Annotated in this window: 56 protein-coding genes (2 of these 56 cut by a window edge); 26 read left to right on the plus strand and 30 right to left on the minus strand. The window is 61.2% G+C overall.

What is annotated here, in order from left to right:
* The 3 genes from V7660_RS02665 to aguB form a co-directional block, all read left to right on the plus strand.
* Window positions 1-2,395: the 3' portion of a TonB-dependent receptor gene (locus tag V7660_RS02665; RefSeq protein ID WP_335601579.1), read on the plus strand. 731 nt of this gene lie to the left of the window's left edge; the window shows 2,395 of its 3,126 coding nt (coding positions 732-3,126); the start codon falls outside the window, past its left edge; it ends in the stop codon at window positions 2,393-2,395.
* Window positions 2,396-2,481: 86 nt separating this feature from the next.
* A complete protein-coding gene (locus V7660_RS02670; protein WP_335601580.1) occupies window positions 2,482-3,465 on the plus strand; it encodes an agmatine deiminase family protein in 984 nt (327 codons plus the stop codon).
* Between the two features lie 16 nt (window positions 3,466-3,481).
* Complete coding sequence (gene aguB / locus V7660_RS02675; RefSeq protein ID WP_335601581.1) at window positions 3,482-4,324, plus strand: N-carbamoylputrescine amidase; 843 nt, start codon at window positions 3,482-3,484, stop codon at window positions 4,322-4,324.
* Here aguB and V7660_RS02680 read toward each other — a convergent pair.
* The gene (locus V7660_RS02680) at window positions 4,321-4,872 is read right to left on the minus strand and encodes an EF-hand domain-containing protein (RefSeq protein ID WP_335601582.1); all 552 of its coding nucleotides are present in this window, start codon (window positions 4,870-4,872) and stop codon (window positions 4,321-4,323) included. The two genes, aguB and V7660_RS02680, sit on opposite strands and share 4 nt — an antisense overlap.
* A gap of 198 nt (window positions 4,873-5,070) precedes the next feature.
* On the opposite strand from V7660_RS02680, the gene V7660_RS02685 reads away from it, so the two are divergent.
* Entirely contained in the window at window positions 5,071-7,521 is a 2,451-nt protein-coding gene (locus tag V7660_RS02685) for a sensor histidine kinase (RefSeq protein WP_335601583.1), read from the plus strand.
* 104 nt (window positions 7,522-7,625) lie between these two features.
* Entirely contained in the window at window positions 7,626-8,504 is an 879-nt protein-coding gene (gene yghU / locus V7660_RS02690) for a glutathione-dependent disulfide-bond oxidoreductase (RefSeq protein WP_335601584.1), read from the plus strand.
* 12 nt (window positions 8,505-8,516) lie between these two features.
* On the opposite strand, the gene V7660_RS02695 is transcribed toward yghU, so the two are convergent.
* The gene (locus tag V7660_RS02695) at window positions 8,517-9,308 is read right to left on the minus strand and encodes a class I SAM-dependent methyltransferase (protein WP_335601585.1); all 792 of its coding nucleotides are present in this window, start codon (window positions 9,306-9,308) and stop codon (window positions 8,517-8,519) included.
* Between the two features lie 23 nt (window positions 9,309-9,331).
* On the minus strand, window positions 9,332-10,303 hold the full coding sequence (locus tag V7660_RS02700; RefSeq protein WP_335601586.1) for an oxidoreductase: 972 nt from the start codon (window positions 10,301-10,303) through the stop codon (window positions 9,332-9,334).
* Window positions 10,304-10,456: 153 nt separating this feature from the next.
* Between V7660_RS02700 and V7660_RS02705 the strand changes: the two genes are divergently transcribed.
* On the plus strand, window positions 10,457-11,056 hold the full coding sequence (locus V7660_RS02705) for a tetratricopeptide repeat protein (RefSeq protein ID WP_335601587.1): 600 nt from the start codon (window positions 10,457-10,459) through the stop codon (window positions 11,054-11,056).
* Here the strand turns inward: V7660_RS02705 and V7660_RS02710 are convergent.
* Window positions 11,050-11,568 (minus strand): bactofilin family protein, encoded by a 519-nt coding sequence (locus tag V7660_RS02710; RefSeq protein WP_335601588.1) that lies wholly within the window; start codon window positions 11,566-11,568, stop codon window positions 11,050-11,052. The genes V7660_RS02705 and V7660_RS02710 overlap by 7 nt on opposite strands.
* 194 nt (window positions 11,569-11,762) lie before the next feature.
* Here V7660_RS02710 and V7660_RS02715 point away from each other — a divergent pair, with 194 nt between their 5' ends.
* Entirely contained in the window at window positions 11,763-12,437 is a 675-nt protein-coding gene (locus tag V7660_RS02715) for a GH25 family lysozyme (protein ID WP_335601589.1), read from the plus strand.
* A gap of 123 nt (window positions 12,438-12,560) precedes the next feature.
* Window positions 12,561-13,136, plus strand: coding sequence for an isochorismatase family protein (locus V7660_RS02720; RefSeq protein WP_335601590.1), 576 nt, complete (start codon window positions 12,561-12,563; stop codon window positions 13,134-13,136).
* Between the two features lie 72 nt (window positions 13,137-13,208).
* Here V7660_RS02720 and ilvC read toward each other — a convergent pair whose 3' ends face one another.
* The 5 genes from ilvC to miaA form a co-directional block, all read right to left on the minus strand.
* Window positions 13,209-14,228 (minus strand): ketol-acid reductoisomerase, encoded by a 1,020-nt coding sequence (gene ilvC, locus V7660_RS02725; protein ID WP_335601591.1) that lies wholly within the window; start codon window positions 14,226-14,228, stop codon window positions 13,209-13,211.
* Window positions 14,229-14,282: 54 nt separating this feature from the next.
* Entirely contained in the window at window positions 14,283-14,936 is a 654-nt protein-coding gene (locus V7660_RS02730) for a hypothetical protein (RefSeq protein ID WP_335601592.1), read from the minus strand.
* Window positions 14,933-15,505, minus strand: a complete 573-nt coding sequence (gene ilvN, locus V7660_RS02735; protein ID WP_335601593.1) for an acetolactate synthase small subunit — start codon at window positions 15,503-15,505, stop codon at window positions 14,933-14,935. The genes V7660_RS02730 and ilvN overlap by 4 nt, the downstream gene beginning before the upstream one ends.
* A 130-nt stretch (window positions 15,506-15,635) precedes the next feature.
* The gene (locus V7660_RS02740) at window positions 15,636-17,414 is read right to left on the minus strand and encodes an acetolactate synthase 3 large subunit (protein ID WP_335601594.1); all 1,779 of its coding nucleotides are present in this window, start codon (window positions 17,412-17,414) and stop codon (window positions 15,636-15,638) included.
* A gap of 171 nt (window positions 17,415-17,585) precedes the next feature.
* Window positions 17,586-18,536, minus strand: a complete 951-nt coding sequence (miaA, locus tag V7660_RS02745; RefSeq protein ID WP_335601595.1) for a tRNA (adenosine(37)-N6)-dimethylallyltransferase MiaA — start codon at window positions 18,534-18,536, stop codon at window positions 17,586-17,588.
* A gap of 53 nt (window positions 18,537-18,589) precedes the next feature.
* On the opposite strand from miaA, the gene serB reads away from it, so the two are divergent.
* A complete protein-coding gene (serB, locus tag V7660_RS02750; protein WP_335601596.1) occupies window positions 18,590-19,510 on the plus strand; it encodes a phosphoserine phosphatase SerB in 921 nt (306 codons plus the stop codon).
* A gap of 9 nt (window positions 19,511-19,519) precedes the next feature.
* On the opposite strand, the gene V7660_RS02755 is transcribed toward serB, so the two are convergent.
* The 4 genes from V7660_RS02755 to hflK all read right to left on the minus strand — a co-directional run bounded on the left by V7660_RS02755 (window position 19,520) and on the right by hflK (window position 23,298).
* Complete coding sequence (locus tag V7660_RS02755) at window positions 19,520-20,977, minus strand: Do family serine endopeptidase (protein WP_335601597.1); 1,458 nt, start codon at window positions 20,975-20,977, stop codon at window positions 19,520-19,522.
* A gap of 81 nt (window positions 20,978-21,058) precedes the next feature.
* Entirely contained in the window at window positions 21,059-21,256 is a 198-nt protein-coding gene (locus V7660_RS02760) for a DUF2065 domain-containing protein (protein WP_206991315.1), read from the minus strand.
* Between the two features lie 12 nt (window positions 21,257-21,268).
* Window positions 21,269-22,165, minus strand: coding sequence for a protease modulator HflC (hflC, locus tag V7660_RS02765; RefSeq protein ID WP_335601598.1), 897 nt, complete (start codon window positions 22,163-22,165; stop codon window positions 21,269-21,271).
* Window positions 22,165-23,298 (minus strand): FtsH protease activity modulator HflK, encoded by a 1,134-nt coding sequence (gene hflK / locus V7660_RS02770; protein ID WP_335601599.1) that lies wholly within the window; start codon window positions 23,296-23,298, stop codon window positions 22,165-22,167. The genes hflC and hflK overlap by 1 nt, the downstream gene beginning before the upstream one ends.
* Window positions 23,299-23,396: 98 nt before the next feature.
* On the opposite strand from hflK, the gene V7660_RS02775 reads away from it, so the two are divergent.
* The gene (locus tag V7660_RS02775) at window positions 23,397-24,572 is read left to right on the plus strand and encodes an Mrp/NBP35 family ATP-binding protein (protein ID WP_335601600.1); all 1,176 of its coding nucleotides are present in this window, start codon (window positions 23,397-23,399) and stop codon (window positions 24,570-24,572) included.
* 35 nt (window positions 24,573-24,607) lie between these two features.
* Here V7660_RS02775 and V7660_RS02780 read toward each other — a convergent pair whose 3' ends face one another.
* Window positions 24,608-25,342 carry an SDR family NAD(P)-dependent oxidoreductase gene (locus V7660_RS02780; RefSeq protein ID WP_335601601.1) on the minus strand — a complete coding sequence of 245 codons (735 nt, stop codon included), beginning with the start codon at window positions 25,340-25,342 and terminating at the stop codon, window positions 24,608-24,610.
* A gap of 60 nt (window positions 25,343-25,402) precedes the next feature.
* Between V7660_RS02780 and V7660_RS02785 the strand changes: the two genes are divergently transcribed.
* Window positions 25,403-25,798, plus strand: a complete 396-nt coding sequence (locus V7660_RS02785; RefSeq protein WP_442910009.1) for a winged helix-turn-helix transcriptional regulator — start codon at window positions 25,403-25,405, stop codon at window positions 25,796-25,798.
* 9 nt (window positions 25,799-25,807) lie between these two features.
* Here V7660_RS02785 and V7660_RS02790 read toward each other — a convergent pair whose 3' ends face one another.
* Window positions 25,808-26,716 (minus strand): SMP-30/gluconolactonase/LRE family protein, encoded by a 909-nt coding sequence (locus V7660_RS02790; protein ID WP_335601603.1) that lies wholly within the window; start codon window positions 26,714-26,716, stop codon window positions 25,808-25,810.
* A 68-nt stretch (window positions 26,717-26,784) separates the two neighbouring features.
* Entirely contained in the window at window positions 26,785-27,321 is a 537-nt protein-coding gene (locus V7660_RS02795; protein ID WP_335601604.1) for a dihydrofolate reductase, read from the minus strand.
* Between the two features lie 159 nt (window positions 27,322-27,480).
* On the opposite strand from V7660_RS02795, the gene V7660_RS02800 reads away from it, so the two are divergent.
* Together V7660_RS02800 and V7660_RS02805 are read left to right on the plus strand one after the other, a co-directional pair.
* Window positions 27,481-28,149, plus strand: a complete 669-nt coding sequence (locus tag V7660_RS02800) for a hypothetical protein (protein ID WP_335601605.1) — start codon at window positions 27,481-27,483, stop codon at window positions 28,147-28,149.
* A gap of 81 nt (window positions 28,150-28,230) precedes the next feature.
* Window positions 28,231-28,587: a carboxymuconolactone decarboxylase family protein gene (locus V7660_RS02805; protein WP_335601606.1), complete on the plus strand. Its 357-nt coding sequence runs from the start codon at window positions 28,231-28,233 to the stop codon at window positions 28,585-28,587.
* Here V7660_RS02805 and V7660_RS02810 read toward each other — a convergent pair.
* Window positions 28,584-29,378 (minus strand): thymidylate synthase, encoded by a 795-nt coding sequence (locus V7660_RS02810; protein WP_335601607.1) that lies wholly within the window; start codon window positions 29,376-29,378, stop codon window positions 28,584-28,586. The two genes, V7660_RS02805 and V7660_RS02810, sit on opposite strands and share 4 nt — an antisense overlap.
* Before the next feature lie 226 nt (window positions 29,379-29,604).
* Between V7660_RS02810 and V7660_RS02815 the strand changes: the two genes are divergently transcribed.
* Complete coding sequence (locus tag V7660_RS02815) at window positions 29,605-31,146, plus strand: TadE/TadG family type IV pilus assembly protein (RefSeq protein WP_335601608.1); 1,542 nt, start codon at window positions 29,605-29,607, stop codon at window positions 31,144-31,146.
* Here V7660_RS02815 and recF read toward each other — a convergent pair.
* The 6 genes from recF to V7660_RS02845 all read right to left on the minus strand — a co-directional run bounded on the left by recF (window position 31,143) and on the right by V7660_RS02845 (window position 37,172).
* Entirely contained in the window at window positions 31,143-32,255 is a 1,113-nt protein-coding gene (gene recF / locus V7660_RS02820; RefSeq protein ID WP_335601609.1) for a DNA replication/repair protein RecF, read from the minus strand. The genes V7660_RS02815 and recF overlap by 4 nt on opposite strands.
* 25 nt (window positions 32,256-32,280) lie before the next feature.
* Window positions 32,281-32,577, minus strand: coding sequence for a putative quinol monooxygenase (locus V7660_RS02825; protein WP_335601610.1), 297 nt, complete (start codon window positions 32,575-32,577; stop codon window positions 32,281-32,283).
* 103 nt (window positions 32,578-32,680) lie between these two features.
* Complete coding sequence (gene dnaN, locus V7660_RS02830; protein WP_335601611.1) at window positions 32,681-33,802, minus strand: DNA polymerase III subunit beta; 1,122 nt, start codon at window positions 33,800-33,802, stop codon at window positions 32,681-32,683.
* A 191-nt stretch (window positions 33,803-33,993) separates the two neighbouring features.
* Window positions 33,994-35,451 carry a DnaA ATPase domain-containing protein gene (locus V7660_RS02835; RefSeq protein WP_335601612.1) on the minus strand — a complete coding sequence of 486 codons (1,458 nt, stop codon included), beginning with the start codon at window positions 35,449-35,451 and terminating at the stop codon, window positions 33,994-33,996.
* Between the two features lie 545 nt (window positions 35,452-35,996).
* The gene (rpsT, locus tag V7660_RS02840) at window positions 35,997-36,260 is read right to left on the minus strand and encodes a 30S ribosomal protein S20 (RefSeq protein WP_034810557.1); all 264 of its coding nucleotides are present in this window, start codon (window positions 36,258-36,260) and stop codon (window positions 35,997-35,999) included.
* Between the two features lie 129 nt (window positions 36,261-36,389).
* Window positions 36,390-37,172, minus strand: a complete 783-nt coding sequence (locus V7660_RS02845; protein WP_335601613.1) for an enoyl-CoA hydratase — start codon at window positions 37,170-37,172, stop codon at window positions 36,390-36,392.
* Window positions 37,173-37,426: 254 nt separating this feature from the next.
* Here V7660_RS02845 and V7660_RS02850 point away from each other — a divergent pair, with 254 nt between their 5' ends.
* The 5 genes from V7660_RS02850 to hisG all read left to right on the plus strand — a co-directional run bounded on the left by V7660_RS02850 (window position 37,427) and on the right by hisG (window position 42,930).
* Entirely contained in the window at window positions 37,427-38,791 is a 1,365-nt protein-coding gene (locus V7660_RS02850; RefSeq protein WP_335601614.1) for an ABC1 kinase family protein, read from the plus strand.
* A 60-nt stretch (window positions 38,792-38,851) separates the two neighbouring features.
* Entirely contained in the window at window positions 38,852-39,325 is a 474-nt protein-coding gene (locus V7660_RS02855) for a PaaI family thioesterase (protein WP_335601615.1), read from the plus strand.
* Between the two features lie 262 nt (window positions 39,326-39,587).
* Window positions 39,588-41,072: a histidine--tRNA ligase gene (gene hisS / locus V7660_RS02860; protein WP_442910018.1), complete on the plus strand. Its 1,485-nt coding sequence runs from the start codon at window positions 39,588-39,590 to the stop codon at window positions 41,070-41,072.
* Complete coding sequence (locus V7660_RS02865; protein WP_335601617.1) at window positions 41,069-42,199, plus strand: ATP phosphoribosyltransferase regulatory subunit; 1,131 nt, start codon at window positions 41,069-41,071, stop codon at window positions 42,197-42,199. Before hisS ends, V7660_RS02865 begins: the two co-directional genes overlap by 4 nt.
* Entirely contained in the window at window positions 42,196-42,930 is a 735-nt protein-coding gene (hisG, locus tag V7660_RS02870; protein WP_290951522.1) for an ATP phosphoribosyltransferase, read from the plus strand. Before V7660_RS02865 ends, hisG begins: the two co-directional genes overlap by 4 nt.
* 380 nt (window positions 42,931-43,310) lie before the next feature.
* Here the strand turns inward: hisG and V7660_RS02875 are convergent, their stop codons facing one another.
* On the minus strand, window positions 43,311-43,682 hold the full coding sequence (locus V7660_RS02875) for a hypothetical protein (protein ID WP_335601619.1): 372 nt from the start codon (window positions 43,680-43,682) through the stop codon (window positions 43,311-43,313).
* 161 nt (window positions 43,683-43,843) lie between these two features.
* Here V7660_RS02875 and V7660_RS02880 point away from each other — a divergent pair, with 161 nt between their 5' ends.
* Both V7660_RS02880 and V7660_RS02885 read left to right on the plus strand, forming a co-directional pair.
* The gene (locus V7660_RS02880) at window positions 43,844-45,034 is read left to right on the plus strand and encodes an aspartate aminotransferase family protein (RefSeq protein ID WP_335601620.1); all 1,191 of its coding nucleotides are present in this window, start codon (window positions 43,844-43,846) and stop codon (window positions 45,032-45,034) included.
* Between the two features lie 18 nt (window positions 45,035-45,052).
* Complete coding sequence (locus V7660_RS02885; protein ID WP_335601621.1) at window positions 45,053-45,895, plus strand: carbon-nitrogen hydrolase family protein; 843 nt, start codon at window positions 45,053-45,055, stop codon at window positions 45,893-45,895.
* On the opposite strand, the gene V7660_RS02890 is transcribed toward V7660_RS02885, so the two are convergent.
* Complete coding sequence (locus tag V7660_RS02890) at window positions 45,892-46,329, minus strand: hypothetical protein (protein ID WP_335601622.1); 438 nt, start codon at window positions 46,327-46,329, stop codon at window positions 45,892-45,894. The genes V7660_RS02885 and V7660_RS02890 overlap by 4 nt on opposite strands.
* A 62-nt stretch (window positions 46,330-46,391) precedes the next feature.
* A complete protein-coding gene (gene nspC / locus V7660_RS02895) occupies window positions 46,392-47,537 on the minus strand; it encodes a carboxynorspermidine decarboxylase (RefSeq protein WP_335601623.1) in 1,146 nt (381 codons plus the stop codon).
* Window positions 47,538-47,655: 118 nt separating this feature from the next.
* Between nspC and V7660_RS02900 the strand changes: the two genes are divergently transcribed.
* Window positions 47,656-48,201, plus strand: coding sequence for a GNAT family N-acetyltransferase (locus V7660_RS02900; RefSeq protein WP_335601624.1), 546 nt, complete (start codon window positions 47,656-47,658; stop codon window positions 48,199-48,201).
* On the opposite strand, the gene V7660_RS02905 is transcribed toward V7660_RS02900, so the two are convergent.
* Together V7660_RS02905 and V7660_RS02910 are read right to left on the minus strand one after the other, a co-directional pair.
* A complete protein-coding gene (locus V7660_RS02905; protein ID WP_034810572.1) occupies window positions 48,198-49,412 on the minus strand; it encodes a saccharopine dehydrogenase family protein in 1,215 nt (404 codons plus the stop codon). The two genes, V7660_RS02900 and V7660_RS02905, sit on opposite strands and share 4 nt — an antisense overlap.
* Window positions 49,413-49,591: 179 nt before the next feature.
* The gene (locus V7660_RS02910) at window positions 49,592-49,783 is read right to left on the minus strand and encodes a hypothetical protein (RefSeq protein ID WP_335601625.1); all 192 of its coding nucleotides are present in this window, start codon (window positions 49,781-49,783) and stop codon (window positions 49,592-49,594) included.
* A 190-nt stretch (window positions 49,784-49,973) separates the two neighbouring features.
* Here V7660_RS02910 and argF point away from each other — a divergent pair, with 190 nt between their 5' ends.
* Window positions 49,974-50,912, plus strand: a complete 939-nt coding sequence (argF, locus tag V7660_RS02915; protein WP_335601626.1) for an ornithine carbamoyltransferase — start codon at window positions 49,974-49,976, stop codon at window positions 50,910-50,912.
* A 1-nt stretch (window position 50,913) separates the two neighbouring features.
* Here argF and V7660_RS02920 read toward each other — a convergent pair whose 3' ends face one another.
* Window positions 50,914-52,242, minus strand: a complete 1,329-nt coding sequence (locus V7660_RS02920) for an MFS transporter (RefSeq protein WP_335601627.1) — start codon at window positions 52,240-52,242, stop codon at window positions 50,914-50,916.
* Window positions 52,243-52,324: 82 nt separating this feature from the next.
* On the opposite strand from V7660_RS02920, the gene V7660_RS02925 reads away from it, so the two are divergent.
* The 3 genes from V7660_RS02925 to V7660_RS02935 all read left to right on the plus strand — a co-directional run bounded on the left by V7660_RS02925 (window position 52,325) and on the right by V7660_RS02935 (window position 54,992).
* Window positions 52,325-53,260 (plus strand): radical SAM protein, encoded by a 936-nt coding sequence (locus V7660_RS02925; protein ID WP_442910019.1) that lies wholly within the window; start codon window positions 52,325-52,327, stop codon window positions 53,258-53,260.
* Window positions 53,261-53,340: 80 nt separating this feature from the next.
* Entirely contained in the window at window positions 53,341-54,273 is a 933-nt protein-coding gene (locus tag V7660_RS02930) for an Hsp33 family molecular chaperone HslO (RefSeq protein ID WP_335601629.1), read from the plus strand.
* Between the two features lie 65 nt (window positions 54,274-54,338).
* Window positions 54,339-54,992: a CDP-alcohol phosphatidyltransferase family protein gene (locus tag V7660_RS02935; RefSeq protein WP_335601630.1), complete on the plus strand. Its 654-nt coding sequence runs from the start codon at window positions 54,339-54,341 to the stop codon at window positions 54,990-54,992.
* Between the two features lie 359 nt (window positions 54,993-55,351).
* Here the strand turns inward: V7660_RS02935 and V7660_RS02940 are convergent, their stop codons facing one another.
* A protein-coding gene (locus V7660_RS02940; RefSeq protein WP_335601631.1) for an NUDIX domain-containing protein crosses the window boundary here: on the minus strand, window positions 55,352-55,598 show its 3' portion. The gene runs 227 nt beyond the window's last position; 247 of the gene's 474 nt are visible here — the last part of the coding sequence; the start codon falls outside the window, past its right edge — the gene reads right to left on this strand; it ends in the stop codon at window positions 55,352-55,354.

The following is a 55,598-nucleotide window of genomic DNA, read 5'->3' on the forward strand; positions in this document are numbered from 1 at the left end:
CAACGCTGTCACGAAGTCCGGCGGAAACGAAATCCACGGCGGCGTCTTCTACGACTATACCAGCGACTCGCTGACCGGCGACGAAACGGATGGTATTGCCCGCGACCTCGGCGATTTCGACGAGAAGCGCTACGGCTTCAACGTCGGTATGCCGCTGATCAAGGACAAGCTTTTCCTCTTCGGCTCCTATGAGAAATTCGAAGGTGCCAACATCTTCGGCTATACGCCGGAAAGCGCTGGTGTCACGCAGGCTGAATACGATCAGATCATCTCGATCGCTGAAGGCTATGGCTATGTGTCCGGTGGCCTGCCAAGCTCGCTGGCTGTCGAAGACGAAAAGATCTTCGTCAAGCTTGACTGGAACATCACCAACGATCATCGCGCAGCCTTCACCTACAACTACAATGACGGCTTCAACTTCAGCCCGTCCGATAGCGGTTCCTCCCGCCTGGCAGACGGCAACCACTACTATGAGCGTGGCGCTGAACTGCAGAACTATTCCGGTGCCCTGTACTCTGACTGGACCGACACGTTCTCCACCGAATTCCGCGTGACCTATGTTGATCTCGACAACCGTCAGATCCCGGTTGCCGGTCTCGACAATTTCGGCGAAATCCAGATCGACACCGATGGCGGTTCCACCGTCTACCTCGGCGCTGATGACAGCCGTCATGCCAACAAGCTGGCCTACACGACGCTGAACTACAAAGGTAAAGCTGACTGGACGCTGGGCGACCACGTTGTGACCTTCGGTGCAGAGCGCGAAGAATTTGAAGTCTTCAACCTCTTCATCCAGGAAGTTCAGGGCGAGTGGGTCTTCGACTCCATTGCAGACTTCGCCGCTGGCGACTTCTCCGACTTCCGGTACGAGAATGCTGCAGGCTCCAATGACGAGAATGATGGCGCCGCTGATTTCGGCTACGAGATCAACACGATCTACGTTCAGGATGATTGGCAGGTTTCTGACAAGTTGAACGTCGTTGCGGGTCTCCGCTACGATTTCTACACGTCGGACGACGCGCCGATGTACAATGCAGACTTCGAGACAAACTATGGTTTCCGCAATGACGACACCATGGATGGCCGGGACCTGATCCAGCCGCGCCTCGGCTTCACCTATGAAGTGAACAACGATATCAGCCTGCATGGTGGTGTCGGCCTCTACTCCGGCGGTAATCCGAACGTCTGGATCTCGAACAATTACTCCAACAATGGTGTCACCTTGTTCGAAGACCGTATCCGCGGTGGCAACATCAACGACTACACCTATGCCGGTGGTACGGGCTCTCCGTTCATCGACGTGCCGGATTCGAGCATTGCAAACGTCGCGGCCGGTGTTGGCAGCGGCCCAGTCAACGCGATTGATCCGGACTTCGAAATCCCATCCGAATGGAAATATGCTTTCGGTGCGGTCATGAACTATGACTCTGGAAACCCGATGCTGGGTGACAACTGGACGCTCATGGCGGACATCCTGTATTCCAAGACCAATGAAGCTGCCCTGTGGCAGCCGGTCAGCTGGACTCAGACAGGCATCGCCCCGGACGGCCGTCCGACATATGCCGGTAACACCAATGACTTCCTGCTGACCAACACGGCTGAAAAGGGTGACTCGCTTGTCCTCTCCGCTGGCGTTGCGAAGGATTACGACAATGGTATCGATTGGTCGCTCAGCTACGCTTATACGGATGCTGACGATGCCAACCCGATGACGTCTTCGGTTGCGTTCTCTAACTTCTCTAACTTCTCGACATCCAATGCTTTCCAGCCGGATCTCGGAACCAGCGATTACGAGATTGCTCACCGCTTCAACATGACCTTCAACTGGGAAGAAGAGTTCATCACGAACTACTTCACCCGTCTGTCGGTCTTCGGTACGGCAAACCAGGGCGCGCCTTACAGCTACACCTTCGGGTCAAATGCCATGTTCTCGCCGTTCACCAGAAGCACGCGCGAACTGGTTTACATCCCGGAAGGCATCGCAGATGCTCGCATCTCGGCACTTTCCGATCCAACAGCTGTAGCAGCGCTTAACGCGTTCATCGACAGCAGCGATAATCTCAAAGAGTATCGTGGCAGCATCGCCCCACGTAACATGGCGGCCGATGACTGGTGGACGAAGTTCGACCTGAAACTGACGCAGGAACTGCCAGGCTTCCGTGAAGCTGACCGTGCAGAAGCGTTCATGACCATCGAGAACGTCGGCAACCTGCTGAATTCTGATTGGGGCATCCTGCGCGAGCATGGCTTCCCGGCCAGCGCCCCACTGTACGATGCGTATATCGATAACGGACAGTACGTTATCACCAGCTTCAATGCTGATGCGGATCGTGACTCCATCGTGACGAGCCCGTCGCTGTGGCAGGTTCACTTCGGTGTGAAGTACAAGTTCTAGGCTGATCGCCAGAATGAAATCGGGAAGGGCGGCTCTGCGAAGAGCCGCCCTTTTCCTTTGGAACAAGCTGTGGCATGGCGCGCTCAATGTCTGACATGAAACCTCATCTTCTGCCCGAATGGGCCCCGCATGCTGCCCTCTGGGTCGGTTGGCCACGTCTCGTCGAAGAATGGGGCGGCAGCCTTGATGGCCCGCGCCAGGATATTGCCCGTTTTATCCGGGCCGCGGCGGAGTTCGTTCCGATCCGCGTGGCGGCAGGCTCCGACGAGGCCGAAGCGACTGCGCGGGCGGCTGTAGGGGATTGCGCCGAGGTTTGCCGGATCCCGACGGGTGACATCTGGATGCGAGACACCGGGCCGATCATTACAGGCACAGGCGAAGCGCGCCGTGCCCAGGCCTTCCGCTTCAATGGCTGGGGCGGCAAATATTTGATGCCGGGCGACACCGAAACGGCCGCTGCCATTGCGGCTCATGAGGGCATTGAGCTGTTGCAACATGAAATGGTTCTGGAAGGCGGCGGTATTGATGCGGACGGCACGGGTCGCCTGCTGACAACGGGTCAATGCCTGCTCAATCCCAACCGTAATCCCGACATGGACCAGACCGCGATCGAGGCGGCGATTGCGAACGCGCTGGGCGTAACTGAATTTATCTGGCTGGGCGATGGGCTGCTGAACGACCATACGGACGGTCATGTCGACAATATCGCCCGCTTCATCGCACCGGGACATGCAATCTGCCAGCACCCGTCTGGCGCGGACGATCCGAATGCCGAGACCTTGCAGGAGATCGAGACCTCGCTGCGCCGGGCTGGGCTGGAGGTCACCACCATTCCATCGCCGGGTCTTGTGAAGGATGAGGATGGAAATCCGATCCCGGCAAGCCATATGAATTTCACGATCACCAATGGTGTGGTGATCGTTCCCGTTTATGAGGACCGCTACAGCCTTGTGGCGCTGGCCGAACTGAGCGCCCTGTTTGAGGGCCGCAAGGTGATCGGCCTGCCGGCGCGGCACATCCTCAATGGCGGGGGCAGCTTCCACTGCATGACCCGCGAAATTCCAGCCTGATTGCCAGGAGAGAAACATGACACGTACCCTGACGCTTGCCTGCATCCAGTTCACGCCCTCTGACGATGTGCAGGACAATATCGACCGCGTGGCAGAGCGTGTGCGCGAGGCGGCAGAGCAGGGGGCGGACGTCGTCCTGCCGCCAGAACTCTTCACAGGCTACTATTTCTGCAAAACGCAGGAAGAAGAGCATTTCGCGCGCGCCTATCCGTGGCGGGAGCATCCGGCGGTCGAGCAATTGTCGGCGCTGGCCGAGGAACTTGGCGTCGTCATTCCTGTCTCGATCTATGAGAAGGATGGCCCGCTCTATTACAATTCCCTCGTCATGATCGACGCGGACGGCACGCCTTTGGGCGTCTATCGCAAGAGCCATATTCCGGACGGGCCCGGCTATCAGGAAAAATACTATTTCCGCCCCGGCGACACCGGCTTTCGCGTATGGGATACGATGAAGGGCCGGATCGGGGTGGGCATCTGCTGGGACCAATGGTTCCCGGAGGCCGCCCGTGCCATGGCGCTTATGGGCGCGGATGCCTTGCTATACCCGACCGCAATTGGCGCAGAGCCGCAGGATGCAGGCCTTGATACCGCCGCCCGCTGGCGCCGCGCGATGCAGGGCCACGCCGTGTCGAACACGATCCCGGTGGTGGCCGCAAATCGTGTGGGCGATGAGGAAGGGCAGGTCTTCTACGGGACCAGCTTCATCGCGGACCCGACCGGCGAGATCGTGATCGATTTCGGACGTACCGAACAGGGCGTGCTTGTCGCAGAATTCGATCTGGACGAAATTGAACGCGAACGCGCGGCCTGGGGCTTTTTCCGGGACCGGCGAACCGACCTCTACGATATTCTCACCTAATTGCGGCGAAGCGGCGGGTCATTGCGGACGAAACGGGTCTCTTCGCGTTTTTCCGGCTTGGGCGCTTTCAGGTCGGCCACGTGAATGATGCCGGACTCCGAAGCATAGTCCGCGGCCAGGCTGGTGAGGACCGTGTCGAATTCATCGAAACTGGCGCGCCGGTCGAGGTTCGGGTCGAACCGGGCCGGATTGCCGAGCGTGTCGTCGCGGGTCGGCTGGTTTTCTGCCCAGGACAGCTGTTCCAGCGGGCTGAGATACCCGTCGCCATTGGAATCGGCCTCAAGGAAGGCTGCGTTGATGCCATTTGCCAGTTCGGCCGGCGTAATCTTTCCGTCGAGATCGGTATCGAAGCTGACCATCAGTCCGCCGCCTGCCACTAGGCGGTCCGGCGCGTGCGCGTTGGCTCTCGCCTTGCGCTGACCGGGGCCGGGATAGCTCTGTCCGGGCAGCCGGACCAGATCGTCACTCTCATCGCCTGCCCCGGCTGAAGCGGGCGCGGCGAAGCCGAACAGGGCCGCAGCGGACAGGGCGAGGACCAGATTGCGCATGAACAGTCTCCATGAAGGTTCGAAGACCAGACTATGCCGGTGTGGTGTTTTTGCAACATGACGTTTCAGTTATCTTGTCTGCTCAGCGGTCTGGCATTAGCCTCTTGTTAACGCCGCCTTAACGCAAAGGGAGCAATCCGTTAACCAGTTGCGGCCGCCGACCGGCGACCGATTCGTGCGATTTGGATTGAAGACACTATGGCAATCACGGCGGACCAGGTCCCTATCATCATGTCTGCCGGTGCAACGGCGCTGGGTCTCGCGGCCTTGCTGTGGGCGCTGCGTGTTTCCGATGGCGCCCGTGGGGCCGCCCGTAAATACAAGGACCGCTCTTCCGATCTTGAAACCCTTCTGGCGGAGCATCGCTCCATTCTCGGGGCCCATCCCGGCGTGATCCTGGTCTGGCAGGGCGATGCGCTGGAACCCGACAGCGAAGAGATGACGCCGCCGGAGCTTTATGGTTCTCCGGTTGCGTTGGCCGGTCTGCTCAGCTTTACAGATGATGCGATTTCGCCCGATCCGGCGGTGCGGATCATTGAGGGCCTTGCTGATCTCGAAGCGCGCGACAGTTCCGGACAGGACACTACGCTGCGCATCCGCCTGCGCGAATTGCGCGATACGGGGCAGGCCTTTTCGCTTACCATTATCGGGCCCTCCGGCCGCTTCCTGGAGGCCGATGGCCGCACGGCTGGCGCCCGCGCGGTCGTCTGGGTCACAGACACGACCATCAAGGGACTGGAAGAAAGCTCTGCCCGTGGCAAGCTGGAAGAAGCCCGTCAGGTCATCGCCCGCGATCCCACAGCTTTCCTCGACATGCTGGGCAAGGCGCCGTTCCCCGCCTGGCGCGTGTCCGGCATGGGCAAGCTGCAATGGGTGAACCCGTCCTATATCGAGGCGGTCGACGGCGTGAACCTCGACCGTGTGCTGGACCGCCAGCTGATGCTGGACCAGGCTTCTGCCGACCAGGCTCGCAAGACGATTTCCGAAGGCGCTGACATAGACGACACGCGCCACATGGTGGTGAATGGCGAACGCCGCGCCATGCGTGTGCTGACTTTCCCGCTGTCCGGTGGGGCAGGGGCGATGGCGTTCGACGTGACCGCGCAGGAAAATGCCCGCGAGGAACTGAACCGCCATGTCCGCGCGCATGACGAGACGCTGAACCATGTCGCCGACGCCGTCGCCATCTTTGGCGCTGACCGGAAACTGACCTTCTACAACAAGGCCTTCCGCGACATGTGGGATCTCGATGAGAGCTTCCTGCTGGACCGCCCGAACCACGGACAATTGCTGGATCGCCTGCGTGAGCGCCGCAAGCTGCCGGCCCGCACGAATTATGCTGAATGGCGCGCTGAGGAACTCTCCTACTATCTTGATATTGACGGGGTGAAGGAAGATACGTGGTCGCTGCCGGATGATCGCACCTTGTCCGTTACGCGCCAGCGCCACCCGATGGGCGGACTGCTCCTTCTGTTCAAGGACATCACCGGCGAACTGGACCTCCAGACCAAGTTCAACGCCATCGTGAAGACGCAGGCGTCCACGCTCGACAATCTGCACGAGGCGGTTGTCGTGTTCGGGGGCGATGGACGGCTGAAACTGTTCAACAAGGCCTTTGAGCGCCTCTGGTCTCTGGACCATGACACGCTGAAAGACCATCCGGACTACAGCGCCGTGATCGAGGATTGTGTCCCGCTCTTCCATGACCTTGATGTCTGGGACGCGATAAAGGGCCATATCACTGACCCGTCGGCCCGCGCCCGCCAGTCGACCACGGGCGAGATGCGCCGGTCCGATGGCTCGATCCTGACCTATCTCACCCATCCGTTGCCGGACGGAAACACGCTGGTTGCCTTTGCCGATGTGACGGCGACACGCCGGGTCGAGTCGGCCCTGCGCGACCGCGCCGAAGCCTTCGAGGCCGCCGACCGCCTCAAGACGGAATTCGTGCGGAACGTATCCTACCAGTTGCGATCCCCGCTGACGGTGATCTTCGGCTATGCCGAATTGCTGGAAACCAAGCGCAATGGCGATCTGACCGAGCGTCAGACAGACTATGTCAGCGCGATCCTGTCTGCCTCTGACCACCTCTCGAAATTGATCGAGAACATTCTCGACCTCGCCATGATCGAAGCCGGCCGCATGGACCTCGACGTGAAGGATGTGGACCTCCGCCATGTCATCGAGGAAAGCATCGACATGGTCGTGTCCAAGGCAGAGGATACGCAGATTGCCGTGCGCGCCGACATCAAGGGCAAGCTCGGGATGATCCGAGCCGATGAGCGCCGCATCCGTCAGGTCCTGTTCAACCTGATTTCCAATTCACTGCGCTTTACCGAATCCGGCGGGGAGATCGTGGTCTCGTCCCAGCGGGTCGGCGACATGGTCACCCTGTCCGTCCGCGACAATGGCCGGGGACTTGCGGCCGACAAGCGGGCGACCAGCTTCGACAGCTTCGTGTCGGGCGATCAGCGCGGCGCGGGCCTCGGCCTTGCGCTCGTCAAGCATTTCATCGACCTGCATGGCGGCACAGTCGGCATGAAGCCGGTAGAGGGCGGCGGGCTGGAAGTGACCTGCTGGTTGCCGGTGAAGGTAACGAAGGCGGTTCAGAACCAGGAATTGCTGCTGACCGAGAGCATGCCGGCTTAGTTCTGTCCGAACCGGTTTAGGATGTCTCACAAAGAAGTTTACTGACATTCCCCGCGCCCATCCTACATGGTGGTTTCAAGAAACCATGCAGAAGGGCACGTAAGATGGCTGATGATACCTATACCCCACCCAAAGTCTGGAAATGGGACGCGGAAAGCGGCGGGCGGTTTGCCAGCATCAACCGGCCGATTTCCGGGGCCACCCATGAAAAGGATCTTCCGGTCGGGAAGCATCCGCTGCAGCTCTATTCGCTGGGCACGCCGAATGGCGTGAAGGTGACCGTGATGCTCGAAGAGCTGCTCGCGGCAGGCCATTCCGGCGCCGAATATGACGCCTGGCTTATCAACATCATGGAGGGCGACCAGTTCTCCAGCGGGTTCGTTTCGGCCAATCCGAATTCCAAGATCCCCGCCCTGATGGACCATTCAACCAATCCACCAACCCGCGTGTTCGAGTCAGGGTCGATCCTGTTGTATTTGGCAGAGAAGTTCGATGCCTTCCTGCCAAAGGATGCCCGCAAACGCACAGAAGCGCTTTCCTGGCTGTTCTGGCAGATGGGATCGGCGCCCTATCTGGGGGGCGGCTTTGGCCATTTCTACGCCTATGCGCCGATCAAGATCGAATACGCGATCGACCGGTTTGCGATGGAAGTGAAGCGGGAGATGGACGTGCTGGACAAGCGGCTCGCCGACAATGAGTTCATGGCGGGTGATGAGTACACGATCGCCGATATGGCGATCTGGCCCTGGTATGGCGCGCTGGCGACCGGAGTCGTCTATGACGCGGGTGAATTCCTGCAGGTCCACGAATATGAAAACGTCCAGCGCTGGACCAAGCAGATCGCCGACCGTCCGGCGGTCAAGCGTGGCCGCATGGTGAACCGCACTTTCGGCAAGCCCGAGACCCAGCTGCGCGAGCGCCATGATGCCAGCGATTTCGACACAAAGACGCAGGACAAGCTGGAGCCCGAAAGCTCCAACTGATCCGGCCTTCGGTCAGGATTTCTCGAATTTGAGAATGTAGCGATCCGTCTGTCTCCGGATGGACGGATCGAAGACGTTTCGCGTGCCATCATCGGCGGGGTTGGCGAGCAGGTCGCTTTCCTCAACGAGAGCCAGGCCCACGCCTTTCATCAGCTGCATCAGGGCGTCCTGTGCCAGCCGGTGCGTGTCGCCGCCCGTGGTTGGAGGGGCGCCGTCCGGCGCGCGGTGGTCAATCACCACAAAATGCCCGCCCGGCTTCAGGACGCGCGCGATTTCGGAGAAGGCGGTCTCCGGATCACCGAGCGCGCCCGGCTCTGAGCCCTCCGGCGTGTACCAAAGCTCGTGCGGCCCAAGGAACCAGGTGACGAGATCCACTTCCTCGTCACCGATTGGCTCGAAGTCGTCAAAGGATGTCTGGATATGGGTGACATTGATGAGGCGCCCGTCCATGCGTTTCTCGACGGCGTCTCCGAGGAAGGTCTCGAACTCGGGCGGGTTCTGGAGATAGACCTTCCCTTCCTCGCCCACGACGAGCGAGAAGAGTTCGGTATAGATGCCGCCACCAGCTTCCATGTCCAGAACCGTCATGCCCGGCGTGACTTCGGTGAATTCGAGGATCTCCCGCGAGTTGCGGAGCTCGTATTGTTCGAAGTCTGTTTCGGGCCGTCCATCATGCACAAACACGGAATCATAGTCGAAAGCCGAGTGGGCGGGTTCCTGAAGCGTCGGCATGGTGTCAGGAACCGGATTGGCGCATGCGGCCAGAGCGAGGCCGACAGTTGCGAGCAGGAATGTGTGTTTCATTTCGGGGAATGTCCTTTGTCGGCTCAGGCCTTGCTGAGCATCGTCTCGCTGATGTCCCAAAGCCGCTCGGCTTTTTCGTCATCGCAAATCCAGGGACGGGCATGCTCCCATCTCTGGCTCTCTTCGGTGGCGAGTTTTGCAATATCGCAATCCTCGCAATAGACGCCGCCCTTGTCCTTCAGGGCCGGAGCGGTGGCCGCCCAGACACTGGTTGAGGCGCCCTGTTCGGGTGTCTTGAACATAGCCTGCACCTGGGGCGGAATCGTGCCATCGGGATTTTTCCAGCCAAGCTCGGCCATTTCCTCATCGGAGAGGTGGCGCTGCAGGGGCGTGAAAATCCCGCCCGGATGCACGGAAAAGGCGCGAACGCCAATGTCCTTGCCGCGATGGTCGACGCCCAGCGCAAACAGCGCGCAGGCCGTCTTGGACTGGCCATAGGCTTCCCATTTGTCATAGGGATGGCTCTCATAGTTCGGATCGTCCCAGATCACATCCGAACGAACATGGGCCGTCGAGGACAGGGCCACGAGGCGCGCGCTGTCAGCGCGTTCCAAGGCAGGGGCCAAGGCAAGGCTCATGGCCATATGGGCGAGGTGGTTCACGCCAAACTGGCGTTCCCAGCCGGGCCCCACCCGTGTTTCCGGACAGGCCATGATCCCGGCATTGTTGATCAGAATATCCAGCGCCCGGCCGGTTTCCTCGAAATCGGACGTAAATTTTCGCACGCTGGAAAGGTCTTCGAGATCCATCGCCGCGATCTCGATCTCGCCGGGAACATTGGCAAGCGCAGCTTCGGCCGCATCGACCCGGCGGGCCGGAACCGTGACACGTGCCCCGGCGCCCGCCAGCGCGCGGACGGTTTCGAGGCCAATTCCGGAATAGCCGCCGGTGACAATGGCGTTGCGGCCAGTCAGGTCGATTCCATCGACCACTTCCCTGGCGGTAGACTTGGCGTGGAACCCTGATCCGATTGGCATTTGGTCTGCTGCGGCCATGTGTTTCCCCTTTTTCCTTTGGTCTCTTATGGTGAACAAGCTGTTCCGACGGCAAGCGCTCTTGCGTGATGTTACCAATCTGTAAGCAGCGGTTTACATGGACGCGCTTCGTGCCGCCACTTATATCCCGAATAGAACCAAGGGAGAAACTGCATGCGTATTCTAGCTATCGCGCTATCTGCTGCTGCCATGTCGATCGCGGCCCTCCCTGCGGTCGCGCAGTATGGGCAGGTCGAGCGGACCCAGGCGGAAATCGCGCTTGAGGAAGCCAGTGCAAACCTCGAAAAGAACCGCGCCAGCAAATCCGAAGCGATCCGTGCCTGCGGCACGAAAGACTATGAGGCCTGTTTTGAACTGGCCGACATGTACCGCCGTGGACTGGGCGGCACTCAGGATTACGAAAAGGCGGCTGAGAATTACCGCAAGGCCTGTGATGGACGCCATGCAGAGGCGTGTTCCGGACTGGCTTATCTTACCATGAAGGGGCGCGGTATGGAGGCCGACCCGGTCCAGGCGCGCCAGCTTTATGACAAGGCGTGCGATTATGGCGATGTCAGCGGCTGCGCCGCCTATGGCAACATGGTCTATACCGGGCAGGGCGGGCGCAAGAACGTCGCCGAGGGCACACGCCTGTTACAGGAATCCTGCGACAATGAGTATGAGTGGGCCTGTGAACGCTTGTCGAGACTGGGCGCCTACCAGCCGGATGACAACACATGGGAACGTCTTGACGACGTGAAGAAGCGCTACTGATTTTCGTTCATTGCCGACAGTTTGCGCGCCAGGCTTGAGCCGGGCAGCGGGCTGGCCGGGCGGTTGGGATCCATCGCGGGCATTGCCGGCGTCGCCGTCTCGACGGACGAGGGCTCAGGCGTGGCGGCGGCCTGATGGTTTGGCAACGGCCCGTCGGTGGCAACTTTCAGGTCCGCGGTCAGCAGGGAGCCAGCATCGACCCGAATGCTGCGGGTGAGAACCTTTCCGGTCACCACTGCTTCGTTCCAGATTTCCAGACTCTCATGGGCGGTCACATTGCCGGTCAGCTTGCCATGGACAATGATGATGGCGGCTTCAAGGGAGCCTTCGAGATGACCTGTCGCCTCGATGAGGACCAGGCCATCCGACTTCACAGGCCCTTTCAGGTGTCCGGCAATGGTGAGGGGGCCCGTGAAGGTAAAACGGCCTTCCAATTCGCATTCGGCGCCGATGAAGCTGCCTTGGCCGGAGCGGCCTTTGCCAGTGGTGTTGTCGGTGTCCGTTTTAGCCATCGCCCATACTTTCCCATGTTCTGACCTGGTGCGCCTGTTGCCGGCGAAAGGTTCTGATCCAGGGTCAGAGAATTGATTTCATTGCTCTTATAGCGCGCAATTGGCCTTGCGCACAGTTCCTAGCAGTTATTCCTATGCAAGATACGGGCAAATTTCCCTCGCCATGAGGCCATATTCCCGTGTTGAAACAGGGTATGAGCCTGTTTCGGTCGATCTGTTTCACATTCATGCTGTGTGTTGCAGCGTGTTCCCCCGCGTCTGATCCTGTTTCAGGCGGTTTCATTCCGTTTCAGGCCGGTTTTACAGGCGTTGATCTCTCGCATCATAATGGCCGCGTGCAGTGGGACGAATTCGAGGCCGCGCCGGTCGACTTTCTCTATCTCAAGGCTACCGAAGGCAGCGATTGGAAGGATCCACGTTTCCTGGGCCATTGGCGCGAAGCCAAGACCCATGGCTGGCTGGTCGGGGCCTATCATTTCTATCGTCTGTGTCGTCCTGGCGAAGAGCAGGCGAAGAATTTCATCCAGTCGGTGGAAGTGCGGGCAGGGGGGCTGCCGCCTGCGGTGGATCTGGAATATGCCCACAATTGCGAGCCGCGCGGCAGCACGGCTGAGACCTTGGCCGAACTAGACACATTCCTGACGGCGCTGGAGGCCGAATATGGCGTGCGGCCGGTGATCTACACGACGCCGGAGTTCCACACCGACTGGCTGGCGGGAAATTATGATGAGTACCCGCTCTGGCTGCGTGGCCTTGGCGAGACCATGCCCCGCACGATCAACGGCCGCGTCCCGGACATCTGGCAATATACCATGTCTGGCCGCGTGCCGGGCATCGAAGGCCAAGTTGACATGAACCGTGTGCCGTGAGGAGCACGGACGTCAAAGCCGAGCCCGGAAATCATTGATCCGTTTGTTAAACTGGCGTTTCTCTTGGAGTGCGGTGAACGCCTGAACTCAGCAGGTGCTCCCCCTTGAAGGAGACCTTGCATCATGGATACGCCGTCTTCCTGCATACCCCTTATTGTTCTGGATGTTCAGGATGCCATCGATCAACCGGTATGGGATGGGAAAAACAATCCCGGCTACGTTTCCGCGATTCAGTCGCTCCTTGTGCATTGGCGACACAATGACTGGCCCGTCCTTCATATCAAGCATGATGAACCGACGCCCACCTCGACCTATCATACGCGCGGGCCGTGGAACGCGATCAAGGAGGATGTTGCGCCAGAGGACGGCGAAACCGTCATCATCAAGCAGCAGAATTGTGCCTTCATCGGCACGAATCTGGACGCAGTCCTTCGTAGCATGGGCGCCAGCTGCTTCGTCCTGTCTGGCGTGGTCATCCATAACAGCATGGATGCGACCATCCGCGCGGGAAAAGCGTTTGGATACGATATTGTTCTGCCAGCCGACGCCACGACCGCCGTGCCAGTTACCGCAAAAAACGGAAAACGGTGGGATGCGGCCACGGTATATGAGCTGACTCTGGCCATTCTGGACGACGAATATGCTGATGTTACGACGTCGGACGAAGTAATTGCGCGATATTCGAAAGACAGACCATAGCCGGTCCGGAAACATAAAGAAAAAGCGGCCCGCCGGATGACGGGCCGCTTACAAAGCAGGTGGATGTGAAGCCTAGTTGCGGGACTTGTCGACCAGGCGGTCGTTCTGGGCCCAGTGCATCATGCCGCGCAGTTTCTCGCCGACTTCTTCGATTTCGTGGCTGTTCATGCGCTGGCGCATGGCGTTGAAGCCCGGGGCGCCAGCCTGGTTTTCGAGCACCCAGTTACGGGCAAAGGTGCCGTTCTGGATGTCTTCGAGGACCTTCTTCATGTTGGCCTTGGCTTCGGAATTGATCACGCGCGGGCCGGAGACGTATTCGCCATATTCGGCCGTATTCGAGATCGAGTAGTTCATGTTGGCGATGCCGCCTTCATAGATCAGGTCGACGATCAGCTTGGTCTCGTGAAGGCATTCGAAATAGGCCATTTCCGGCGCGTAGCCAGCCTCGACCAGGGTTTCGTAGCCGGCCTTGATCAGCTCGACGATCCCGCCGCAGAGCACAGCCTGTTCGCCGAAGAGATCGGTTTCGGTCTCTTCCCGGAACGAGGTTTCGATGACGCCGGCGCGCGTGTTGCCGATGGCCTTGGAGTAGGACAGGGCGACATCCTGGGCGGTGCCGGTCGCGTCCTGATGAATCGCGATCAGGCCCGGCAGGCCGAAGCCCATCTGGTACTGGGCGCGCAGCGTATGGCCGGGGCCTTTCGGGGCGGACAGGGACACGTCGACATCCGGGCGTGGGCGGATGAGATTGTAGTGCACGTTGAAGCCGTGGCCGAACATGACATGCTGGCCAGCGCGCAGATGCGGTTCGATCTCGTTGGCATAGAGCACGGCTTGCTTCTCGTCCGGGATGAGGATCATCAGCACGTCGGCCCATTGGGCGGCTTCGGTTGGCGTGACCACTTCGAGACCTTCGGCCTCGGCCTTGGCCCGGCTGGCGGAGCCCTCATAGAGGCCGACCTTCAGCTGCTTCACGCCGCTGTCGCGCATGTTCAGGACGTGGGCGTGGCCCTGGCTGCCATAGCCGATCACGGCGACTTTCTTGCTCTGGATGAGGGAAAGATCTGCATCCTGTTCGTAATAGATTTTCATGGGCCTCTACTTGCTCCGCTGGAGGATTGATTGTTGGGGGGAAGGGTCTTCAGATCAGTTGGCGTTACACACCCAACCGTCAGAAAAATTGGCGACGCCGATGACGCTGCGGTTCAGTTCGGCAATCGTGTCATTGGCTTCCGAATGGCGCGAGAAGTGTTTCAGGCCATCGGTGGTTTCAATTGAAGTGATGATGTCGTGCGAGGACAGCAGCAATTCAAAACTGCGCGATCCGTCTGCATTGATCACCATTTTTTCCCGCGCGCCATAGGCTGGCAAATCGGAGTCGCTCGCAGTCAGCAGGGAGAGGGCGACCTTGCTGGCGACCGGCGCTGGCAATTGCGTCTGCAGGCGGCAGAGTGGAATGCGTGTGTCTGCGTCGGCGTCGACGGGGACTGTTCGCGCATCCAGCATCATCGTTCCGTCCGCATCCACGATGTCATACACATAGGCCGACCCGCTGGGCGCGGCTGTATCCACGATCCGGAGGATGGGATCAGAGGCGGTGTTGAACGTCACATCTGCCCGGTCCGTGATCAGTTCGGCCCGGTCGATATCGCATTGCAGCTGGGCCTGCTCGGCCTCATCCGCGAGCGCGAGGGCCGCGCCGGCCACTTTCGGGCGGCAGCTTTCCGGTTGTTCTTCGATGGCGTGAGCGCCGCCGGCGAGGAAAAGGACGCCGAGCGCAATCAGGCTGGTGCGAGTCATCCCTTCTCCTTTCCCCTCTTGATCGACAGGACGCCAGTCCGGCTGACCTCGACCAGGCCGAGCGGGCGCATGAGGTCGACAAATTGCGTGATCTTTTCGGACGCGCCGGTCAGTTCGAAAATGAAGCTCTCATTGGTCGTGTCTATCACATTTGCGCGGAAAATCTGAGAGATGCGCAGGGCCTCAACGCGCGACTCGCCCTTGCCGGCGACTTTCACCAGCGCCAGTTCGCGCTCGATGCCGCGCTTGGATTTGGTGATGTCGATCACCTGTTCCACCGGCACGATGCGCAGCAGCTGGGCCTCGATCTGTTCGAGGATGTGCGGCGTGCCCTGGGTGACGATGGTGATGCGCGAGCGGCGTTCATTCACGTCGACTTCGGCCACGGTGAGGCTGTCGATATTGTAGCCCCGGCCGGAGAACAAGCCGACCACACGCGCCAGTACGCCCGGCTCGTTGTCGACCATGACAGCGAGGGTGCGGCGCTCGACCGCTTCATCCTCATGGGACAGGAAATAGGCCGATTTCGGATTGCCGGCGGGGGGCGTACCTGATGATCCGTCGCTCATGCCTGTGTCTCCGTTGGATTAACCCTGGCCATGCCGCCTTCTACAGGCAGACAGCCGCGCTGTGAAAGGTGTTTTGGCGTCTGCCGCATGACCCGTCCTGTTCCCATTGCCACCATACCCATGTCCGAAATCAGACCAGGCCCTTGCCGGCCTCACCGATCTCGTCGCCCCTGATCTCGCCGAGGATCATCTCATTGTGCGCCGAGCCCGACGGGATCATCGGCAGACAATTCTCGGCCTTTTCAACACGGCAATCGAACAGGACCGGGCCGGGATGGTCAATCATTTCGCGGATCTTGTCGTCCAGCTCGGCCGGATTGTCGCAACGGATGCCATGACCGCCCATCGCTTCGGCAAGTTTCACGAAGTCGGGCAGGCTGTCTGAATAGGAGTGCGAATAGCGCTCGCCATGCAGCAATTCCTGCCACTGGCGGACCATGCCCATCCATTCATTGTTCAGGATGAAGACCTTGACGGGCAGCTTGTGCTGCACGGCGGTCGAAAGTTCCTGCGTCATCATCTGGATCGAGGCTTCGCCGGCGATATCGATGACGAGCGCGTCGGGATGGGCTGCCTGCACGCCCACGGCGGCCGGCAGGCCATAACCCATCGTGCCGAGGCCGCCGGAGGTCATCCAATGGTTCGGCTCGTCAAAATGGTAATATTGTGCGGCCCACATCTGGTGCTGACCGACTTCGGTCGTGATGTAGGTCTCCCGGTCGCGCGTCAGCTCATACAGGCGCTCGACGGCGTGCTGGGGTTTGATGATCGTTTCCGAATTTGTGTAGGTGAAGCATTTCCGGGCGCGCCAGATGTCGATCTCCTGCCGCCAGGGCTTGAGGTCCGGCTTCTTTGCCTTGCGGGCCTTGAACCCCTTCAGGAGAGCGGCAAGCGCTTCGGCGCAATCGGCAATCACCGGAATGTCGACACGAACGATCTTGTTCACCGACGAAGGGTCGATATCGATATGGACCTTCTTGGAGTTCGGCGAGAAGGCATCAATGCGGCCCGTCACACGGTCGTCAAAGCGCGCGCCGACGCATATCATCAGATCGCAATCATGCATCGCATTATTGGCTTCGAAACTGCCATGCATGCCGACCATGCCCAGCCAGTCGGGATGGGAGGCCGGGAAGGCGCCGAGCCCCATCAGGGTGGACGTTACCGGATAGCCGGTGGCTTCCTGAAGCTCGCGCAGAAGGCGGGAGGCTTCCGGCCCGGAATTGATGACCCCGCCGCCCGTATAGAAGACCGGCCGGCGCGCATGCATCATCAGGTCGAGGGTTGCACTGATCGCGTCCGGGTGAGGCTTGGTATTCGGGTGATAGGTCGGTTTGTGGATGCCGTCCTTGCCGACATAGGTGCCGGTGGCGAACTGGATGTCCTTAGGTATGTCCACCACGACCGGGCCGGGGCGTCCGGATCTCGCGATCAGGAAGGCCTCATGCAGCGTGCGCGCCAGCTGGTTCACATCCGTGACGAGGTAATTGTGCTTGGCGCAGGTGCGCGTGATGCCGGTCGTGTCGCACTCCTGGAATGCGTCGGTGCCGATCAGATGCGTCGGGACCTGTCCGGTCAGGACGACCATCGGGATGGAGTCCATCATCGCATCGGCGATCGGGGTGACCATGTTGGTCGCTCCGGGGCCGGAGGTGACGAGGCAGACGCCGGGCTGTCCGGTCGTGCGCGCATAGCCTTCGGCGGCGTGGCCGGCGCCCTGTTCGTGACGCACCAGGATGTGACGGATGCCATCGGAATTGTAGAGGGCGTCATAGATCGGCAGGACCGCCCCGCCCGGATACCCGAACATGACTTCCACGCCCTGTTCCTTGAGCGCCGTGATGACAATTTCGGCGCCGGTCATGGTCAAGGTTGCAGCGGCGGGCTTGGTCTTGGCTTGGGTTGTCATGGGGGAGGTCTCTGATCGGGCTGTGTCTGGACTGTATCGGAAAAGAAAAAGGGCTCCAATGGAGCCCCTCTTTGTGCGCGCACCCGCAACTGGCTAAATCAAAGCCAGTTACGGATGCTTAATAACGAGTACTACGTATTTGCGCACGGTGCGTTTCCTCCAACGTCAAGATCAGGAATAATCTGCCTCAACCGGCCTGTCAATCTCCCTGTACAAGGCAAGAATAACCCTGAGTCGGTCTTCTGGGGCAGGTGAAGGAATGCGCGGCCAGAAGGGAAACTGGCGACCAATCCACGTAAATTGCCGCTTTGCGTAGCGTCTTGTGTCTCGTTTTGCGTTTTCTGCGGCAAATTCTGCCGTGATCTCTCCACGTGCGAAAGCTGCCAGCCAGGGCATTCCATGTGCTTTCATTGCAGGAAGTTCCGGGTCCAGGTCGCGTTTTATGAGCAGGCGTGCCTCTTCCATGGCACCCTGCATCAGCATGCCCTCAAAGCGCCGGTCGATCTTCTGGTAGAGTTTGGCGCGCGGCGGGGTAAGGGCGAAGCCGATCCATTCATTCTCTTGCAGGACCGGGGGCTGGCGATCCTTCTGGAAATCGGTCAGGGGCTTGCCGGTGGCGAGATAGACTTCATAGGCGCGCGCGAGGCGCTGGCGGTCGCCGGTGCCGAGGCGGTCGGAGGTTTCGGGGTCGACCGGGGCGAGCCGGGCCCGCAGGCCCTCGGCGCCTTCGGCATCGGCTATGGCGCGGACATCTGCGCGGACATCTTCCGGGACGGGCGGAATGTTGGACAGGCCCTGAATCATGGCGAGCAGGTAGAGCCCTGTGCCGCCAACCAGGATGGCGCGCTTGCCCCGCAGTTCGAGGCGGCGAATGGTCGCGCGGACGTCCTCCAGCCACTGGCCGGTGGAATAGCGTTCGGCGGCGTCGACATGGCCGAAGAGATGGTGCTTCACGCCGCCCATTTCCTCCTCGGTGGGCCGGGCCGAAATCACCTGCAGGTCGCGGTAGACCTGCATGGAGTCGGCATTGATCACTTCCCCTCCCAGACGGCGCGCCACCTCAATGGCCAGGGCAGTCTTGCCGCTGGCGGTGGGTCCGTGAATGAGAATTGCCGGTATCATCCATATAGAGGTAGGGGCTTGTCAGCGGCGAGGAAACCCGTGAAGAGGCGGGAATGATTGAGAAAGCAGTAAATTCCATGATCCTCGTCGCCGCCGCCAATGCTCCTGAAGACAATATTGCCTCCCGCCTCGGCATGATCCTCGGAGATCTCGGCCTCACGCAGGCCCTGCCGCCGATGACCCGGTTGGGGCAGATTGGCGATGTCAGCGCGGTGGAGATCGCCCTCGCGCCGATGGATGCCGATTTCCAGCATGCGGCCCTGTCTGCGCTGGAAGAGGAGGAAATGGACGTGGCCCTGGTCCCGGCGGGAAACCGCCGCAAGCGTCTGCTGATCTCCGATATGGATTCCACCATTATCGGACAGGAATGCCTCGATGAACTCGCCGACTTTGCGGGTCTCAAGGCGGAGGTCTCGGCGATCACCGAACGCGCCATGCGGGGCGAGCTTGATTTCGAAGGCGCGCTGACTACGCGGGTGGCCATGCTGAAGGGGCTCGACCTGAAAGCTCTGCAGGACGCCTATGACGCCCGCATCTCGCTCAATACCGGCGCCAAGACACTGGTCGAGACGATGAAGGCGCAGGGTGCGATGACCGTGCTGGTTTCCGGCGGGTTCACCTTCTTCACGGGCCGGGTGGCCGACGAGGCCGGGTTCGCCGCCCACCGGGGCAATACACTGATTGATGATGGCGCGGCGCTGACCGGAGAGGTGGGTATGCCGATCCTCGGACGGGAGGCGAAACTGTCGGCGCTGGACGAGTTCTCAGCGGAAGCGGGCCTCAGCCGGGCAGATTCCATTGCGCTGGGCGACGGGGCAAATGACCTCGCCATGATCCAGGCGGCCGGCCTCGGCATTGCCTACAAGGCCAAGCCCATCGTGGCGACCGAAGCGCATGCCGCGATCAACCACACGGACTTGCACACAGCCCTGTTCTTCCAAGGCTATCACGCGGACGAGTTTGTTACCGGGTAATCCGACGGATCAGGAATTGGTCAGGTCGATCGAGATGAACTGATCGAACCAGCCAGCCTCGCCGCGGCGTTTGACGCGGAGCAGGAGCGGTTGACGCGGCGTGGTCATCGCTGTCTCGACCTTGTTGATCGTATCGGTGACCGTGGCGACGCGTTCGAAATTCACTTCCACGAGCACATCGCCGCGTTGCAGCTTTCCGAAGGAGCGGCCGCGCGCGGAGACCGTGGTGACCACCACGCCATCGACATCCTTGGGGATGCCATAGCGGCGGCGGATATCGTCATCGAGACTGGTCAGTTCCGCGCCGAGGTCGTTTGAGCTGGCGGGCGCATCCAGCGCAGCATTGGCGGCCGGCGTATCATCCTCGTCTTCCAGTTCGCCGAGCGTGACATTGACGGTGCGGCCCTTGCCATCACGCACCAGGGCCACAGGCACGGTCCGGCCGATGGGCGTGTCCGAGATGAGGCGGGTGAGTTCCCGCACGCTGGTGACGGTCTGGCCGTCGAAGCGGAGCACGAGATCACCGACTTCCATGTCGGATTTCGCCGCCGGGCCGTCATCGGAAATCCGCGTGATGATCACGCCGCCCTTGCCGGTTGCCTTGTAGGCCCGGACGAGGGCTTCATCCGCGTCCTGCACATTGACGCCCAGCCAGGCGCGGCGCACGCGGCCATCCTTGATGAGCTGGTCGGAGATGCGCTTGACGAGATTGGCCGGCACGGAGAAGCCGATGCCGACCGAGCCGCCGGTCGGGGAAATGATGGCCGTGTTCACGCCAACCACTTCGCCGCCGAGATTGAACAGGGGGCCGCCGGAATTGCCGCGGTTGATGGCGGCGTCGGTCTGGATGAAATCATCCGAGCGCCCGGCGTTCAGGTCGCGGTTGCGGGCCGAAATGATGCCTGCGGAAACAGAGCCGCCAAAGCCGAACGGGTTGCCGATGGCGATGACCCAGTCACCGACTTCCGCCTTGTCGCTGTCGGCGAGGTCCACATAGGGCAGGGCGGTCGAGGATTTCACCTTGAGCACGGCGAGATCGGTATCGCGGTCACGGCCGATCAGTTCGGCCTTCAGCACGCGGCCATTCGAGAAATTGACGTCGATCTCGTCAGCGTTCTCGATGACATGATTGTTGGTAATGATGATGCCGTCGGCGGAAATCACGAAGCCTGATCCGAGCGACCCTTCGCGGCGGAAGCCGTCTTCGTCACGCCCGAAGAATTCATTGAAACGCTCCATCGGCGAGCCTTCCGGGAAGGTCGGCATGCCGTCCGGCGCGATGGTCTGCGAGGTCGAGATGTTAACCACGGCCGGCATCAGGCGCTTGGACAATTCACGGAAGCTTTGCGGCTGGATCTTCTGATCGATTCCATCGACCGCCCTCGACAGGCTCGGCTGAGCATGCGCGGGCAGAACGGCGGTTGCCGCACTCATCAGGATCAAGGCAGCAAGGGCCGGAATACGCATAGGCCGCTGAGCCTCCTTTCGAAGCACAATATACACTAATGTCTGTAAACTATGGCGCTTTGCAGGCGTCTTGCAACAGCTTCAACAGAACCGAACTGCAATGACGATGAATATTGCGCCGATTGCGGCGGACCCGATCCCGGCCAGCGCGATTTCGCGGCCCGGCATGCGCGCCAGATACTCGGCCATACGCCGCATGAATTCGGGGGCGACCGCATAGATCGCCCCCTCAATGAATAGCCACATGCCGATCCCGATAAGGATCAGTTGAATGGACATGCCAGCCCCGTCCTAGCGAGAGCCGCCATTGGCGCGGGCACGATTGATGAACTCATCGCAGAGCCCCAGCGAATCCGGCGCCACGACAATGCGTGTGCCTTCCTGGATGGAGTTTTCGCAAGCGATCAGCGCGCGCTGGAACCGGAAGAATTCGACGTCCTTGTTGTAGGCACTGGCGTAGATTTCGGTGGACCGGGCGTCGCCCTCACCGCGGATCACTTCGGACTGTTCACGGGCCTGGGCCTCGAGCACGGTCTTTTCCCGTTCCGCCTGGGCGCGGATCAGTCGGGCACGCTCCTCGCCTTCGGCACGGATGCGCTCGGCTTCCTGCTTACGGGCTGTCTGCATCCGGCTGTAGACGCCATCTGCCACTTCGCGTGGCAGGTCGGCCTGGCGAATGCGGACGTCGATGATGGAAATCCCGGCATCTGCCAGTTCATTGGCAACCTTCTCGCGGATGTTTTCCATCAGTTCGGACCGCTGGCCTGAAATGATCTCAGGCACTGGCACATCGCCCATGACTTCCCGAATGGACGCCTTCGTCACATCATTCAGCTGGTTGGCAGCGCCCGGAATGGTCCGGAGGCTCTGATAGAATTGCAACGGATCGCTGATGCGCCAGCGAACGAATGCATCGACGGCGAGGCGCCGCTGATCGGAGGCCAGGACCTGGATGTTCTCGATATCAAGTCCGAGGTTCTTCCGGTCGAGCTTTTCAACCGTCTGAATGACCGGGATCTTGAAATACAGCCCGGCTTCATCCGTGCCCGGTGCGTTGATCACGGCGCGCGGTTCACCGACCTGCAGGATCAGGGCCTGTTCGTCCTGGCGAACGACGTAGAAGGAATTGAGGATTGCGACCAATACGATCGCGACGATGGCAAGGGCAAACCAGCTCAGATTACGCATCAGTTCTGTCCTTCGCGGTTTGAAGACTGCACCCGGTCAAGCGGCAGATAGGGCACCGCGCCGGAATTGCTGTCGAGAATGGTCTTGTCGGTCCGCTCAAGCACCCGTTCCATGGTTTCGAGATACATGCGTTCCCGCGTGACGCGCGGCGCCTTGCGGTACTCCTCATAGATCTGCTCGAAGCGGGACGCTTCACCCTGGGCGTCGGCGACGATCTGGTCACGATAGCCTTCAGCTTCCTGAAGCAGGCGCTGGGCCGTACCCCGTGCCTGTGGCACGATCTGGTTGGCGTATTGGGTGGCGCGGTTGATGTTGGTCTCGGCGTCCTGTTCGGCCACGTTCACATCATTGAAGGCCTCGATGACCTGCTGGGGCGGGTCGGCCTTGTCGATCTGGATACTCACGATCTGGATACCGGCGCGATAATCGTTCAGCAGGGTCTGGACCTGATTGGCGACTTCCGTCTGGACCACGTCCCGTTCGGTCGTGATCACGCTCTGGAGCCGCGTCTTGCCGACGACTTCCCGCATGACCGATTCCGCGACCATTTCCACGGCGATGTCGGGCTGCTTGACGTTCAGGATGTAGTCCTGAGGGGCGTCCGGCTTCACACGCCAGAAGACGGAGAACTGGATGTCGACGATGTTTTCGTCTTCGGTCAGCATCAGGCTTTCATCCATGGTCTGGCCGATCTGGGTCTTCCGGCGGGCTTCGACCTCGACCAGCTCATGCTCCTCGAACGGGGCAGGCAGGTGGAAGTGAAGGCCGGGACCGAAATTGGTCTGCCATTTGCCGAAACGGAAGACGGAGGCCTGCTGGCCCGGATCCACCATCACGACGCTGGTAGAGAGCCAGGCGAGGAGCGCGATCCCGGCAATGACGAGGAAACCGAGCGGACCGAAATTGGTCCCGCCCCCGCCTCCACCGCCGCCGCGACGACGGCCACCGCCGCCACCGCGCTGCCGGAAACGTTCCTGCATGCGCCGCATCTGGTCTTCGAGGTCATTGCCCCCACCGCTGCCTGAGCCGCCGGGGCGATTCCATGGGGAGCCGCTATCCTTGCCGCCCCCATTATCATTTCCGCCCTCGCCGCCCCACGGGCCGCTGGATTTAGTCTTGTCATCCCAGGGCATGAGCCCTCCCTGTATTACTGTGCATGGGTTCTATATAGGCGCTTTGGTGATATGTGCATGCCTGTTTGCAGGCATCAAGAGCAGTGGAGTCGCACAGTTTGTTCGGATCGAAGGATAAATCACGCCGGAAACTCGAGGAAAAGATCGCGGAAACGCTCGGACGGCCCGATTGGCTCGAATCGGTTTCGGTCGGGGAAGACGGTCGCGCGGTGCTCGTGATCCAGGCTGATCCAGCTGCGCCGGAAGACGCCGAAGCGCGCCGGATTGAGGCGGAAGGCAAGGTCGAACTGATCTCCGGGGTGAAGTCCGTGAGCAGCGTACTGACAGCAGAACGCGCGAGCCAGGCCCCGGCGAAAGAGGTTCACCTGTCCCATGCGCCGGCGTCAAAGCGCGTGCGCAAGGGCGCCCGCCTGTCTGATGAAGCGATGCAGCAGGGCAATGTCCCTGGCAGCACGCCCAAATCCTCGATTCCGGGCATCTCGCGCATTCTCGTCGTGGCCAGTGCCAAGGGCGGGGTCGGCAAGTCCACCGTTGCGGTCAATCTTGCTGCTGCGATGGCAAAGGCCGGCATGAAGGTCGGTCTGATGGATGCCGACATCTATGGCCCGTCCATTCCGACCATGCTGGGCACAGTGTCGGCAGAGCCGGTGACGTCCCCGGAGAGCGGCAAGCTGCAACCTGTCGAAGCCTTCGGCATGAAGACGCTGTCGATCGGATATTTGTCGGACCCGGACGCGCCGATGATCTGGCGAGGCCCGATCGTCATGTCGGCGATCACGCAAATGCTGAATGATGCCGAATGGGGCACGTCGGCAGAGCCCCTCGACGTGCTGATCATCGACACGCCGCCGGGAACAGGTGACGCCCAGCTGACGATTGCCCAGCGCGTGCCGGTGACGGCGGCGCTGATCGTGACGACCCCGCAGGAAGTCGCGCTGGCGGATGTGCGCCGCGGCGCGGCGATGTTTGCGAAAACGGAAGTGCCGGTCCTCGGCATTGTCGAGACAATGAGCTGGTTCGAAGATCCGGCGGGCAATCGCCATTACCTGATGGGGCAGGGCGGGGGCACCGCCACGGCGAATGCCCTTGGCCTGCCATTGCTGGCGGAGCTGCCTATGTTGCAGGCGATCCGTGAAGGCGGCGATTCAGGCAAGCCGGCGGCGTTGTCAGATAAAACGACGGGCCAGCTCTTTCATGAACTGGCCCGCCGCGTTGCGATGGGGCTGGATACGCTCGAATCGAAGCCTGCGCCCGAGATTGTGTTCGAGGACTAGGCCGGACCCAATCTGGCGGCCGCATCCGTGCGCCGTCAAATCTGTGCCAGCCCCCCGTCGACGAAGATTTCGCCACCTGTCATGTAGGAACTGTCATCGGAGGCGAGGAAGGCGGCGACGGCCGCTGTTTCGGAGGGGTGTCCCAGACGGCCGAGCGGGCTGGCCGCCCCGATCTGTGTCATCACGTCGGCCCCGATATCCCGCATGACGGTCTCGGTCTCGGTGCCGCCGGGAACCAGGATATTCACGCGAATGCCTGTGCCGCGCAGATCCTGCGCCCAGCTGCGTGCGAAATTGCGGACAGCCGCCTTTGATGCGCTGTAGACGCTGAAGGCCGGCGTGCCCATGACACCCGTGGTCGATCCGGTGAGAATGATGGAGCTGCCCGTTTTCAACAGGGGCAGGGCTTTCTGCACGGTGAACAGGGTGCCTTTGACATTCACGCCAAAGGTCCGGTCGAATTGTTCCGGCAGGATTTCGCCCAAGGGCGCCACATCTCCAAGGCCTGCATTGGCGAACAGGATGTCGAGGTGGCCCTGTTCTGATCTGACCCGCTCATAGAGCCGATCCAGATCATCCAGGCTGGTGACGTCTCCCTGTACGGCGCGTACATTCGGTCCCAATTCTGCAACGGCCGCGTCCAGAACGTCCTGTCTACGCCCGAATATGTAGACCTCGGCCCCTTCGGCCACGAAGCGTTTGGCAGTCGCCAGCCCGATGCCGGACCCGCCCCCTGTGATGACCGCGATTTTTCCTTCAAGCTTTTTCATTTCCGATCTCCTTTCCTTGTGGAGACGGCTAGCTGGGAGGGTGCTTACTTTTGGACAAGTATGCACTATTTGGTAAGTATCAAAAAAGCCTGGGAGGATTGGACGGTGAAACCCTTCATTTGTGGACTGGATGCTGCACTCCGCGTGATTGGCGGAAAATGGAAGCCATTGATCCTCTTTTTCCTTGCAAAGGGTCCCCTCCGGTATGGGGAGTTAAAGCGGTCGATTGAGGGTGTGAGCGACAAGATGCTGATCCAGCAACTCAAGGAGCTTGAGCTGCATGGCATCGTGAAGCGGACCGATTACGGGGAAGTCCCGCCCCGCGTCGACTATTCCCTGACATGCCTGGGAGAGAGCCTCAGCCAGACTTTCATGCCCCTGTGCGATTGGGGGGAGGCGCACCGCGAGCAAATTGCGGGGGCCTTGTCTGTCCAAGGCCAGGCCCCCGCCAAATGATCGCCCGTATCAGGCGTTGAAATTCAGTTTCAGGCCGGGCTCCGGCCAGCGGCATTTGGCCAGCTGTCCCGTGCTCGACAGGGTGACATAGGCGTCCTGCATATCGTCGCCACCAAAGGCGATATTGGTGACGATCAGGTCCGGGAAGGCGGTATGATGGAAGTCTCCGCCGGGCGTGATGGTCGTGATACCGCCATTGAGGATGGTCGCGACGCAGACATTGCCGGCCGCCGTCATGGCGAGGCTGTCAAAATATTGCAGGCCCGGCATGGTGGCGACGACCCGTCCGCCATTGAAGGGGGAGACGGGTTTGATGACGCCCGGGCTTTCCAGGTCGAAGGCCCACATCCGGCCGGTCATGGTGTCGGCCATGTAGACCGTCTGCTCGTCCGGGGAGAGGCCAACGCCGTTCGGGCTGGAATAGTGGAAGTCCAGTTCCTTGGCTTCGCTGGCGCCATTGGCGAGGAAGAACAAGCCGCCGAAATCTCGGTGACGGGAATAGGTCTTGCCATGATCGGTGAAATAGAGATTGCCGGCCTTGTCGAAGACGAGATCGTTCGGGCCTTTCAGGGGATGGCCTTCGACCGTATCCAACACGCGCTCCACCTTGCCCGTGGAGAGGTCGATGCGTTCGATACGTCCGCCATCATAATCGTCCGGGCAGTTACCGGGGATCAGCAGCCCGTCCATGTCGGTGTAGAGGAAGCCGCCATTGTTGCAGACCCAGAGCGCGCCGTCCGGTCCGATGGCGAGGCCGTTGGGGCCGCCGCCGGGCGTCGCGATCACTTCGGTCTTGCCGTCGCCCCAGCAGCGCGTGATGCATTTCTTCTCGATCTCGACGACGATGATGCTGCCGTCGGCCATGACGACAGGGCCCTCGGGAAAGCGGAGTCCGCTTGTGATGATCTCGAATTCCATGTGGCTGTTTCCTCCTCGCCATTTTGGCAGGAGGTTAGGCGGCGATCCCGAGCGGGACAACAAGTGCCCTAGGGGGAAGTAAACGCGCCGACCCGATCCAGCTGGCGGATGGTAAAGGCGAAATCATTGCCCTCGCCGGCCTCGAACCGTTCCGCGCCGGTTTCCGCCCATTGGCTTGTGTCGAGGTCAGGAAAGTGGGCATCACCTTCCGGCTCTGCATCGACCTCGGTCAGGTAGATGCGATCCGCCAGGGGCAGGGCCAGATTGTATATAGCTTCCCCGCCAATGACGAAAACCTTGTCGGCGCCGGTCCGGGCGGCCACGGCGCGGGCGGAATTGGTGGCGGCCGCAAAGCTGGAATAGACGCGCGCACCTTCGGCATTGTAGGCCCAGTCGCGCGTCATCACGATATTCTCGCGGCCCTTCAGAGGGCGCACCGGCAGGCTTTCCCAGGTCTTGCGGCCCATGATGATCGGACAGCCCAAGGTCGCCTTCTTGAAGAAAGCGAGGTCGCTTTTCAGGCGCCAGGGAAGGTCTCCCCCGGTGCCGATCACATTATTGCGGGCCCGAGCGGCAATCAGGCAAAGTTTTACATGTGCCGACATACTGATCGGTTCCAATCTACTTGTACCATATTTTGCGGCTGGCCCTTGTGACCTTTCGCATCTGCAGGAATACATGCAGAGCCGAGTTCGTAGGGTGAATGCAACCTTCTTTCTTCAGTTTTCACAAGCTGAAAAACAGTTCCGCGGGGGAATATTTTGATGAAAACGTTTGTAGCGATTCTCACCAATGGAAACCCGGATCATATCGCATTGGCACTTCCTGCCATTCTGTTGTCGTTCTTGGCAATTTGGCTGCTTCGGGGGCGGGGATGGGCACTGATTTATGTCGCCCTGATTCCTTTCCTGAACTGGTCGTTCGGCGTTATCCCGGAATTCCAGATTGTTGCCCCGACGGGCACAGGTTTGACCGCGCAGGGCGTTTCCCTCCACCCGATGACCATGGTGACCGGAATGGTGTTCGTCATCCGGGATTTTGTGCAGCGCGAAATGGGCCACCGGGTGCTGCTCGTGATGGCCATGGCGATCGCCTGGTCGTTCTATTATGCATGGCCCGTGATCGCCCTCGCCAGCGGCATTGCCTTCGCGATTTCCGAGGGGGTCGACTGGTTGATGTTTACCTTCACCAAATATCGGCTCTCGACCCGGATTCTGCTTTCCAGTGCGCTGGCCGCGCCGGTTGATACGACGGTGTTCCTGTATGGCGCAGACCTCGCCAAACAGATGGAGCTGGGGATGGACCCCGGCAATTCGCTGCATGTCTGGAACTGGATCGTGTTCGTGATTGGCAAGATGGTCGGAGCGGTGATCGTCTCTGCGGTGATCCGGCGCCGGGAAAATCTGGGCCTGGTCGATCCGGCGGCGGCCTGACTGTACTATCCGGGAATATCCATATTGCTGATGTCACAGAAGTCTGCATATTTGCGCAAATATGCAAATAAGGAGTCGATTATGGCGGACGGCAAGAAAGACTATGGCGCGATAACGGGCGCGATCAGCGAGGGGATCTCCGGCCTGCGGGGCACCGGCGCGAAAGACACGCTGACCCAGTTCAACGCGATGGCCAAGACGGCCCTGGCGGATGGCGCGCTCGACACGAAGACCAAGGAGCTGATTGCCCTTGCCATTGGCGTGGCCAAGCAGTGTGACGGGTGCATCGGGTTTCACACCAAGGCACTGAAGCGTCTCGGCGCGACGGATGAGGAAGTCGCCGAAGCGCTGGGCATGACGGTCTATATGGGCGGTGGCCCGAGCCTCATGTATGCAGGCGACGCCTGGACGGCCTGGCAGAGCCTTGAAGAGGCCTAGACGGCCACCGGCGCCTTGATGTGAGCGTGCGGCTCGTAGCCTTCGACGGTGAAGTCTGAATACTCCCAGCCGAACAGGTCAGTCTTGTCGGGGTTCAGGATCATGCGGGGCAGGGCGCGCGGCTCACGGGTCAGCTGGAGCCGGGTCTGTTCCATATGGTTCAGGTAGAGGTGCGCATCGCCGAATGTGTGGACGAACTCACCGGCTTCCAGCCCCGTCGCACGCGCCATCATCAGGGTGAGCAGTGCATAGGATGCGATGTTGAACGGTACGCCGAGGAAGACATCGGCCGAACGCTGATAGAGCTGGCAGTTCAGCTTGCCGTCCATGACATTGAACTGGAACAGGCAGTGGCAGGGCGGCAGGGCCATCTCGTTCACATCGGCCGGATTCCAGGCGGACACGATCAGGCGGCGGGAATTGGGATTGGTGCGGATTTCGTCCAGCACCCACTGGATCTGGTCGATCACCCGGCCATCCGGCGCGGCCCAGCTGCGCCACTGCTTGCCATAGACGGGGCCGAGATCACCATTCTCGTCGGCCCATTCATCCCAGATCGAAACGCCGTTTTCCTTGAGATAGGCGATGTTCGTGTCGCCTTTCAGGAACCAGAGCAGTTCGATGATGATCGAGCGCAGATGCAGTTTCTTGGTGGTCACCATCGGAAAGCCATCGGCGAGGTCGAAGCGCATCTGGCGACCAAACACGGCGCGCGTGCCCGTACCAGTCCGGTCGGCACGTTCATGCCCATTGTCCAGAATGTCCTGCAGGAGATTGAGATATTGCTGCATGTCGGCCTCGGTGGGGAATCGGTTTTGTCGGGGAAGGATATCACGAAAAGGCCTCGCGCGGGCAAGGCCCGGCAGTCGCTTTGACCGGCATGAGCCGGGCTCCATCAGGGTAAACGACCCCTTTCGGCAATCCGCCGATTTTCAGGGTGTATCTGAAGTCAGGGGAAATCACTCTGAGCGAAAATCCAGGCTTGTGAAATGGTGCTGGCGATCAGGGGCGCGCGGGATGGGTATACGATCTGCAAACATGCAAGTGCAGCAGATTGCCCGCGATGTACGCGGCAACCTGACTGTGCTCACCGCGTTCATTCTGGCCTCCATGGTGGCGCTGGTTGGGCTCGCGGTCGACCTTGAATTCATCTTCCGCCAACAGGCCCGGGTACAGTACGCAATGGACTCCGCCGTCTTGGCCGGCGCGCTGTCGCGACAGGCTGGTGCAACGGATGAGGCGGTGATCGCGGACATTCGCGAATACATGAACCCGCTGATCGATACGGCCGGAGGCGGCTTGTCCTGTACGCCGGTCACCGTGACCTTCTCCGAGGACAGCGAAGATATTCTCGGCAAGATGCGGTGCACCCAGCCCACCTTCATTTCCAACATCTTCGGAAATGACGAAATGAGCTTCAACGTCTCATCCACTTCGACCTTCTCGGTCGGCAAGATCGATGTGTCCTTCGTGTTCGACGTTTCCGGCTCCATGAACAGCAACAACAGGCTGACCCTGCTGAAAGAGGCTGCGATCATCGCCTTTGACGAATTGCTGCCGGACGATCAGGTGCTGGATGGCACGGTGCGGCTGGGAATCGTGACCTACAACAATGCCGTCAATGCGGGGGCGTATTTCAATGACGTGACACGCAGTGTCACCATTCCCGCCGATACGTCCAACAGCAATGGGCTGAGCAATTACAATTCCTACAACAGTGCCCGGATGTATGATCAGGCCACGGGCAAGCGCTTCATGTACTATCAGGATGGCACCTGTACCGAGTCCGATCCTGACGATTGCAATCGATATGGTGACTATGACTGGGACGTCGCCCGATGGTTCTGGGACGACTCGTCTGCCACGGACACCTGCGTCTATGAGCGCACGGGGAGTTATGCCGCTAGTGATGCCGCACCCGGCAACTTTGCCTGGATCGGTGCCGGCAATCCGCGCTGGAATTTCTATGATAGCGACTACGACAAATATTACGGTGAGAACGAGATCGAGAATGGCGGTGCCAACAGTTCGACCGGTGCGCTGGATTTCTACTATGCCGGATGCCGGGCAACCGGGCCGGTGCCTCTGACCGAGAACAAGGCTGCACTGACCGCGCATGTAAACAGCATGACGGCCAATGGCGGCACAGCCGGGCATCTAGGTGTTGCCTGGGGCTGGTACCTGCTGTCGCCAAACTGGCAGGACATCTGGCCCGAGACGGCGAAGCCCTGGGCCTATGACGAGATCAACGTTACCAAGGCGGTCATCCTGATGACGGATGGCGATTTCAATGCGAACCATCCGACCGCCAGCAAGAATTCCTTCCGGCAGGCGATGGATCTCTGTGATGCAATGAAAGCGGAGCCGTCCAACGTCCAGATTTATACGGTGGGCTTCCAGGTGCCCTCCTATGTCCAGAAGACATCGGACGGGCGGACCATCATGGAATACTGCGCGACCAGCCCGGCTTATGCATTCGACGCGTCGAACGGCGACGAGTTGAAGGAAGTCTATCGCGAGATTGCCCAGTCGATTTCCGATCTGCGCATCAAGAGCTAGGATTCCGCGACCGCCGTGCCGTCATCAATGCGCACGGTTTGCGCCCGGTCTCCGAAGGCCTCGAACAGGAAGGCTTCCGTACCGGTCAGCCAGGCCTGACCCCCAAGCGCGGTCAGCTCATCGAACAGGGCGGCTCTCCGGTCCGCATCAAGATGCGCGGCGGCCTCGTCCAGCAAGAGCAGGGGGGAGGGGCCATCGCCGCCCGCGCGCAGGGCGGCTGCAGAGGCGAGGATCAGGCCGATCAGCAAGGCTTTCTGCTGGCCCGTGGAGGCGTCCTTGGCAGGCGCGCCCGTTGGGCGGTGGATAACGGTCAGGTCGGAGCGGTGTGGCCCGTCAATGGTCCGCCCGGCGGCAATATCGCGTCGGCGCGTCGTGCGGAACGTGTCTGTCAGGGCTTCAAAGATCGTCTTGAAATCCTCGCCGCGAATGGCGGCCTGCTCGGCCTTGCCGTCGAGGGCAAGGTCAGCCTTCGGGAAATAGCCTTCGGGGCGCGCATCAATGGCGGCTTGCAGGGCTTCCAGCACATGCGCGCGATTGATGGCCATTTCCGCGCCTGACTCCGCCATGCGGGCCTCGATCGCATCGGCCCAGGCCGGATCGACATGCCCGCGTTCGAGCAGGGCGTTGCGCTCTCGCATGGCCTTTTCATAGCGGCTGGCGGCCGTGCCGTGGGTTGGCATGTGCGCCATCACCTGCCGGTCGAAGAAGCGGCGCCGATCAGACGTGCTGCCCCGGAACACGCCATCCATGGCAGGCGTCAGCCAGACAATACGCACCAGGTCTGCGAGATCGGACGCCGTCGCCGTCGCGCCATCGATCCGCACTGTGCGCTTGGCGTTCGGGCCAGCGTCGAGGCCCACGCCGATGCGCTGCTCGTTCGCCAGTGCAGCGGAGACGGCCCAGCCACCGGGCGCGTCCTTCCGGGTCATCTCCGGCAGGGTCGCCGAGCGCAGGCCACGACCGGGGCCGAGCTGGCTGACGGCTTCGAGCAAATTGGTCTTGCCTGCCCCATTTGACCCGTACAGACAGACATGCCGGCCATCGAGCGGCAGGCTGAGGGACGCATAATTGCGAAAGTCAGTCAGGGTCAGGCGGGTAAGGGCGGTCATTCGGGCTGTATGGAGCGGCCAGAGGTCAGGAGTCGAGCCCGTGCCCGCCTTCGGGCCGGGTCTCCGCGATCCGTTCCATGCCGGCAATCAATGGGCGGCCCTTGCCGATCGCTTCCTGCACGCTGGGCATGGACAGGCTGGCGGCATGGCTTTCCTTGCTGTCCCATACTTCCGTGATCCAGATCACATTGGCATCGGCCGGGTCACTGGCCACAACATAGCTGAGACAGCCTGGCATGCCCGACACGCCGTCCAGCAGAATGCGGATCAGGGCGTCCCGGTTACCGTCTGTTGCGGTGAATTTGCCAATCAGACCGTACATGCTGCTTGTCTCCTTGCCAAACTGGATACCACATGCTGCCAGGCTCGTCGCCGCGGCCGCGCTGGCAAGGACGGTCCGGCGATCCAGTGGCACCATCGGCCTGCTAGACCCGAAGCGGCATCAGCACATAGCGGGCGCTGTCATCCGACGGATCGAGCACGAGGGCAGGGGAGGCCGGATCGCTGAACATGAACTCGGCTTCGACGGCCTCGATCTGGCCGGCAATGTCGAGCAAATATTTCGCGTTGAAGCCGATCTCCATCGCCTCGGAGCCATAGTCCGCTTCGAGTTCCTCGTTACCCACGCCGGTCTCTGCATGATTGACGGCGAGCACCAGCTTGCCATCAGACAGGGACATCTTCACCGAGCGCGAACGCTCAGCCGACACGGTCGAGACGCGGTCGACAGCGGCTTCGAAGGCCTTGTTGTCGATGGTCAGCTTCCGGTCATTCCCTTTCGGGATAACGCGGCCATAATCGGGGAAGGAGCCGTCGATCAGTTTCGAGGTCAGGACGGCGCGGCCTGCGCGCACGACGATCTTCGTGTCGGAGACTTCGATCTCGATGTCGCCATCCACCCCGTCGACGAGCCGGCGCGCTTCTGCGACAGCCTTGCGGGGCACGATGATGCCTTCGAGGGTTTCCGCGCCGGCCGGGGCCGGGAGTTCTGCGAGGGCGAGGCGGTGGCCGTCCGTAGCCACCGTCCGCAGCACGGCCTGACCGTCCTCAGTCTGGGCCGCGTGAAGGTAAACGCCGTTCAGATAGTAGCGGGTTTCCTCGGTCGAGATCGCAAACCGTGTCTTGTCGATCAGGCGGGCGAAATCCTTCGCGCCGAGCGAGAATTTGGTCGGCGTATCGTCCGAGCTCATGGTCTGGAAGTCAGAGGCTGGCAGGGTCGGCAGCTCAAAATGCGAGCGGCCTGCCGTGATGGCGAGACGCTGGCCTTCCGGCTGGACTTCCAGTTCGACTTCTGAGCCAGCGGGCAGCTTGCGCACAACGTCGAACAGCGTACCGGCCGGAGCCGTCACCGCGCCTTCGCGCGTGACGGTCGCATCGGCGCTGTCGACGGCCTCGATGTCGAGGTCGGTTGCCGTGAGTTTCAGCTCGCCATTGCCTGCCTGAAGCAGGACATTGGAGAGGATCGGGATCGTGTTCCGGCGCTCCACCACATTCTGCACGTGTGACAGTGCGTTCAGCAGGTCGCCGCGTTCAATCGTCAGTTTCATCGTACGTTCCGTTCGTCGGGGGCCTCTTTCGGAAGCCCGGAATTCCTTACCAGTCCAACCGGTCCCGCCCGGAACCGCCGTCCGGAATGGAATCGGCCCGCTCTGCGGGGAGAGCGGGCCGAGCACACTTACTCAAACAGGGGCAAAAGCCAAGCGCCGATCGTGTTTTCAGCGCGGTTGGCTGAGTTTGCCTAATTAAGGCCCGCCGCCTGCAGCTCCAGGATCGTCTCGTTGACCGCCTTGATGTGGGCACCAAGCTCGGTATTTTCCGGCAGGGCCTTGGCCACCTTGCGGTGCGCGTAGAGGATCGTGGTGTGATCGCGCTTGCCGAAGCTGTAGCCGATCTGCGGGAAGGATTTCCCGGTCAGCTCCCGGCACAGATACATCGCGATCTGGCGTGGGTACACCACGGCGCGGGCCTTGCTCGGGCTTTCCATGTCGGCTTTCGTGACTTCGAACACCTTCATGGCCGCCTTCTTGACCAGCTCGATGGAGGGCTGGCGCACATCGCCTTCGGTCCGGCGGATGATCTTGTGCACCATGTCCAGCGTGGGCGTGCGGATGCCGAAAGCCGCCTCGGTATAGAGGTTCCAGATCGCTCCGGTCATTTCCCGGGCCTGACCGCGAATGCCGGCATTGAACTCGGCAATCATCTCGTCGGTGACGACGAAATTCGGATGACCCGCCTCGATATGGTCGGCCAGGCTGCGCATGATCTGCTCGCGCATACCGGCATCCGGGGCACCGACCTCGACGGTCGTGGCGCCTTTCAGCTCACTGATCATGCGCGGGCTGAAGCCGGTGACGTCGCCGGGGGCCTTGTCACCCGCCAGCACGACATGGCCGCCATTCGCCGTGACTTCACGAATGTTCTGAAACAGTTCGGTCTCGGTGCCGGGCTTGCCGCTGATCCGGTGAAGGTCGTCGATCATCAGGATCGTCGCCGCGCGGAGCCGCTTCTTGAGGGCGCTGGTATCCTTCACCTTCACGCCGTCTGTGTAGGAGGACAGGAATTCCTCGGCCGTCAGGTAGACGACGTGGCAATCCTCGCCCCGCTGTCCGGCAGCGGTCTTCAGCGCATGCAGGATGTGCGTCTTGCCGGTGCCCTGAAGCCCATAGAACAAGGTTGTCAACGTTCCGACCGGCAGTCCGCCCGCAATCCGCTTGGCCATCTCGACCGCCAGCTCGTTTGCCTCACCCGTGACGAGGGTGTTGAAGCTCATGACCGGTGCGCCTGTGCCGGAGCCTGAGGTCTCGGCCTGTGCGTGTGCATCCTCGACGATTTCGGCGGTTGCCCACGGATCCTCGACGATGTCGAGCAGCTCGGCAGGCGCGGTCCGCCAGCAGACCAGCTTGATCGCGCGGCGCGCAGGATCATGCTCGCGCCAGATGCGCTGGATGGCATGGCGGTGCGCGCCATAGACACGGTCGAAGGACAGGGGATCGCGCGCGGCAATCACCATTTCACCATTGAACTCGGCCACAAGGCGGAGTCCATCGATCCAGCGGTCATAGTCGGCCGTGTTCAGGATTGTCGCAAGATGAGCCTTAACGGTCAGCCAAATCTCCTTGCCCGGAGCATTCTTGCTCTTGTTCATCTTCTCGAAGTCTACGCCAGTTTTTGAATCAAAGAGTTTGTTCCCGTCCATGCCGAGCCCCATTTTCTAGTTATAATTTCACCCTGACCAACTGGCACGCAGCTTCCCTTCCGAACCGAGATTCGGTCACACATATACTCCGTGTCGGGAGAACTTTTCTGTTGGTAAATTGAAATTACTCAATGGGGGTTTTGCTGACAAGTGCAACTTTTATACGACAACAGGATTTGGTTGGTTGACTCTTTCCCCTGTACCTCAAACCGCAATCAAATCAGGCGCTTGAGAACTGATCTTTTTTTGTGAGTGAGTCGCTCCACACATTTGTTCGCACCTGTTCTGTCAACAGGGGACGCAGGTATAAGCCTGTGGATATCCCCAAAAAAAGCGGCATGTTTCGCAGTGCTGTTAAGGAGCCCTAACATTACTGCAATACGGAACCTGCCAGTCAGGCCAATTTCGCAATCCTTCCAGGAAACATCCAGTTGTTTTGATGTTGAATTCGGAAAGGTCCAAATTGTTGTATTAGGATATTGACATGAAAAAACCCGCCTGAACAGTCAGGCGGGTTTCTGTTTTTTCAATCGGGAAGGTGCCGATCAGCCCATCGCTTTGACGCGAGCCGACAGACGGGAAACTTTTCGCGACGATGTGTTCTTGTGCATGACGCCTTTGGTCACCGCGCGCATCAGTTCAGGCTGGGCAGAGCGCAGCGCTTCCTGGGCAGCAGACTTGTCGCCGGCTTCGATTGCTTCTTCGACCTTGCGAACGAAAGTACGCACGCGCGAGCGGCGGGCTTTGTTCACTTCGGTGCGGTTCGCAATCTTGCGGACCATTTTCTTGGCGGAACGGGTATTAGCCATATTAAACTCCTGTGGCCCAAAGGGCTCCCTTCGGGCTGAAGGCGGGGGAATACATAAACGGTGCGAAGGCGTCAACCGCGCAATTGAGGCTGGTTGCAGGAAATAGCAGGTGGGCCGGGGCTTTCAGCATCATTTGTCTTTGAAATGAGCCGAGCGTTTCTCGACATAGGCCGCCATGCCTTCTTTCTGGTCATCGGTCGAGAACAGCGACTGGAACATGCGGCGTTCAAACTGGATGCCCTGCGAGAGCGGAGTCTCATAGGCGATCTTGATGGCTTCCTTGGTCATCATGGCGGCGGCCAGCGGCATCGAGCCGATGGTGCGGGCCAGTTCACGGGCAGCGTCCATCAGATCGTCGGCCGGAACAACGCGGCTGACGAGGCCGCAGCGTTCGGCCTCATCGGCCTCCATCATGCGGCCGGTCAGGCAGAGTTCCATTGTTTTCGATTTGCCGATCACGCGTGCGAGGCGTTGCGTGCCGCCCGCGCCGGGCATCACGCCAAGGCGCACTTCCGGCTGGCCGAAGCGGGCATTGTCGGCGGCCAGGATGATGTCGCACATCAGGGCCAGTTCACAGCCGCCGCCAATGGCATAGCCAGACACAGCGGCAATGATCGGTTTGCGCGCCCGCGCAGCCCGTTCCCAGTTCCGGCTGATAAAGTCCTCATAATAGGATTCCGGATAGGTCTTTTCCTGGATTTCCTTGATGTCGGCCCCGCCGGAAAAGGCTTTCTTGCTGCCGGTCAGGATGATGCAGCCAATCTCCGGATCGGATTCGAACCGGTCCAGCGCATGGGTCAGTTCATTCATCATCTCTTCGCAGAGGGCATTCAGGCTCTCGGCGCGATTGAGCGTGATCACGGCAAAGCCGGCTTCCTGGTCAATCTCGGTGAGGAGCGTTTTGTAAGACATTCTGTAAATCCTGCTCGTCGCGGTTTGGCGCTGGCAGTCGGTCTGCCGCAGCCTGTAACATTCGGGACACTCTACATCCGGTGCCCTGACCGGAAAATCTCTGGGGCGTTGCTGTATTTCATCGCGCTGGTTTCGCGAAGGCGCGCCTATACCGCAAACATGACGCATTTGTCATCCATTGCGAGTCATATGTGGGACAGGGGCCGGAAACATCCTGATTGGCTGTTTGGCGGGCGGCCCCCTATATCCCGCCCATGACTGACGACACAGAAACATCCCGAGACCCCGAGCGCAACCGCCTGTCGGGCCGGATTGCCCGCACAGCGAAAGTTGGCGCGAACCTGTCCGGAGCAGGTCTGACATTCGCCACCCAGAGCCTGTTTGGCGGGGATCAGGGAGAGGAAAAGATCGCCCGTGCGCTGGCCGCGGCGCTCGGCAAGTCCAAGGGGCCCCTGATGAAGGTTGCCCAGATGGTGTCAACCATTCCGGATTTCCTGCCGCCCGAATATGCCGCCGAGCTCAGCCAGTTGCAGGCCGAAGCCCCCGCCATGGGCTGGCCCTTCGTCAAGCGGCGGATGCGCGCTGAACTGGGCGCCGGCTGGCAGGAGAAGTTCGGCGCGTTCGAAAAGGAGGCCTCGCATGCCGCCTCGCTCGGCCAGGTCCACAGCGCAACCCTTCATGATGGGCGCCGGGTCGCCTGCAAGCTGCAATATCCTGACATGGCCAGCGCGGTGGAATCCGATGTCGGCCAGCTCAAGACCATGCTGGGCCTGTTCAAGCGGATGGATGGCTCCATCGATCCGAGCGCAATGGTGGATGAAATTACCGACCGCCTCCGCGAAGAGCTCGATTATGCGCGCGAGGCCAAGCATATGGCGCTCTATGCGAACATGCTGGCAGATCGCGATTTCGTCACCGTGCCGGATCCGGTGCCGGAATTGTCCACTGACCGGTTGCTGACCATGAGCTGGGTATCCGGCAAGCGGCTGGATGCGTTTGAGGATGCCCCGCAGGAGGTGCGCAACCGGATCGCCGAAATGCTGTTCTGGACCTGGTGGGGCCCGTTCAACTCCCATGCCGTGATCCATGGCGACCCGCACCTCGGCAATTACCAGGTGACCGGGGAGGGGACAGGCCTGAATCTGCTCGACTTTGGCTGCATCCGCATCTTCCCGCCCGAATTCGTCAGCGGCGTGGTCGATCTCTATCGCGCGATCCTGGCGGACGATTTCGACGCCGCCTATGCCGCCTATGAGAAATGGGGTTTCAGCGATCTGTCTCGCGAGCTGGTCGAAGTGCTGAATATCTGGGCGCGCTTTATCTATGGGCCGTTGCTGGACGACCGGGTCCGCTCGGTCGCTGACGGCGTGACGCCGGGCGAGTATGGCCGCAAGGAAGCCTTCGCCGTCCGCAAGCTGCTCAAGGAAAAGGGACCCGTGAAGATCCCGCGCGAATTCGTCTTTATGGACCGCGCCGCCATCGGCCTGGGCGCAGCGTACCTCCGCCTCGGGGCAGAATTGAATTTCTATCGCCTCTTCAACGAAAGCCTCGAAGGCTTTGACATTGAGACGGTCGCAGCGCGGCAGGCTGAGGCCAAGGCTGCTGTCGGGCTCGACTGACCCTAAGGAAGACAATCTCGCCTCTGGCACTCTCCGGCCGGAGGCGCTAATCCGGTTTCCATGAGCGACGATCTTACCAGAAACCAGACTTTCGACACGCCCGAGGGCTATTCCATCCTGCCGTGGCATCGCGGCTTTGGCCGTCAGATAGGCCCCCTTTTCGAAAAACGGGACGAGACCGGCCTGACGCGCGCCTTCCGGGTCGAGGAATACCATACCAATGGCATGATGAATGCGCATGGCGGCATGATGATGACGTTTGCCGACATGGCCTGGGGCGCTGCGGTCGAAAAGGATGAGGACACATGGTGGGTGACGGTCCGCCTGATGTGCGACTTCCTTTCCGGCGCGTCGATGGGCAGCTTTGTCGAAGGCAAGGCAGAAGTGGTCGGTCGTCAGGATGACATCTTCACAGTCGAAGGCCGCATCTGGACAGGCGACAAATTGCTGATGCGCGGCACCGGCATCTTCAAGGTGATTGAGCGCCGCGACGGCCAGCAGAAGCCGTTCAAGCGCGCCAGCCCGGACGCCTGACGGCTTCGCCAATGGTTGACTCCGGCCGGGCAGCTGCGTATCCGGCGACGCAATGAACATCGCACTGCACCACCATCACCATCATTCGTGACGCGCCGACGAGGCGCGAACCGGTCCGGCTGCGCCTCCTGAAAGTGTTCATTCTTCCGAACCAGACCAGATGAGGCAGGCCGCGCCAGGTCCGCGCTGCGCCGACGTGTTGCCTTTCCAATCTATGCGTCTCCGTCTATGCGGAGCGCGTCGGCAACCAGGACCTGAGACGATCATGAGCGACAAGGACACACCGCCCCTCACCGGCAAGGATCTTGCCCGCAAGCCGCGCGGCTTTCCGGACAAGCGCGAGAGCCTGATCCATGCCCAGGCCGGACTGGTCGAGACGATCACCGGCGTCTATCGCCAATGGGGCTTCGAGGCGTTGGAAACCAGCGCATTCGAATATGCCGACGCGCTCGGCAAGTTCCTGCCCGATGATGACCGGCCGAATGCCGGTGTCTTCGCCATTCAGGATGACGACGAACAATGGATGGCGCTGCGCTATGACCTGACGGCGCCGCTCGCCCGGTTCGTGGCCGAGGCTGGCCAGTCTCTGGGCAAGCCGTTCCGCCGCTATGCCGCCGGACCGGTCTGGCGTAATGAAAAGCCGGGCCCCGGCCGCTTCCGCGAATTCTGGCAGTGCGATGCCGACACGGTGGGGGCTCCGGGCTATCATGCTGACGCCGAGATGATCGCGATGGGCGCCGAGGCGCTCCGTGCGGTTGGCATGGCGCCGGGCGAGTTCGTGATCCGGGTGAACACGCGCCGCCTGCTGAATGGCGTGCTGGACGGTGTGGGCGCCTCCAGTTCGGACACGCGCCTCGCGATCCTGCGGGCACTCGACAAGCTGGACCGCCTTGGCGCCGAGGGCGTTGCCGACCTGCTCGGCGCGGGCCGTATGGACGAGAGCGGTGACTACACAAAAGGGGCCGGGCTTGGCGCGTCGGAAGTGAGCCGCGTGCTCGCCTTTGCTCAGGCAGGGGCCGGGACACGGGCCGAAACGCTTGCCAATCTCGCCAAGGCGACGGGTGACACCGAAGAGGGCAAGGCAGGCCTTGCTGAACTGGAAGCCATCGCCAGGGCGCTTGAAGCGCTCGGCGCGCCGGAAGGCGACGTCGTGATCGATCCGTCCGTTGTGCGCGGGCTCGAATACTATACCGGCCCGGTCTATGAGGCCGAACTTCTCCGCGAAGTGACCGGCGAAGACGGCAAGACCTATCGCATCGGCTCCATCGGCGGCGGCGGGCGCTATGATGACCTTGTCGCGCGCTTCACCGGCGAGACCGTTCCCGCGACCGGCTTCTCCATCGGCATTTCGCGCCTCGCGGCGGCGATGCAGATCATGGGCGAGACAGAAACGCTGGACGGTCCGGTCGTGGTGCTGAACTTCGACAAGGAAGACCCGACCATCGCCCTGCAGATCGCCACCGAGCTGCGCCGGGCCGGCATCCGGGCCGAGGCCTATATGGGCGCGTCCGGCATGCGGCCCCAGATGAAATATGCTGACCGGCGCTCGTCACCTGCAGCCATCATGGTGGGTGAGGACGAACTGGCCAAGGGCACCGTCACCATCAAGGATCTGGAAATGGGCGCGCTGAAAGCGAAGTCCATCAAGTCGAACGAGGAATACCGCGAAGCCCGTCCGGGTCAGTTTGAAGTGCCCCGCGCTGAAATGGTCGAGGCGATCCGCAAGATTGTCGAGGCCCAGAAATGACCCATGATACACTCGTCGCGGCGGCGCGCGGCGTGTTCGAGGCGACCGGGGCCGAGCCGGTAGACCCGGCCTATATCCTGCCGTCCGATATCCCTCTGGAGCTCTCCGGCGAAGCGGTGCGCGCGCGCCTCTGCGTGTTCTCCGACCATCGCGGCAATGAGATGGTCATGCGGCCGGACCTCACCCTGCCGGTGGCGGGGCAGGAGGCAGACCGGCGCGCTGCAGGGGGAGACGGGGCCAAGGCCTACACTTATGCCGCGCGCGCCTTCCGCCTGCCGGCCTCTGTAGGCGACCCGATGGAGTTCACCCAGGTCGGCTTTGAATGGTTCGGCAAGGACAGCGGCGCAGATGCGGACGCGGAAGCCTTTGCGCTGGTGCGCGAAGCGGTGGCCGCCTGTGATGTGACGCCGACCGCGACGGAGATGGGCGACCTGTCGATCTTCCCGGCCTTTGTGGACGCGCTCGGCCTTGCCCGCATCACGACCGACCTGTTGAAGCGGGCCTTCCGGCAGGAGGGCGGCGTCAGTGAATTGCTCGACGCTGCGCCTCAACCGCCGGCGTCAGACCTTCAGCCCGTTCTGGAGGCAGGCGGCGCGAAGACGGCGGAAGACGCGTTTCTGAACGTCCTGTCAGACCGCGGCATTCCAATGATCGGTACACGCAGCGTTGCCGAAATCGTCGCGGGTCTGCGCGGCAAGGCGGCCGTCCATGCCGCAGGTGGTGTGCCGGAAGCGGCGCGGGCAGCGCTGTCTGACCTTGCCGGTGTGAACTGCCCGGCAGGGGAGGCGGCCGACGTGCTGGCCACCATCCGTGACAAGCATGGGCTGGACGCCATGTCCTCCGTAATCGAACGGGTTGCGCGCCGGATGGACGCAATCCTGTCGGCAGTGCCGGGAATTGCCAGCGAGGCGAGGTTCCGATCCGGCTTTGGCCGCCGGTTCACCTATTATGATGGCTTTGTCTTCGAGACATTTGGCGAAAATCTGACGTCCCGCCAGCCGCTCGCCTCCGGCGGTCGCTATGATGGCCTGATCGAGGGCCTGTCCCGGTCCAAGGCCTCGGCCTCCGGCATTGGCGGCGTCGTGCGGCCGGATCGCATCCTGCGTGCAAAAGGAGAGGCGGCATGAGCGTCCTGTCACTCGCAATTCCGTCCAAGGGACGGCTGAAGGAAAAGTCCGAGGACTGGCTCAAGGCTCGCGGCTTCGAAGTGCGCCAGATTGGCGGCGAACGCGGCTACCAGGCCGAGATCTCGGGCCTGGGCGAAGTCGACATGCGACTCCTGTCCGCACGCGAGATTGCGCAGGGCCTGATCGAGGGGAGCATTCATGCGGGCGTGACCGGTGAGGATTTGTTGCAAGACCTCGCGCCGACCGGCCCGGAGGATTTCCACGTGCTGGAACGGCTCGGCTTCGGCGGGGCAGACGTGATCGTCGCGGTGCCGCAAGCCTGGATTGATGTCGACACGATGTCCGATCTGGAAGCGGCCGGGGCCGCGTTCCGTAAGGCGCATCATCGGCGCCTGAGGGTGGCCACCAAGTATATGCGGCTCACACGGCGCTTCTTTGCGGCGAAATCTGTCGGCGAATACCGGCTGGTCGAAAGCGCGGGCGCAACCGAAGCTGCCCCGGCAACCGGCGCGGCAGACGTGATTGTCGACATCACCTCGACCGGCGCGACGCTGAAGGCGAACGGGCTCAAAATTGTTTCAGATGGAATAATATTGAAAAGCGAGGCCGTTCTGGCGGTCTCTGCAAATTCCTCCTGGAGCCCGGCCGCGCTGAAGTCCCTGTCAGTATTGGGCGGTGCAGCAAATATTGAAGAATTGCTCATATTGAAAAATTTGAATTCACAATCTTGACACATGCATTAAAGCGCGGCCATATGACACGGCAAGTTTCTGGGAGGAAACGCTGCAAACGGTGGAAGGCGCGGAAGCTGGTGGAAGCTCTCCGCGCCTTTTTTCATTTCCGAGAAAATTCAGGTCCACCAGGACGGTCCGGAGCGACGGCTCAGGTGAGGTAGGGGGCGTTTTGGACATCACCCCGGTCCGTCTTGGCTTCCTGATTATCAATAAGGGATTATCGATAAACGTCAATCATAATTATCGTTTTTCGATTAAATATTTTTCATACTGCGGATTAGGGAAGCTAATCCACGGCAGGTTTGGCTGCGCCGGCGTGAGCGGTGCCTGCCGGAAGGAAAAATAGCTGATCGGGGTTTGGTAGAAGAAGGTCCGAACTATTCGACGTCTTCCGCCGGCGCGGGGATCACTTCAACTGGCACAATGCGATTCACGGGTATCGGTTCTGTCCGGACAATTCCCCCCGTATCGATCCCCAGCCGGGCCACCAGAGGCTCCCGCACCAAAGCATCCCCCTCGCGCATCACCGGGTCGGTTGGCTTGAGCCCACCGGATTGTCTCAGTGTGTTGGGTGACATATCTGGCCTATTTGCTTTCAACTCGGTGACGACGGGGCCGGATTTTTCCAGCACGACCACGCGGGCATCCCCTGGCGCGGCCATTTCAGCCTCTTGGACATCGGGGGACTCGGCCGCTGCGCCAACGGCAAAACAAGGCAGCAGGGACACAAGCAATACGGCTTTCTTCATGGCATCCTCGGAAAGGTTTAACGTCCTGTGGTTGAAACACTATCCTACTCCGCGCGCCCTGTCATGGTTTGATCCGGCTGTGCACCAGCCCGTGAGTTGACTTCGCCCATCGGCGCGGCCAAGCGTTGGCTAACAGGATTTTGCGCACGCAAGGAGTTATCATGAGCGATCCGCGCCAGCACATCATGCCGGTCTACCGGCCGCCAGAGCAGGTTTTCGAGAAAGGGGAAGGCGTCTGCCTCTTCACCGAGGACGGCACACGATATCTCGATTTCATCGCCGGCATCGCCGTGAATGCGCTGGGCCACGCCCATCCCGCCATGGTCGAAGCCCTACAGGAGCAGGCTGGCAAGCTGTGGCACACCTCCAACATGTTCCGCGTGCGCGGCGCCGAAGAACTGTCCGACAAGATCTGCCGTGACACGTTTGCCGACCGCGTCTTTTTCACCAATTCCGGCACCGAAGCTGTCGAATGCGCCATCAAGTCCGCCCGCAAATACCACTGGGCGAATGGCAATGAAGCGCGCATCGACATCATCACCTTTACCGGAGCGTTTCACGGGCGCTCGCTCGGCGCAATCAATGCCGGCGGCAATCCGAAATATCTTGAAGGTTTCGGCCCGAAACTTCCCGGCTTCGTCCATCTCGAATGGGGTGACATGGACGCGGTGGAAAAGGCCGCCGCAGAGCCGACGGCCGCGGCGATCTTCATCGAGCCGGTGCAAGGCGAGGGCGGTGTCCGCGCACTGCCGGACGACCAGCTCAAGCGGATGCGCGATCTGTGCGACGAGCAGGGCATCCTGCTGATCTATGATGAAGTCCAGTGCGGCATGGGCCGGACGGGCAAACTGTTCGCCCACGAATGGGTTGACGGCGCTGTGCCGGATATCCTGTGCTCGGCCAAGGGGATTGGCGGCGGCTTCCCGTTCGGCGCGTGCCTGACGACCGAAGCAGTTGGTGAGCATATGCAGCCTGGCAGCCACGGCTCGACCTATGGCGGCAACCCACTCGCCATGGCGGTCGGCAATGTCGTCTGGGACATTATCTCCAGCGAAGACTTCCTGGCTGAAGTGCGCCGGGTCTCCGGCACGCTGGCGCAGGGCCTGAAAAGCCTCGCCGACAGCCATCCGGACAAGGTCGACTCGGTGACGGGAAAGGGCCTGCTCACCGGCCTCAAGATGAAGTCCGATCCGAAAAGCCTGCAAGGCGTTTGCCGTGACAAGAACCTCCTGGTTGGTGTGGCGGGGGCGAATGTGCTGCGTCTCGCACCGCCTCTGGTCATCACGGACGAAAATGTCCGCGAAGCCACCGGCATCATTGACGCTGCGCTGTCAGAATGGGAGCCAGCCTGATCCGGCGAGGCCACGGCCATGACCCATCTTCGTGTTGCCTGTGTCCAGATGCGGTCTGGTGTGGAGATCGCCCCGAACATCGCGGTGGCCTCCGACCTGATCCGAGACGCGGCGGGGCAGGGCGCGCAGCTGGTTGCGACTCCCGAAATGACGAACCTGCTGGACATACGACCCGGCAAGGCGCGTCCAAAGATCGTTCCGGAGGCAGATGACCAGACGCTCGCCGCGATGCGCGCGCTGGCGACCGAGCTTGGCATCTGGGTGCTGGTCGGCTCGATTGCCGTGACTCTCGAAGGCGAGGACCGGCTGGCCAATCGGTCTGTCCTGGTCGCGCCGGATGGCAGCGTCCGGGCCCGCTATGACAAGATCCACATGTTCGATGTCGAAGTGGGGGACGGGCAGAGCTATCGCGAAAGCCGGGCCTACCGGCCAGGCGAGCGCGCCGTGCTGGCGGAGACTGAGTTCGGCAAGCTGGGGATGACGATCTGCTATGATGTCCGCTTCCCGCATCTCTATCGCAAGCTTGCGCAGGCGGGCGCAGGTATCCTGACCATCCCTGCGGCGTTCACGCGCGTGACAGGCGAGGCGCATTGGCATGTCCTCGTTCGGGCGCGCGCCATCGAGACCGGCAGCTTTGTCATCGCCCCTGCGCAGGGCGGCCAGCATGAAGACGGCCGCGAGACCTTCGGCCACTCCCTGATCGTCTCCCCCTGGGGCGAGGTGCTGGCGGAGAAGGCGGACGATGAGCCCGGTGTGATCCTTGCCGATCTGGATCTGGACGCTGTGGCGAAAGCGCGGCGCCGCATCCCCTCGCTCGGGAATGATCAGTCTATTTCATCGATCGGCGAGGGTGCAGACTAGTCAATGGCAGCCAAAAGGTGAGGGGAGTAAGCGACAGAGTTTTCTGCCAGCCGCTCCTTTGCAACAGGACAGGCGTCAAGCGCCTGCTTGATGAAGGTGCGCCATGCATTCCCGTCATGGTTTGCAAAGTTCGACTTCTCGATGGAAAGGTGTTCGAGATAGTTGAGCAATAGCTCAGCCAGCGTGACAACGCGTTGATAGTCGGGGTGGTTCTCTCTGATCTCTATGCCATCGAACAGGTATCGCCGCAGTTCCGGATGTTTTACCAGATGGCTTCTGAAATCGGATGCCTGCGCATAGATTGCCGCATGAGCGGAAGCCCGAACGGATTGCCCCAGCCTCCTGATTTGAATCAGAACGAGCAGAAATCCGAACAGCGTCGTTAACAGGCCGCCCAATTGTAGCCAGTTTTGGATTGTCCATTGTTCCAACATGGCCAATATCCCCCTTGGCGCAAGGGTGCGCGGGGGCGCCGGATGCGTCAAGAGGATGTTGATCAGCGCCCCAGGCGCCGGCGGAATTCCTCATAGCCGAAATCGGACAGGCTCTCGATGATGCCGTCTTCCCAGCGCACGGCCAGATTCGCCAGCGGCGTGCCGTTGAAAGTGTTCGTCTTGACGAAGGAATAATGCATCTGGTCGGTGAAGATGATTGTGTCGCCGGGCTTCAGCGGGGCGTCGAAGGAGTATTCCCCGATCACGTCGCCCGTCATGCAGGTCTTGCCGCCGAAGCGATAGGTGTGCGCCTTCTGGCCGGGCTGGCCGGCGCCGATCACGTCAGGCCGATAGGGCACTTCCAGCACGTCCGGCATATGGGTTGAGGCGGACGCATCAAGGATGGCGAGATCGACCTCGTTCCAGTGCAGCGCCAGCACGGTCGCATACAGCTCGCCCGTGTTCACGACGAGGCCCGCGCCCGGCTCCAGTACGACCTCCACGCCAAAGCGCGCCTTGAATGCCTTGATGGCCGCGATCAGCGCATCGACGTCATAGCCTTCCTTGTTCAGGAAATGGCCACCGCCGAAATTCACCGTGTTCACCTGCTCGATATACTGGCCGAAATTGTCGGCGACGAATTCGATCAGGCCGACCGAGCCCTCGTGCAGACTCTCGCACAGGGCGTGAACGTGGAAGATGTCGATGCCGGACCAGTCAACCTGGTCGAGCTTTGACGGCACTTCGCCAAACCGGCTGCCTGGTGCGCACGGATTGTAGAGGTCGCCGCCCAAGGTTGCATTGGAATAGCCGGGATTGACGCGCAGGCCGATCTTGGCGCCGCCATCGCGCGCAATGTCGCCAAAGCGTTCAAGCTGTTCGAGGGAGTTGAAATAGATGTGCTCGGCCACCTCTGTCAGGCGGCGCACTTCGGCCTCGGTATAGGCCGGCGAATAGACATGCACTTCCTTGCCGAAGCTCTCATGGCCCATGATGGCTTCCTGTTCGCCGCTGGCTGTGGTGCCGTCCAGATAGTCGGTCATCAACGGGAAGGCCGCCGGAAGGGAGAAGGCCTTGGTCGCCAGCAAGATCTTGCACCCGGCCGCCTCGCGCACGCGCTGGGCCGTTTCCAGATTTGCGCGCAGGCGCGCCGCGTCCAGCACGAAGACGGGCGTCGGGATATGGTCGGGCAGGGCGGGTGGGGTCATGGTGTCTGGTCCTTGGGTGCCCGCTTATGCCTCATCAACGGGCCTTGAGCGAACATTATTAGCGGCGCGCACGTTCCGGCTTTTGCCGGGCGTGCAGCGCAGATAGGATGCGGGCCGAATGACGGTAACATCTCACCTGCATATGCGAGTCGCCACGCTGGACGACATTCCGGCGATTGAGGCGCTGATGGCGGAGTCCATGGCGCGACTCTTGCCACACTTCCTTGATGCAAAACAGGTCGAGCGCTCCAGTGAGAGCATGGGCGTTGATACATTGCTGGTGTCCGACGGCACCTATTTCCTCGTCTTCGAGGGTGACGCGCTGGCCGGATGCGGGGGCTGGTCGCGGCGGCGCACGCTTTATGGCGGCAACACGACCGCCGGCCGGGACGATTCCCCGGCGGACCCCAAGACCGAGCCCGCCAAGATCCGCGCCATGTATACTCATCCGGATTTCGTCCGGCGCGGCATTGGCCGCATGTTGCTGGACGCCAGCGAAGCCGCCGCGCGGGCCGAAGGGTTCTCGGCCATGGAGATGGGCTCCACCGCGCCCGGCGTGCCGCTCTATGAGGCGTGCGGCTACCGGCTGGTCGAAGACCTCTCCAGGCCCAGCGAGGATGGCACCATCGTGCCGATCCTGCGCATGCGGAAAGAGCTGGCCTAGGTCTCGACCGCGAACAGGTCTTCCTGATCGCCGCCATCGACGTCGATAACGTGCCAGGGCAGGCCGCGCTTGGCGACGTCTTCGAGGAAGGGCTTGGCCGGGAATTGCTCGACATTGAATACGCCGTGGCCGGACCATTCCCCGCGGAAGAACATCGCCGCGCCTGAAACGGGCGGCACGCCGGTCGTATAGGACACGGCCTGCGCGGAGACCTCTTCATTGGTCTTGGCATGATCGGACACGTTGTAGATCATCTTCGCCTGCGGCTGGCCGTCCTTCGTGCCCCGCACGATCACGCCAATGCTGGTCTTGCCGGTATAGCCTTCAGCCAGGGATGACGGGACGGGCAGGAGGTCCTTCAGGAACTCCATCGGGATGATGTCCATGCCCTTGTGCTTGATCGGTTCGAGGCCGATCAGGCCAATCGATTTGAACACTTCGAGGTGCTTGATATAGGCCTCGCCAAAGGTCATCCAGAAACGGATCTGTTTCAGGCCCTTGATGTGCTTGACCAGGCTTTCCTCTTCCTCGTGATAGATCAGGTAGGAAGCTTTCGGGCCGACTTCCGGATAGTCGATCATCGTCTTGATCGACAGGGCAGGGATTTCCACCCACTCGCCGTCTTTCCAGTATTTGCCGTCCTGGGTCACTTCACGGAGATTGATCTCCGGGTTGAAGTTCGTGGCGAAGGTCTTGCCATGATCGCCGGCATTGCAGTCCACGATGTCGATATATTCGATCTCGTCGAACAGGAATTCCTGCGCATAGGCGCAATAGATGTTCGTCACGCCCGGATCGAAGCCGCAGCCGAGAATGGCCGTGATGCCCTTGTCCTTGAACTTGTCCTGATAGGCCCACTGCCAGGAATATTCGAACTTCGCGACATCGCGCGGCTCGTAGTTCGCCGTATCCATATAGTTGCAACCTGTTTCCAAGCAGGCATCCATGATCGGCAAATCCTGATAAGGCAGGGCCATGTTGATCAGCAGGTCCGGCTTCACCTTGTTGATGAGCGCGACAACCTCGGCGACATTGTCGGCATCGACCTGGCTGATCTCGATCGGCGTCTTGCAGAGCTTGGCGACCTTCTCGCAGCTTTCCAGCCGGCGCGAGGCGAGATGGATATGCTTGAACGTGTCGCGGTCCATGGCGCATTTCTGCGCGACGACGGATCCGGCGGCACCGGCACCGATGATGAGAACATTGTCCATGAGTGATGAAGCTCCCTGGCTGGATGGGCACTGATCTGCCCGTGACATAGGGCAATCAGCCAACCTTCGCCAGTCCGGATATGCGGGCGAACTTCAGGAGGGAATTGCCGCAACGCAGGTGAGCAAATGGGAGGAAACGAGGTGGGCAAGACCTCGCCCTGCGTTGCGGCAAACCTGTGTCATGCGGCGCGGCGGGGCGCATCAAGGCGGGAGATTTCCTCGCTCAGCCAGTTGTAGTGCTGTTCCACGCGGTTGATCATCGTGTCAGTCGTTTCCGGTCGGCAGGTCAGTTCATTCCGCCAGGCTTCCAGAACCGCTCTCTGGTTCTTGAGCCAGCACAGCATGGCGGTATCGTCGATCGGCAGGCACATGGGACGCTCCATCAATTTTGCGACTCGTTCTCAAAACTTGTATTTCACATCCAATATGCTCTTGCAAGTCATTCTCAATTATTATTTGTCCATGATTGCTCCCAGAGGGTGGAATCCCCTGTCCTCACTGGAATAATTGTCGAAAACAGGCTATCTGCCCCGCTTTCCCGCCCGCCAGGAGTATCTCCGGATGACAAGCTCAACCGCCCCGCGCCATTTCATCGACCTCTGGCATCTGGAATCCGCCGAACTGCGCGAGATTCTGGATATGGCCCATGCGATGAAGAAGGCCCGTGCCGGCTGGCCCAAGGGACGGGTGGATACCGGCGCGCCGCTGGAGGGTCACACGCTGGCAATGATCTTCGAGAAATCCTCGACCCGGACGCGGTTTTCCTTCGACATGGCGATGCGCCAGCTGGGTGGCTCGTCGATCACGGCGACATCGAATGACCTGCAACTGGGACGGGGTGAAACGGTGGAAGACACCGCGCGCGTCCTGTCGCGCTTTGTCGATGCGGTGATGATCCGCGCCAATGATCATTCCGATGTTGAGACCTTTGTCCAGCACGCCACCGTGCCGGTCATCAATGGCCTGACGGACCGGTCGCATCCCTGCCAGATCATGGCGGACCTCCAGACCCTGGAAGAGCATGGCCTGACCCTGGAAGGCGCGCGGCTCGCCTGGGTCGGCGATGGCAACAATGTCTGCGCCAGCCTGATCCATGCCGCGCCCAAATTCGGCTTCTCCCTGGCCGTCGGCACACCGCCCCGGTTTGCGCCCGATGATGAAGACATCGAGATTGCCCGCGACCTGCAGGGGCGGATTGATCTCTATGACACCGCCGAGGAAGCCGTGGCTGGCGCCGATGTCGTGATCGCGGACACGTTCGTCTCGATGGGCGATGCCGATGCCGAACGCCGCCTCGAAATCCTGGAGCCCTATGCCGTGACGCTGGACCTGATGGATATTGCCGGCCCCGGCGCGAAATTCCTCCATTGCCTGCCAGCCCACCGGGGCGAGGAGGTTGACGCCGAAGTCATCGACGGGCCGCAAAGCCTCGTCTTCGACGAAGCCGAAAACCGCCTGCACGCCCAGAAGGCCATCCTGCGCTGGTGCCTCGGCAAATAGGCTAGTCTGCCTGCACTTCCTCAAGTCCGAAGGCGACCGGGATGGCGAGCGCGCTCATCAGGGCGAGCAGGCCGATCACGGCCGCTTCGCCCGCCAGTTCGGCCACCACGCTGAACCCGCCGCCGAGGATGAGCAGTGTGCCGATGATCGTGTTGGAGAGGGCGGTATAGGCCGTGCGGTTTTCCTGGCTGGCCATATCGACGAGATGCGTGGAGCGGCCAAGCCGGACGCCCTGATAGGCAATCATCAGCACGAACAGAACCAGCGGCAGGGCCCAGACATCCTGCAACACGCCTGCCGCATTGAGGCCAAGCGTGGCGAGCAGGGCGAGGGTCGCAGCCGCCGCTGTCAGGATCAGCACTTTCCGGCTCGACCGGTCTGCGAGCCGGCCCCAGACATAGGAGCTGAGCAGGCCCGCGCCCGCAGATGCGATGACGAGCAGGCCCAGCCCGCCAAACATCTGGCCGGCCTCGTCGGTATTGGTGCCGAGCGCAACCATGAAGGGTGGGGCGAGGGCGGTCGAGATCAGCAGGCCGCGGGTCAGGATGAAACGGCGCAATTGCGTGTCGTCTGCCAGCAATGTGAAATTGTCTCGGAAAGACTGGATCGGATTGCCCCCGCCTTCGGTTGCGCCCGGTTCCTCTTGCAGCGTGGTGAACAGCGCTGCGCCGGTCATCCAGAGCCCGCCCGCCAGCAGCAGGCCGCCAATGACAAGGTTCATCCGGTCGATCCAGCCAATACTGAGCAGTGCGCCATAGATCAGGACGGCCGCCGCCCCGACCGTGCTGGCCGTGCCGGTCGCCGTGCCGCGCCGGGATTTGGACACCGTCTTGCCGAGCACGTCCTTGTAAGTCACCGAACAGACAGACCGGGCGAGCGCCAGCACCGCCAGTGCGGCAAGGATCGCATAGCCCGCCAGCTTCCCCTCAAGGAAAAAGGCCGCGAGCCCCATGCTGGCGGCCGAAAGGCCCTGAATGGCGGAGCCGACCGACCACGCCCATTTGCGCTGGGGCAGGCGGCGCAGTGCGGCGGCGGTGAAGAGTTGCGGCAACAGGGCGCCCGCTTCGCGCACCGGCACGAGCAGGCCGATCAGCCAGGTCGGCGCGCCGAGGGTCGTCAGCAGCCAGCTCAGCACGAGCTTGGGATCGATCAGGCCATCGGAAATCTTGCTGGTCGAGAGGCTGGCCACATGGGTAGAGAAATTTCCGGCTTCGTCCCGGCAGGCGCTGTCTGGAATGTCCTTGCACACCCGGCCCTCATCGCCGGAGGTGAGCATTTCGAACACTTTCTGCTGCGTGCTTTCAGACATGGCGGCCAAACTAGCGCTCATGGCGGGGACGGCAATCTTCACGTTCGGGTGTGCTGCTGCAAAAGCGCTGGAAGCGGCGTCCGAACGCGCTACACGTAGATGTATGGCCGATAGTGATTACGCCCCGACCAAATTCTCCGATCCCGACGTCACGGCAAAGGGCGAGACCCGCGCCAGCGTCGGCTGGACCGGGCTGAAGACGCTGTGGCTGAATACGGGAACGCTGTGCAACATCGAGTGCGCGAATTGCTACATCGAAAGCTCGCCGCGCAATGACCGGCTGGTCTATCTGACGCGCGCCGATGTCCGCCCGTTCCTTGAGGAGATCGACCAGCCTATTGAGATCGGCATCACGGGCGGCGAACCCTTCATGTGCCCGGAGATATTGGGCATCATGGAAGATGTGCTGTCCGCCGGGCACAGCCTGCTGCTGCTGACCAATGCGATGCGCCCGATGATGCGGCCCCGCCTCCAGCAGGGTCTGGAGCGGCTGGCCGCGCAGTATGGCGACCGGATGGTGCTGCGCGTCTCGCTGGATTCCCATGATCCGGCCATTCATGACGCCGAACGCGGAGAAGGCGCCTTTGAAGAGGCCTGCAAAGGCCTGAAATGGCTGGGTGAACGCAGCGTACGGGTGGCGCTTGCCGGGCGTCAGGCGCTCACCGAGGACGAGGCGGCGGCCCGCGCAGCCTATGGCGCACTCGCCAGCACGCTCGGCCTGTCGATCGATCCCGCCAATACGAAGCACCTCGTCCTGTTCCCGGAAATGATCGCCCGCGATGACCCGCCGGAGATCACCACCGCCTGCTGGGGCATCCTGAACAAATCACCTGACGATATCATGTGCGCCAACCAGCGCATGGTGATCCGCCGCAAGGGCGCGGGCAGGGCGACTGTGACGGCGTGCACATTGCTGGTGGATGATCCTGCGTTTGAACTGGGCACCACGCTCGCCGAAGCGACCGCCAAACCAGTCAAACTGAACCATCCCTGGTGCGCCAGCTTCTGCGTGCTCGGCGGCGGCAGCTGTTCGGCCTGATCCTTTCGACTGGCAGGCCGCCCTCTTGCGATAGGCCCGGGGCACTGCCACATGGGGCACCTAATTCGAGGTATCCTTCCATGACCGACGCCGCCTACGCCGTCACCGACTTTGTCACGAATTTCCAGATCGTGGATCGCCCCATTCGTGGGCGGGCTGTGCGTATGGGCGAGGGCAGCCTGTCGGGCATCCTGCAGCGGCATGATTACCCGACAAATCTGGCGCGCATTCTCGGCGAAGCCGTGACGCTGGCTGCTCTGGTCGGGGCGTCGCTGAAATTCGAAGGCCGCCTTCTGGTACAGGCCGAAGGCGATGGCCCTGTGTCCATGCTGGTCGGCGAGTACCGCTCCGATGGCGGTGTACGCGGCTATGCCAAATTCGACGCCGAAGCCTGGGCGCATCTCGACAAGGTGAACAAGGGCGCGGCCCCGCACATGCCGCAATTGTTCGGCCCGAGCGGGCGGCTGGCCCTGATCATCATTCAGGACAATCCGGCGATCCAGCCCTATCAGGGCATCGTGCCGCTTGCGAAAGGGTCTCTGAGCGAGTGCGCAGAGGATTATTTCGAAATGTCCGAACAGGTGCCGACGCGTCTCAAACTGTCGGTCGCCGAGCTGGACCGCAAGGACGGCCATCCCATCTGGGTGTCTGGCGGCATGATGGTGCAGCGGATTGCAGCCGATGAAGCGCGCGGCGAGACCGAGGAGCCCTGGCGCGAGGCCGAGGCCCTGTTTGCCACGCTGACCGATGGCGAGCTGGCCGATGCCGACCTGTCTATGGAGCAATTGCTGTATCGCCTGTTCCATGAGCAGGGCGTGACGATGGAAACGCCGCAGGCGCTGGATGATCGCTGTACCTGTAATCAGGACCGGCTGGTCGAGACGCTGAAACAGATGCCGGACGAATCCTTGCGGGACATGACCGAAGAGGATGGCACGCTCGGCATCGACTGCCAGTTCTGCAATCGTCATTACGATATTGCCATCGAGGATGTGACCGGCAACACAAACTAGGCGGCGTCAGGCCTCCACAGTTTCGTGATTGCCCCCACGGGCGGGCGCTGGCACAGGTGACAGCCATGACTTTCAAATGGCTCCCCAATGCATTGACCATCGCCCGCTGTGTCTTTGCCGGATTTGTGCTGGTCGGTTTCTGGCAGGCGATGAATCTGGATCTCACGCTCACAGGATTTGACGCTGAAGACATGTCGCGGCGGATCACGCTGCAACAGCTCTGGTTCCAGTTTGCCTTCCTTGCTTTCCTGGCCGGGGCGATCACGGATTTTCTGGATGGCTGGCTGGCCCGCAAGCTGGACGCGCACAGCCGGTTCGGGGTCTGGCTGGACCCGATTGCCGACAAGCTGCTGATCGCGGCGGCCCTGCTGGGTCTGGCGCTGAAATTCCAGACCTGGCTGATCTATGTGCCGGCAGCGATGATCATTGGACGCGACGTGTTCATGACCTGGTTCCGCGCGACGCCGCGGGGGCGCTCGGCGATTGTCCCGTCCAATCTGGCGAAATGGAAGACCGGTTTCGAGATGGCCGCGATTATCGGCCTGATGCTGCCGCTGGCCGTGCTGCGGCCGGATGCCGGGGGAGACGTCTCTGCCGGATCGTCGGTGATGGCGATTGTTGCGATTGTTGCCGTGGTGGGCCTGCTCTGGACGGCGGCGGCGCTGTCCTGGTGGACGGCGGGCCAGTACATGAGGGCGGCGGGCAAGACAACCGACTGAAAAAGAACGCTGGCCCCAAGGGGCAGAGCCAGCGTTCCGCATTTCAGTTTCCGCGCGCAGGATGAGGGGCAACCTGCGCCCGGAAGGGCTTTTGACGTGATGGGACCTGTCTGCTCTCATTCCCCACCACCCAGTCACAATCGCCCGGCATGACAAAGGTTCCGTTAAAACTTGCGGCATCAATGCGGCAGCAATTTCACGAACTCTCCGGCAAACGGCCTGCATTGGGACTCAATGTCTGGCGAGAAGGGGAGAATGAGATCGCGAACCTCCTCCTCGACCCGTCTGGTCATCGTTGCGCTGGCCGCGCTGCTGTTCCTCTGCCTGCCGGCTTTCCTGGCGATGGCAGGCGCTTGAGCCTAGCCTGTATTGCCTGACCAGTAGGGGGTAGGCGGCGCATTCCGATAGAATTCCTCCAGCCTCAGCCGGGTGCCTTGCGTGGTGCCTTCGGGCACATTGTGTGGTGCGCACCAGCGGGTTTCGGCAATCTCTGCCACCGCCGTCGCCTTGCCCTGCGTCCAGATCTGAGCAGGCACATGGTAAAGGAGGACATGGTCATTCGGAAATGAGGTGTGGTTTGAAAACATGCCGACCAGGCTCGGAGTC

This window comes from Hyphomonas sp. (assembly GCF_036964145.1).
GTDB lineage: Bacteria > Pseudomonadota > Alphaproteobacteria > Caulobacterales > Hyphomonadaceae > Hyphomonas.

Bases quoted from the DNA above. Each gene is read 5' to 3' on its own strand.
- V7660_RS02670 (WP_335601580.1), top strand. From the start codon at position 2,482: ATGTCTGACATGAAACCTCATCTTCTGCCCGAATGGGCCCCGCATGCT.
- aguB (WP_335601581.1), top strand. From the start codon at position 3,482: ATGACACGTACCCTGACGCTTGCCTGCATCCAGTTCACGCCCTCTGAC.
- V7660_RS02680 (WP_335601582.1), bottom strand. From the start codon at position 4,872: ATGCGCAATCTGGTCCTCGCCCTGTCCGCTGCGGCCCTGTTCGGCTTC.
- V7660_RS02685 (WP_335601583.1), top strand. From the start codon at position 5,071: ATGGCAATCACGGCGGACCAGGTCCCTATCATCATGTCTGCCGGTGCA.
- yghU (WP_335601584.1), top strand. From the start codon at position 7,626: ATGGCTGATGATACCTATACCCCACCCAAAGTCTGGAAATGGGACGCG.
- V7660_RS02695 (WP_335601585.1), bottom strand. From the start codon at position 9,308: ATGAAACACACATTCCTGCTCGCAACTGTCGGCCTCGCTCTGGCCGCA.
- V7660_RS02700 (WP_335601586.1), bottom strand. From the start codon at position 10,303: ATGGCCGCAGCAGACCAAATGCCAATCGGATCAGGGTTCCACGCCAAG.
- V7660_RS02705 (WP_335601587.1), top strand. From the start codon at position 10,457: ATGCGTATTCTAGCTATCGCGCTATCTGCTGCTGCCATGTCGATCGCG.
- V7660_RS02710 (WP_335601588.1), bottom strand. From the start codon at position 11,568: ATGGCTAAAACGGACACCGACAACACCACTGGCAAAGGCCGCTCCGGC.
- V7660_RS02715 (WP_335601589.1), top strand. From the start codon at position 11,763: ATGAGCCTGTTTCGGTCGATCTGTTTCACATTCATGCTGTGTGTTGCA.
- V7660_RS02720 (WP_335601590.1), top strand. From the start codon at position 12,561: ATGGATACGCCGTCTTCCTGCATACCCCTTATTGTTCTGGATGTTCAG.
- ilvC (WP_335601591.1), bottom strand. From the start codon at position 14,228: ATGAAAATCTATTACGAACAGGATGCAGATCTTTCCCTCATCCAGAGC.
- V7660_RS02730 (WP_335601592.1), bottom strand. From the start codon at position 14,936: ATGACTCGCACCAGCCTGATTGCGCTCGGCGTCCTTTTCCTCGCCGGC.
- ilvN (WP_335601593.1), bottom strand. From the start codon at position 15,505: ATGAGCGACGGATCATCAGGTACGCCCCCCGCCGGCAATCCGAAATCG.
- V7660_RS02740 (WP_335601594.1), bottom strand. From the start codon at position 17,414: ATGACAACCCAAGCCAAGACCAAGCCCGCCGCTGCAACCTTGACCATG.
- miaA (WP_335601595.1), bottom strand. From the start codon at position 18,536: ATGATACCGGCAATTCTCATTCACGGACCCACCGCCAGCGGCAAGACT.
- serB (WP_335601596.1), top strand. From the start codon at position 18,590: ATGATTGAGAAAGCAGTAAATTCCATGATCCTCGTCGCCGCCGCCAAT.
- V7660_RS02755 (WP_335601597.1), bottom strand. From the start codon at position 20,977: ATGCGTATTCCGGCCCTTGCTGCCTTGATCCTGATGAGTGCGGCAACC.
- V7660_RS02760 (WP_206991315.1), bottom strand. From the start codon at position 21,256: ATGTCCATTCAACTGATCCTTATCGGGATCGGCATGTGGCTATTCATT.
- hflC (WP_335601598.1), bottom strand. From the start codon at position 22,165: ATGCGTAATCTGAGCTGGTTTGCCCTTGCCATCGTCGCGATCGTATTG.
- hflK (WP_335601599.1), bottom strand. From the start codon at position 23,298: ATGCCCTGGGATGACAAGACTAAATCCAGCGGCCCGTGGGGCGGCGAG.
- V7660_RS02780 (WP_335601601.1), bottom strand. From the start codon at position 25,342: ATGAAAAAGCTTGAAGGAAAAATCGCGGTCATCACAGGGGGCGGGTCC.
- V7660_RS02785 (WP_442910009.1), top strand. From the start codon at position 25,403: ATGCACTATTTGGTAAGTATCAAAAAAGCCTGGGAGGATTGGACGGTG.
- V7660_RS02790 (WP_335601603.1), bottom strand. From the start codon at position 26,716: ATGGAATTCGAGATCATCACAAGCGGACTCCGCTTTCCCGAGGGCCCT.
- V7660_RS02795 (WP_335601604.1), bottom strand. From the start codon at position 27,321: ATGTCGGCACATGTAAAACTTTGCCTGATTGCCGCTCGGGCCCGCAAT.
- V7660_RS02800 (WP_335601605.1), top strand. From the start codon at position 27,481: ATGAAAACGTTTGTAGCGATTCTCACCAATGGAAACCCGGATCATATC.
- V7660_RS02805 (WP_335601606.1), top strand. From the start codon at position 28,231: ATGGCGGACGGCAAGAAAGACTATGGCGCGATAACGGGCGCGATCAGC.
- V7660_RS02810 (WP_335601607.1), bottom strand. From the start codon at position 29,378: ATGCAGCAATATCTCAATCTCCTGCAGGACATTCTGGACAATGGGCAT.
- V7660_RS02815 (WP_335601608.1), top strand. From the start codon at position 29,605: ATGGGTATACGATCTGCAAACATGCAAGTGCAGCAGATTGCCCGCGAT.
- recF (WP_335601609.1), bottom strand. From the start codon at position 32,255: ATGACCGCCCTTACCCGCCTGACCCTGACTGACTTTCGCAATTATGCG.
- V7660_RS02825 (WP_335601610.1), bottom strand. From the start codon at position 32,577: ATGTACGGTCTGATTGGCAAATTCACCGCAACAGACGGTAACCGGGAC.
- dnaN (WP_335601611.1), bottom strand. From the start codon at position 33,802: ATGAAACTGACGATTGAACGCGGCGACCTGCTGAACGCACTGTCACAC.
- V7660_RS02835 (WP_335601612.1), bottom strand. From the start codon at position 35,451: ATGGACGGGAACAAACTCTTTGATTCAAAAACTGGCGTAGACTTCGAG.
- rpsT (WP_034810557.1), bottom strand. From the start codon at position 36,260: ATGGCTAATACCCGTTCCGCCAAGAAAATGGTCCGCAAGATTGCGAAC.
- V7660_RS02845 (WP_335601613.1), bottom strand. From the start codon at position 37,172: ATGTCTTACAAAACGCTCCTCACCGAGATTGACCAGGAAGCCGGCTTT.
- V7660_RS02850 (WP_335601614.1), top strand. From the start codon at position 37,427: ATGACTGACGACACAGAAACATCCCGAGACCCCGAGCGCAACCGCCTG.
- V7660_RS02855 (WP_335601615.1), top strand. From the start codon at position 38,852: ATGAGCGACGATCTTACCAGAAACCAGACTTTCGACACGCCCGAGGGC.
- V7660_RS02865 (WP_335601617.1), top strand. From the start codon at position 41,069: ATGACCCATGATACACTCGTCGCGGCGGCGCGCGGCGTGTTCGAGGCG.
- hisG (WP_290951522.1), top strand. From the start codon at position 42,196: ATGAGCGTCCTGTCACTCGCAATTCCGTCCAAGGGACGGCTGAAGGAA.
- V7660_RS02875 (WP_335601619.1), bottom strand. From the start codon at position 43,682: ATGAAGAAAGCCGTATTGCTTGTGTCCCTGCTGCCTTGTTTTGCCGTT.
- V7660_RS02880 (WP_335601620.1), top strand. From the start codon at position 43,844: ATGAGCGATCCGCGCCAGCACATCATGCCGGTCTACCGGCCGCCAGAG.
- V7660_RS02885 (WP_335601621.1), top strand. From the start codon at position 45,053: ATGACCCATCTTCGTGTTGCCTGTGTCCAGATGCGGTCTGGTGTGGAG.
- V7660_RS02890 (WP_335601622.1), bottom strand. From the start codon at position 46,329: ATGTTGGAACAATGGACAATCCAAAACTGGCTACAATTGGGCGGCCTG.
- nspC (WP_335601623.1), bottom strand. From the start codon at position 47,537: ATGACCCCACCCGCCCTGCCCGACCATATCCCGACGCCCGTCTTCGTG.
- V7660_RS02900 (WP_335601624.1), top strand. From the start codon at position 47,656: ATGACGGTAACATCTCACCTGCATATGCGAGTCGCCACGCTGGACGAC.
- V7660_RS02905 (WP_034810572.1), bottom strand. From the start codon at position 49,412: ATGGACAATGTTCTCATCATCGGTGCCGGTGCCGCCGGATCCGTCGTC.
- V7660_RS02910 (WP_335601625.1), bottom strand. From the start codon at position 49,783: ATGTGCCTGCCGATCGACGATACCGCCATGCTGTGCTGGCTCAAGAAC.
- argF (WP_335601626.1), top strand. From the start codon at position 49,974: ATGACAAGCTCAACCGCCCCGCGCCATTTCATCGACCTCTGGCATCTG.
- V7660_RS02920 (WP_335601627.1), bottom strand. From the start codon at position 52,242: ATGAGCGCTAGTTTGGCCGCCATGTCTGAAAGCACGCAGCAGAAAGTG.
- V7660_RS02925 (WP_442910019.1), top strand. From the start codon at position 52,325: ATGGCCGATAGTGATTACGCCCCGACCAAATTCTCCGATCCCGACGTC.
- V7660_RS02930 (WP_335601629.1), top strand. From the start codon at position 53,341: ATGACCGACGCCGCCTACGCCGTCACCGACTTTGTCACGAATTTCCAG.
- V7660_RS02935 (WP_335601630.1), top strand. From the start codon at position 54,339: ATGACTTTCAAATGGCTCCCCAATGCATTGACCATCGCCCGCTGTGTC.